The organism is Kitasatospora sp. NPDC015121 (genome assembly GCF_055562955.1).
Genome location: NZ_JBVHEH010000017.1, coordinates 46,290 through 103,714, shown reverse-complemented (window position 1 = coordinate 103,714; position 57,425 = coordinate 46,290). Strand labels below are relative to the sequence as shown.

The window sequence follows — 57,425 nt, the reverse complement described above, 5'->3', positions numbered from 1 at the left end:
CCGGACGGCTCTGGCAGGGCCGGATCGACCTGGTGGCCGGCCGGGCCCCCGCCGCCCCGCACGAGGCCGCCGCCACCCGCGGCCTGCTGGACGCCACCGGTCTGCGGATCGGCGACACCGTCACCGTCCGCGGCCTGGAGTCCACCCCGTTCACCCTGACCGGCGCCGTCGAGCACCCCGGCGACCTGGACGCCGTCGAACTCGTCGCCCGCCCCGGCGAGCTGTACCGGCAACTCGACGAGGCCCAGGCCGCCGCCGGACTCGCCCCGCAGACCCCGTCCGCCGAACAGGCCGCCGCCCGCAAGGCCGCCTGGCTGGTCACCCTGCCCGCCGGGGCGACGCTCGGCTGGGACCGGGTGCGCGAACTCAACGCCCACGGCTACACCCTGGCCAGCCGTCAGGTCGCCGTCGACCCGCCCGCCGAGGCACTCGCCCGGCAGGAGGCCGTCGGCGCCGCGGACGAGCGCGAACGCCGCGTGATGACCGCCGCCACCACCGCCGCGATGGCCCTGCTCGAAGTCGCCCTGCTGGCCGGCCCCGCGTTCGCCGTCGGCGCCCGCCGGGCCCGCCGCCAACTCGCCCTGCTCGGCGCGGCCGGCGGCCGCCCCGGACACGTCCGGGCCGTGGTGCTCGGCGGCGGCCTGGTGCTCGGCGCGGTCGGCGCCGCCGCCGGATCCCTGCTCGGCGTCGGCCTGGTCGCCGCCCTGCGCCCGTGGATCGAGGAGTGGGGCGGCAGCCGGTTCACCGGCCTCGCGCTGCGCCCCGCCGAACTGCTCGCGATCGCCGCCGTCGGTGTCGCCACCGCCCTGCTCGCCGCCCTGCTGCCCGCCCTCCAGGCCGGCCGCCGCGAGGTGCTGGCCGGACTCACCGACCGCGACCCGGCCCGCCGCACCTCCCGCCGCACCCCGCTGCTCGGCCTCGCCGCCGTCCTCGGCGGCGCCGCGCTCGCCCTGTACGGGGCGGTCGCCGGACCGGTCGCCGGACCGCCCGTGCTCGCCGGGCTGAGCGTGCGCACCCTCGCCGTGCTCGGCGGCGCCGTGCTCGCCGAACTCGGCCTGCTGCTGTTCACCCCGCTGCTGCTCGCCCTGCTCGGCCGGCTCGCCCACCGCCTCCCGGTCGGCCCCCGGCTCGCCCTGCGCGACGCCGCCCGGCACCGCTCGCGCACCGCGCCCGCCGTCGCCGCCGTCCTCGCCGCGGTGGCCGGCGCCGTCGCGGTCGGCGTGCACTCCACCGGCGCCGAGGTCCAGGACCGCGCGGCCTACCGGCTGGAACAGCCCGTCGGCGCCGTCCGCCTCACCCTGCACGGCGACGGCGACACCATGCCGCAACTGCGCGCCGCCCTGCCGCAGGACCTGCCCGACCTCGGCGAGCGCGCCGACCTCTACCAGGCCGAGTACGTGTTCTGCGAGGGCTGCCTGGGCGTCGTGTACGCCGAGGGCGGGCAGCGCTACGGCGAGAACGTCGCCGTCCCCGCCGTGGTCGGCGACCCCACCGTGCTGCACAACCTGCTCGCGCTGCGCGACCAGGACGCCGACCGCGCGCTGCTCGCCGGGAAGGCCGTCGTCACCGACCCCGCCTACCTGCACGACGGACGGGCCGTGCTGCGGATGCAGGGCAACGGCGGCGAGGTCAGGGAACTCCGGGTCGACGCGCTGCTGGTCGAACGCCCCGCCGGGCAGCGGTACACGCCGCTGGTGGTCGCCCCCGAGACGGTCCGCCGCCTCGGCCTGCGGGTCGCCCCGGCCGGCGCGGTCTGGCTGCCGTCCGCGCCGATCGGCGAACGGGCCGAGCAGCGCGCCGCCGCGACCGTCGCCCGGCTCGCCCCGCACGCCGAGTTCGGCGTCGAACGCGGCTACAGTCCGCAGGGCAGCACCGTCCGGATCGCGCTCGGCGGCTTCGCCGCGCTGGTCGTGCTCGGCGCCGCCGTGGTCTCCACCGCGCTCGCCGCCGCCGACGCCCGCCGCGAACGGGCCCTGCTCTCCGCGATCGGCGCCCGCCCGCGCACCCGGCGCACCGTCGCCGGACTCCAGGCCGGACTGATCACCCTGCTCGGCGCCCTGCTCGGCACCGTCAGCGGCTTCGTCCCCGCCTTCGCCCTGCTCCGCTCCCGCGCCTCCGGCGTGCTCGGCGGCCCCGCGGTCAGCCCCGCGGACGCCCCCTGGCCGACGATCGCCCTGCTCGCCCTGGGCCTGCCGCTGCTGGCCGGCCTCCTCGGCGCGCTGCGGCGGGACGACCCGGCGGGGTGGCGGGGGTAGCGGCGGACCGGCCGCCGGGAGGGGCGGCGGGGGGTGGCGCGGATAGGACGGTCGACGATATATGTAGTCGTATGACAGAACGCGCCCTGCAGGAGCCCACCCTGCTGTTGCTCACCGCCCTCGCGGACGCCCCCCGGCACGGGTACGCGCTGATCCAGGAGGTCGACGCGATCTCCGGGGGCCGGGTGAGGATGCGCACCGGCACCCTGTACGGCGCGCTCGACCGGCTGCTCCAGCAGGGCCTGATCGAGGTCGCCGCGGAGGAGATCGTCGACGGCCGGGCCCGCCGGACGTACGCGCTGACCGACGGCGGGCGGGAGCTGCTCGCCGCCGAGGCGGAGCGGCTGCGTTCGGTCGCGGCCGAGGCGCAGCGCCGGCTCGGCGGGGCCGGCGCACCCCGGGGGGTCACCGCGTGAGCGCCGTCGTTCCCGGCGGGCACCGCAGCGGCGTGGCGCTGCGGACCGTCCTCGCGCTGTACCCCGCGCGCTACCGCCGGGACCGGGGCGCCGAGCTCGCCGAGGTGTTCGCCGACACCACCGCCGGAGCCGGCCGCCTCGCCACCGTCCGCGAGGCGTTGGACCTCGCCGCGTACGGCCTGCGGCTGCGCACCGGGCTCACCGCGACCGCGCTCGGCGGCCGGCTGCTGGCCGTCGCCGCCCCGCTGCTGGCCGGGGCGCTGGCCGGGCAGGTGGCGCTGCCGGGCGACATGCGGTTCTGGCGGGTCGGGGCGGTGGCCCGGGCCGGGTTCGACGTGCCGTGGCAGCAGCTGCCCGACGGTCTCGCGCTGCTGGGCCTGACCGTGGTGCCGGTGCTGCTGGCCCTCGCCGCGGCGCTCGGCGCCTGGCGGGCCGCGCGGACGCTGGCCGGGACGGTGGTGCTGCTCGGCGCCGTCCGGCTCGCCGTCGCGGCGGTCGTCGCCCCCGACGGCTGGCTGCTGCTCCTGGACGCCACCGCCCTGCTGCCCTACCTGGCCGCGGGCGCGATGGTCCTGGCCGCCCCCGCCGAGCTGCTGGAGCGGCCGGGCCGGTTGCTGGTCGCGGTCGGCGCGGGCGCGGGCCTGCTGGTGACGCGGGCCCACGGTGGTTACAGCAGCTGGTACTTGATGGAGCACTGGCTGCCGCCGCTGCTCCTGCTCGCCCCGCTGCTGCTGCTGGTGCTGTGCGCCGCCCGGGGGCGGCTGCTGCCCGCGGCGGTCGGTCTGGCGGTGCTGCCGCTGACCGCCTGGTTCAGCCTGTTCAGCCTCTGGGAGGAGGTCGGCGGCGTCTGGCGGTTGGCGCCGCTGACGGCGGTCGGCGCGGGCGGGCTGTGGCTGGCCGGGCGGGTGCTGGCGGGCCGTCAGGGCGGGCGGCGGACGCCGGCCGGGGCGGTAACGGGACGAACGGGACGCTAACGGGGGAGGAAGCGCGGCCGAACGGCGGCGGGGGCTCGCCCGGAACCGGTCGATGTGGCAGGCTGTCGAATATGTCTAGACCAATGTTCGAAGTCATCGCGCTGACCCCCCAGGACGCCCGGGCCGCCGAGTCGGGCGGCGCCGACCGCCTCGAACTGGTCACCGACATGGCCGCCGACGGGCTCACCCCGTCGGTCGAGGACTTCGCCGCGATCCGCGCCGCCGTCGGCATCCCGCTGCGCGTCATGCTCCGCGTCCGCGACGGGTTCACCCCGGGCGACCTCGACGCGCTGCTGGCCCGCACCGCCGCGCTGCGGGCCGAGGGCGCCGAGGAGTTCGTGCTCGGCTTCCTCACCCCGGACGGCGCGGTCGACCTGGCCGCGACCCGGGCCGTCGCCGAGGCCGTCGACGGCTGCCGCTGGACCTTCCACCGGGCGATCGACCACAGCGCCGACCGCTCCGAGGTCCGCGCCGCCGTCGCCGACCTGCCCGGCCTCGACACCTTCCTGACCTCCGGCGCGGCGGCCGGCGTCGACGCCGGCCGCGAGGTGCTGGTCGGCGAGCTCGCCAAGGCCGGCGAGCCCGGCTACCGCCAGCGGATCCTGGTCGGCGGCGGCCTGCGCGCCGAGCACGTCCCCGAGCTGCTGGCCGCGGGCCTCGACGCCTTCCACATCGGCGGCGCGGTCCGCGCGGGCGGCTGGGCCGGTGCGGTCGACCCGGCGAAGGTCGCCGAGTGGCGGGCCCTGATCGGGGGCTGAACCGGCGGCGGGCGGCCGCCAGGCACCCGGCAGGATCGTTCGACGGCGCGCTGCGCCGTCCTGCGTCGCGATCCTGCCCGGCGCCTGGCGGCCGTCCGTCTCCGCCCGCCCGCCAGGCGTCCGTCCGCCCGTCAGCCCAGCTCGGCCGGCAGCGGCTCCGCGTGGAGCACCGTCAGCCCGGAGACCGCGCGGGTCAGCGAGACGTAGAGGCGGCGCAGGCCGGTGCGGTGGTCGGGTTCGCCGGCGACGATCGCGGCGGGTTCGTCGAGGACCACGTGGTCGTACTCGAGGCCCTTGGCGAGCGAGGCCGGGACGAGGGTGAGGCGGGCCTCGGCGGTGGTCTCGGTGCCAGGGTCGAGGAAGGGCAGCCCGGCGCCGCCGAGCGCCTCGGCGAGGGCCGGGATCCGGGCGTCCGCCGCGATCAGGCCGACCGAGCCCTCGTGCCGCAGCGCGGCCCGGCAGGCGTCCAGGACGGCGGCGTCGAGCCCGTCCGGGACGTGCCGCAGGGCGAGCGAGCCGGGCAGGTCGCGGACGGAGGTGGCGGGGGCCAGGCCGGGGGCGATCGCGGGCAGCAGCCGGGAGGCGTAGGCGATGACCTCGCCGGGGACGCGGAAGCCCTGGGTGAGCTCCTCGACGTGCGCGCCGTCCTTGCCCAGGTGGTGCAGGGCCTCCGGCCAGCTGCCGGTGGCCCACGGGGTGGTGCCCTGGGCGAGGTCGCCGAGGACGGTCGCGGAGCCGGTGGTGCAGCGGCGGCCGACGGCCCGGTACTGCATGGGGGAGAGGTCCTGGGCCTCGTCGACGACGACGTGGCCCAGCGAGGGGGTGCGGTGCACCAGGTCGGCGGCCTCGTCGATCAGGACGGCGTCGGCGGCGGACCAGGGCGCGGTGCGGGCGGAGCGCGGCGGCCTGGCCCAGAGCAGGGCGGCCTGCTCCTCGCCGTCCAGGATCCCGTCGGCGGCGGTGGCGAGGAACCCCGGGTCGCTGAGCAGCCGGTGCACCAGCTTGACCGGGTCGACGGCGGGCCAGCACGCCTTGACGGTGGCCTTGACCGCGGCGTTGCGGGCGACGGCGTCCTGCACCCGGTCGTCGGGGGCCTCGCCGCCCTGCTCCATCTTGACCAGGACGGCGTGCGCGATGCGCTGCGGCAGGGCCTCCAGGGCGGCGCCGTAGCGGATCTCGCGGGCCATCAACTCCCGGACGATCTCTTCGAGTTCGTACGCGGGAACCCGCCAGCGCCGGGAGCCGCGGACCACCACGCAGGGCTCGGTGGGCAGGGTGATCCCGGCCCGGACGGCGTTGCGCAGGACGGCGGCCATCCGGGCATCGCCCTTGATCCGGGCGGTGCCGGCGCTGTCGGTGCCGCGGACCTCGACGTGGCCGACCAGCTCCTGCACGGTGGCCTGGGCGACGTCCAGCTCGCCGAGCGCGGGCAGCACCTGCTCGATGTACTGGAGGAAGGAGCGGTTCGGGCCGACCACCAGGGTTCCGGTGCGGGCCAGCCGCTCGCGGTGCGCGTACAGCAGGTAGGCGACGCGGTGCAGGCCGACGGCGGTCTTCCCGGTGCCGGGGGCGCCCTGGACGCAGACGGTGCCGGTGACGTCGGCGCGGACGATCTCGTCCTGCTCGGGCTGGATGGTGGCGACGATGTCGCGCATCGGACCGACGCGGGGCTTCTCGATCTCGGCGGCGAGCAGCGCGGAGCGGCTGTCGGCCTCGTCCGGGTCGGAGAGGTTCTCGTCCTCGTAGGCGGTCAGGTCGCCGCCGGTGTAGCCGAAGCGGCGGCGCTTGGCGACGTCCATCGGCTCGGTGCGGCTGGCCCGGTAGAACGGCTGGGAGACCGGGGCGCGCCAGTCGATCACCATCGGGTCGCCGTCCGCGTCGTGCACGTGGCGGCGGCCGATGTAGAAGCGCTCGCCGCCGCCGCCCTCGGACTCGGCCTCGCTGACCGCGTGCAGGTAGTCGAGGCGGCCGAAGAACAGCGGGGTGTGCGCGAGGTCGGCGAGGGCCCTGATCCGCTCGTCCACCTGCTTCTGCAGCACCTGGGCGGACACCCAGGTGCCGGCGACGTCGCGCAGGTCGAGCGCCTCGACGTCCTCGCGCATCGCCTTCAGGGCGGCCCGGGAGGCGGCCAGGTGGGAGCGTTCGCGGCCGAGCGGATCGGTGGCGCTGGCGCTGGCGGTGGTGGCGGTGGCGCTGGTGGCTCCGGCTGGGGTGGCCTCGGCCTCGGTGGAGGTGGGGGAGTGCACGGCGGACCTTCCCGGCCGCCCGGCTGGAGGGGGCGGCGGACTCGTCTTGGCTCACGGTGAAGGACACCGGCCGGTTGCCGAGCGGCCGGTACTCCCACGGCTGCCGACGGCACTGGCACCACGGTTCGGGAGGGGCAGACGGACGATCCTAGACCCGGCGCCGTCCGGGGGCGAATCCTTTTCCGTCGCGGTTCCCGGGGTTCCCCCTGGTACCGGGGTGGGGGGCGGGTACGCCCGGAGGACGAGACGGGCCGCCCCGGCCCCGGGTCTTTCGGCCGATGTGCCCGACCGGCTCGTGAACATACCGTGGAGACATGACGACCGAACGAGTGAACCCGCAGGCCAACGGCGTCCACGGTGCCCACCGGGCCGAGGAACGCCGCCGCCACCCGGTGGCCAACGCCGTCCGCAACGTCGGGATCGTGCTCGACACCGCCGCGCGCGTCCTGTTCCTCGGGCGCGACGGCGTCAAGCTCTAGCCGACCCCTCCGCGTCCTACAGGTCGTCGGCGTCGACGATCCGGTAGGCGTAGCCCTGCTCGGCCAGGAAGCGCTGGCGGTGCGCGGCGAAGTCCTGGTCGACGGTGTCCCGGGCGACCACCGAGTAGAAGTGCGCCGCGTGCCCGTCCGCCTTCGGGCGCAGCACCCGGCCCAGCCGCTGGGCCTCCTCCTGGCGGGAGCCGAAGGTGCCCGAGACCTGGATCGCGACGGTGGCCTCCGGCAGGTCGATCGAGAAGTTCGCGACCTTCGAGACCACCAGCACGCCGATCTCCTTCGACCGGAACGCGTCGAACAGCTTCTCCCGCTGCGCGTTCGAGGTCTCGCCCTTGATCACCGGGGCGTCGAGCGCCTCGCCGAGCTCGTCCAGCTGGTCGATGTACTGGCCGATCACCAGGGTCTGGTCGCCCGCGTGCTTCTCCACCAGCCGCTCCACCACCCGGCGCTTGGTCGCCGTGGTCGAGCAGAACCGGTACTTCTCCTCCGGCTCGGCCGTCGCGTACGCCAGCCGCTCCGAGTCGGTCAGCGTCACCCGGACCTCGCAGCAGTCGGCGGGCGCGATGTAGCCCTGCGCCTCGATCTCCTTCCACGGGGCGTCGAACCGCTTCGGGCCGATCAGCGAGAACACGTCGCCCTCCCGGCCGTCCTCGCGCACCAGCGTCGCGGTCAGGCCGAGCCGGCGGCGGGCCTGCAGGTCGGCGGTGAACTTGAACACCGGCGCGGGCAGCAGGTGCACCTCGTCGTACACCACCAGGCCCCAGTTGCGGGCGTCGAACAGCTCCAGGTGCGCGTACACGCCCTTCCGCTTGGTCGTCATCACCTGGTACGTGGCGATGGTGACCGGGCGGATCTCCTTGCGGGTGCCGCTGTACTCGCCGATCTCGTCCTCGGTCAGCGAGGTGCGCTTCACCAGCTCGTGCTTCCACTGCCGGGCCGAGACGGTGTTGGTCACCAGGATCAGCGTGGTCGACTTGGCCTCCGCCATCGCCGCCGCGCCCACCAGCGTCTTGCCCGCGCCGCACGGCAGCACCACCACGCCCGAGCCGCCGTGCCAGAAGCCGTCCACCGCGTGCCGCTGGTACGGGCGCAGCTGCCAGCCGTCCTCGCGCAGGTCGATCGGGTGCGCCTCGCCGTCCACGTACCCGGCGTGGTCCTCGGCCGGCCAGCCGAGCTTCAGCAGCACCTGCTTGACCTGCCCGCGCTCCGACGGGTGCACCACCACGGTGTCCGGGTCGACCCGGGCCCCCACCAGCGGGGCCATCTTCTTCGAGCGCAGCACCTCCTCCAGCACCGGCCGGTCGGTGGTGGTCAGCACCAGCCCGTGCACCGGGTGCTTCTGCAGCTGCAGCCGCCCGTACCGCCCCATGGTGTCCGCGACGTCCACCAGCAGGGCGTGCGGCACCGGGTAGCGCGAGTACGTCACCAGCGCGTCCACCACCTGCTCCGCGTCGTGCCCCGCCGCCCGCGCGTTCCACAGCCCCAGCGGCGTCACCCGGTACGTGTGCACGTGCTCCGGCGCCCGCTCCAGCTCGGCGAACGGCGCGATCACCCGCCGGCACTCCGCCGCCTGGGGGTGGTCGATCTCCAACAGCAGCGTCTTGTCGCTCTGCACGATCAGCGGTCCGTTCACGCCTGTGCATCCCCTTCCGCGCGGGCCAAACCTCCAGTGTGCCGCATCGGCGCGGCGGCCGGGGCGGGCCGGTCGGGGGCCGGTCAGCCGAGGAAGAAGTTGTGGCCGACGTCCGGCGGGATGACCTCCTGGTACGGGGTGGAGCCGGGGCCGGGGAGGTGGGTGCCGGGGACGGGGGCGGTGCCGGTGCGGTGGAGGAGGGTGACGCCGTCCTGGTCGAAGAGCTCCCGGTAGCCGTTGGCCAGCAGGAGGGCGCGGTACTGGGCCTGCTCGGGGTCGCGTTGGAAGGGGAAGGCGCGCTGGGTGTAGCGGAGGATGACGTACTCCTGGCCGCGCGGGGTGCCGTCGGCGAGGACGACCCGGGTGCGGTTGGTCAGGCGCGGGGCGATCTGGTTGTCGGCCTCCACGGTCGCGCCGTCGGGGATCAGCCCCGCGGCCCGGGCCAGCGCCGCGGTCGGGGCCTTCGGCTGCCACTCGTACGGGACGGCCAGGTGGTAGAGGCCGAGGGCGGCGGCCGCGGCGAGCGAGAGCGCGGCCGCGGCGGTGCCCAGCCGGCGGGCCTGCTCGTGCCTGCCGCGCGACCACAGGACGCCCAGGGCCTCGATCGAGGCGGTCACCAGGATCGGCCAGAGGAAGGCGTCGTAGTGGCGGGCGATCGACCAGTGGTTGGGGTTGTCGGAGAGGATCCGCTCGGCCAGCAGCGGCAGCGCGACGAAGGAGGTCGCCGAGCGCAGCGGGAGCGCGGCGGTGGTGGCGACCAGCCAGGTCAGCAGGATCGGCTTGAGCGGGCTGGAGAACGCCGACTCGACCAGCAGCCACGGGTTGCCCAGGACGTGCCGCAGCGCCTCGCCGCCGTCCGCGCCGAGCTGCGTGTAGTTCCAGTAGTAGCCGGGGACGCCGCCCATCGCCGGGATCAGGTAGGCGATCTCGACGGCGCTCGCCAGCGGACCGCCGAGCAGCAGCGTCCAGCCGAGCTGCTTCGCCCGCCGGTCCGCGCCGCCGTGCTCGCCGCCGTGCTCGCGTCCGCGTCCGCGCTCGCGCCACAGCAGCACCGCGCCGTACGCGCCGACCGCCAGGCCGACGTCCTCCTTGGTGGCGCACAGCAGCAGCGCGGCGACCGCGGCCCCGCCCCAGCGCCGGGCCCCCGCCCGTTCGAACAGCAGCAGGAACAGCGGGACGGCGAAGCCCACCTCGTGGAAGCCGCCCCGGGAGGAGATCAGCAGCGGCCAGCCCAGGCCGTACACCAGCGCCGCGGCGTCCCGCACCCGGGTGCGGACCCGCTGGTCGGCGTCGGCGAACGCCCGGGTGGCGATCCGGCGCACCAGCGGGACGCCCGCCGCGTACAGCGCCGCCTGGCCGACCAGCAGCATCCGCGGGTCGTCCCAGATCCAGTACAGCGGGGCGAGCAGCGCCAGCACCGGCGAGAAGTGGTCGCCCAGCAGCGAGAAGCCGGGCGGGAACTCGTGGTGCACGCTCTTCAGCGTCGACACCGGCAGTTCGAAGTGCGCGTAGCCGCGCACGCCCTGGTCGAAGATGCCCAGGTCGAAGCCGCCGAGCTGGAGCGACGTCCACTGCTGGAGGCCCAGCGCCAGGCAGGCCGCGAAGCAGAGCAGGGTGAGGGCGAGGGTGCGGACCCGGCGGGAGGACAGCCGGACCCCGTGCGCGCGGCCCGCCGTCCCACGCGAGGCGGGCGGCTGCAGGGCGGAGGTAGTGGTCACGGCTTCGGTCCTGTCGGGGGCCGACGAGGCCCGGTGGGCACGGGTGGGCCAGACCACCCCCGGTCGTTGCGCAGTCTAACCGCCGGGCGCGAGGACGTTCCGGCACACCGGGAAGCGGAGCCCGGCCCGCCGCACCAGTGACCCGCGGACCGCCCGCTCGTTGGACAGGGCATGATCAAGCCCAACCGCATCCTGGCCGGCCTGGCGCTCTCCGGCGCGGCCCTCGCCACCGCCCTCGGGGCGGCGCCCGCCCACGCCGCCGACACCGAGGCCATGGCCCTCGACCAGGTCGCCGACATCGGCCAGCCCGGCGGCCTGATCGGCACCGTCGCGTTCACCGGCACCGGCCTGCTGACCGGCGTCGAGCCGAAGATGCCGGACCCGCACGCGATCGTCGACGAGGCGAAGAAGCAGAAGGCCGAGGAGGACGCGAAGCACGCCGCCGGCGGCAAGTAGGCGGCACGCGCGGCACGGGGGCGGGGCACGGCCGGGGCACGGCCGGGGTGCTACTCCTCGACCTCGGCGACGCCGGTGATCCGGTGCAGGGCGAAGGTCCGCACCTCGTCGGAGAGGTGGTCGTAGGCGGTGACGAAGCCGCCCTCGACCTTCACCGGGTCGATGACGCGCTGCGAGGAGAGGCCCTCCGCGTTGATGTAGCCGATCCACATCCGCTCGCCCAGCAGCACGGCGGTCTGCAGCGAGGCGAGGGTGTCGGCGGCGGCGGTCCGCGGCACGGCGGTGTGCGCGGCGGGGCCCGCCACCTGGTCCTTGCGGACGGCCGTCGCCGCCCGGTCGCCCGCCCGGATGGCGCGGACCGCCGCGGCGAGCAGGGCGTCGTCCGGGCGGGCCGGACCGTCCGGGACGGGCAGCGGCGGGGTGCGCGGCGGGGTGCGGCGGCTGTCCGGCCGGGTGACCACCACGTCGCCCTCGGCGGACTCCGCGGCGGGCGCGTAGCCCATCGCGCGCAGCACCCCGAGCAGCGTCTCCGGCCCGGCCTGCGCGGCCAGCACGGTCGGCGCGAGCAGCCGCAGCCGCAGCTCGGCGGCCCGCCGGTCGGCCAGGATCTCCTCCAGCAGCCGCGGGTCGTCGCAGCGCAGGTAGGACGAGGCGGCGCCGACCCGCAGGATGCCGTGCCGGCGGGCCACGTCGTCGATCAGGTAGGCGAGCGGCTGCGGGACGGGCGTGCGGGAGTGCTGGCCGAGGAAGGCCCGCAGGTCGGCGGCGGTCCGCCCGGAGTCCAGCGCGCGGCGCACCGAGTCCGGGGTGAACCGGTAGACGGTCGCGCCGCCCTTGGACTCGATGTCGGCGGCCAGCGCCAGCGCCTGGGCGAGCGGGGTGAGCAGCGGCCCGGGGGCGACCGCGGTCAGGTCCGGCTGCAGGATCACGTGGTCCAGCGGCTCGGGCAGCAGCGGCGCCAGCACGGGCACCGGGTCGGCGCCGTCCAGCAGCGCCCGGGCGGGTGCGGCGAGCGCGCCGCGGCCGGTGACGCCGAGCAGCTCGGCCTCGTGCAGCGTCCAGTCGGTGAGGTGGTCGCGCAGGTCGTGGCCGTCGGCGCCGGTCGGGCCGCCGCGCAGCGGCCGGTGCCAGCGCAGCGCGGGCAGCAGCGCGGCGGCGGACGCGGCGGTGCCGGGCGGCAGCTCGGCGAGCCGGTCCAGCGCGGCGCGGCGCACCGACGGGGCGAGGGTGCGGTCCAGCTCGGGGCCGAGCGCGGCGCGCGGGCGGCCCTTGCCGTCGGGGGTGCCGGCGAGCCGGCCGACCCGGGTGGCGGCCAGCCAGGCGCGGGCGAGCAGCGCCCAGCGGTCGGCGGTGTCCTGCTGCAGCCACTGGTCGTACGCGGGTGTCGGGGCCCAGACCTCGTCGACCTCGCCGTCGGGGGCGAGCAGGCCCGAGGTGTGGGCGAGCTCGATCCAGAACGCGGCGTCCGCCTCGGTGCCCTCCAGCAGGACGGCGGCCCGCTTCAGGTCGCGCACGCCGAGGCCGCCGGCCCGCAGGGTGGGCGGCGGAGTCAGGCTCCAGGCCTCCAGCAGCTCCTCGACGGTGCGGACGGCGGTGGCCGCCTGCCCGGCGGCGGTGCGGTCGGCGGTCGCCGGGTCGCGGGCGACGACGGGTTCCACGGCGGGCGGGACGGGGTGCACGGCGCGGTGGGTGCGGCCCCCGCGCAGGTGCAGGGCCAGTTCGCGGGGCAGCACCACGGAGGTCGGGCTGGACGGCAGCAGCAGGCCCCGGGCGAGCAGCCACTCGACCGGGCCGCGCGCCTCCTCGGCGGTGACCTGCCGGGCGGCGTCCGGCACGGTGCCGGTGGGCGGGCCCCACACCAGCCGCTCCAGCAGGCCGTGCGCCGGCGGCGGGGCCTGGTCGAGCAGGGCGCCCAGCCGCTTGCGGTCGTCGAGCAGCGCGGTCAGCGCGGCGACGGCGGTGACCGGGTCGGGGGTGGGCGGCAGGCCGGTGCCGGCCAGCAGCTGCTGCAGGCGGGCGGGCGACATGCCGGCGGTGGCCTCGGCGAAGGTCGGGCCGAGACCGGTCCGGCCGGGGTTGAGCGCGCTGGGCGCGAGCGCCTCGCGGACGGCCAGCACCAGGCGCAGCGCCGAGTCGGGGCCCCACAGCAGGGCCTGCTCGCGCAGCCGGGCCAGCGCGGCCGGGAACGCGGCGGTGACGGCCGCCCGGTCCACCGGCTCGGCCCCGGGGTGCGGCTTCACCCGGGCGGGCCCGGTCAGCAGGCCGCGCACGGCGGTGTCGGCGGCGCCCTCGGGGGCGGCGGCCAGCGCCTCGGCGACCTGCAGGGTGAACCGGTCCAGCCGCTCCAGGGCGCGCAGCACGGACGCCCGGCTGGAGAGCCGCGCGGACAGCTGCGCGAGGTCGGTCGGCACCGGGTTGAGCAGGTCGGGACGGGCCCGGAGCAGCGCGGCGACGGCCTCGTCGCCCCGGCCGCGGAGTTCCTCGGCCAGGGTGCGGGGGGCGGTGGCGCGGGTGGCGCGCGGCGCGCTCTGCGGTGCGGTCATCCGGTCCAGACTAGTCAACGCCTCCCGTCCGGGCCCAGAACAGCGGCGGAACTCGGGGCGAACCGGTCTCCGCCCGGCGGTGCCGGGCGCGTGCCTCCCGAGGGGGCGCCCGCGCACCGGGCCGTGCGCCGGGCCGGTCGGGGCTCGCTTCGGGCGGGTGCGGGTGGGTACCGTCTCGGTGGGCGGCGGGTTCGTGGACGTGAGGGCGGGTGGCGGGGCGATGGCGGACGGCTCGTGGTGGCGCGAGGGCGCGGCGGACGGCTCGGCGGGCGGGTCGGCCGCGGACGGGTCGGCCGCGGACGGGTCGGACAGCGTGTACCTGCCCCGGCAGCCGGCCGCGCCCGGGGTTCCCGACGCCCCGTCCGTCCCGCCGACGGTGGGCCTGGAGAAGCCGTCCGTGCCGCCCGCGCCAGCCGTGCCGCCCGCGCCGCGGGTGCCGCCGGCCCGTCCGGCCCGGCCCGCCTCGCTGCCGGCCGAGGCCGAGGAGGCGTTCCGGTACGCGGAGGACCCGGGCGCCACGGACTTCGGCGTCGGCCAACTCGGCTGGACCGCCCGGTACTTCGACGTCCAGGAGCCCGAGCCCGAACCGGCCCCCGAGCCCGAGCCCGAACCGGAGCCGGAACCCGAACCGGAACCCGCGCCGGAGCCCGAACGACCCCGCCCCGGGCTGGGCCGGATCGTCCTCGGCGCGCTGCTCGGCCGCCCGAAGGCCGCCCCCGAGCCCCCGGCGGCGGCCGCGCCCGCCGCGACGGGCGGCCGCAAGCCCGCGCCGCTGCTGCTGCTGGGCGCCGGGCTGCTGCTGGCCGGGGCGGTGACCGGCATGCTGCTGGTGATGCTGATCGGCTGGGCGGCGGCCTACCTGTCGCGCGGCTGGACCGACCTGATGAAGAAGTTCGCCGTCCTGGGCATCCCGCTGGTCACCGTGACCGGCACGTCGGTGTGGAACTGGGGCCGGGAGAAGGGCCGCTGGGGCAGCGCCCTGACCCCCGGCACCGACGCGGGCGCCGCCACCTGGGCGGCCGCCCCGGGCGTGCTGCGGGTGGCGGCGGTCCTGACGGCGCTGTTCGTGCTGGTGCTGACCCTGCGCCGCCGCCGGGGCTGACGCCCGGGGCGGGTGGCGGCGGCGGGGGCCGGGGTCAGTCCGCGCCGAGGAGGTGGAGCAGTTCGGCGATCAGGAAGTGGGCGCCGGTGTAGCCGATGCCCTGGAACCAGAGCTGGTCGTCGACCCGGAAGGCGCGGTGGGCGCGGACGGCGGCCAGGTTGTGCCAGGCGGGGGAGGCGAGGGCGGCGGTGAGGCCGTTGCGGGCGGGGTCGCCGTAGCCCGCGTACAGCAGCAGGTCGCCGTCGGCGGCGGCGAGTTGGTCGGGGGCGGTCTCGGTGGCGAAGCGGTCGGCGTTCTGCGGGTCGGGGCGGGGGAGGCCGAGGTCGTCGAGCACGCTGCCGGGGAAGTTCTGCCGGGCGTACAGCCGGACGGTGGGGGAGCCCTCGACGAACCGGACCAGGCTGATCCGCTGCCGGTCGGCCCCGGCGGAGGAGAGGGCGCGGCGGGCCTGGTCGAGGTGGCGTTCGTAGGCGGCGAGGACGGCGGCGGCCTGTTCGCGCCGGTCCAGGGCGGTGGCGTGCAGGCGGAAGTCGTCCTTCCAGGACGCGCCGGTGGTCCGGGTCAGGACGGTGGGGGCGGTGGCCCGGAGGGCGGTGGCGTGGGCGGCGTCGCGGGTCCGGTTGCCCAGGATCAGTTGCGGGCGCAGCGCGCCGATCGCCGCCGTGTCGGGGGCGGCCCCGATGTCGCCGACCACGGTGACCTCGGCCAGGCGGGAGGCGGGCCAGTAGGCGGGGAGGGCGGCGTCCAGCGGGGCCTTGGCGGCGCCGACGGGGGTGATGCCCAGGGTCATCGCGGAGTCGAGTTCGGCGGTGTCCAGGGTGACCACCCGGATCGCGCCGCCGGGCACGGTCACCGGGCCGTCCGCGTCGGTCAGGGTGATGTCGGGGCGCGGGACGGGGCTGGGCTGGACGGGCGTCGGGGTGCCCGGGCCGGTGGCGGCGGCGGTGCCGTCGGCGTTCTCGGGCAGCGGCTGGACGCCGCCGGGGGGCAGCACGCGCGGGCCGCAGCCGGCCAGCAGGGCGGCGCCGAGTCCGGCGAGGGCGGCGCGGCGGGACAGCGGGGGTGGCACCCGGGACCTCCTGCGGCGGGGCGCGGACGGGATGCCGCCAGTATGTCCGGAATGGGGCGTTCGGCCCGGCTTTTCCGGCCGGAAGGCGCAGGTCCGGCGGGGCCTAGGCTGGCGGCATGGCTCTCACCGTCGGCTTCGACCTCGACATGACGCTCCTCGACACCCGTCCCGGCATCAAGGCCACCTACCAGGTGCTGGCCGCCGAGACCGGCACCGTGATCGACGCCGACCTGGCGGTCAGCCGGCTCGGCCCGCCGCTCGCGCACGAGCTGGCCCACTGGTTCCCGGCGGAGCGGGTGGCGGCGGTCGCCGACCGCTACCGCGAGCTGTACGTGGAGCACGCCATCGCGCCGACCCTCGAACTGCCGGGCGCGCTGGCCGCGGTGGCGGCCGTCCGGGCGGCGGGCGGCCGGGTGGTGGTGATCACCGGCAAGTGGGAGCCGAACGCCCGCCGCCACCTGGACAGCTTCGGGCTGGAGGTGGACGCGCTGGTCGGCGACCTGTGGGCGGAGACCAAGGGCGAGGCGCTGCGGGCGCACGGCGTGGGCGTCTACGTCGGCGACCACCTGGGCGACATCCGCGGCGCCCGGGCGGCCGACGCCGTCGCGGTCGGGGTGGCCACCGGCCCGTACGGCCCGGCGGAGCTGACCGCGGCGGGCGCGGACGCGGTGCTGCGCGACCTCACCGAGTTCCCGGCCTGGCTGGCCGGCCACCTGGCCTGAGCCGGTTCAGCCCGAGGCGGCGGCCGCCTGCCGGGCGCGCCGCCGCCGGGTGTTCTCCCGGGCGGTGGCGAACAGCCCGCCCAGGGCGACCAGCAGGCCCAGCGGCATCAGCATCGCCAGCCAGTAGGCGCCCCACGGCAGCCGGGGCAGGTCGAAGACGTACGGCACGAAGACCGCGACGACGGACAGCATGCCGACGCCGAACACGATGCCGCCGACGCGGACCAGCAGGTCGCCGGGGTCGCTCGACCGGTCGCTCACTCTCACCACTCCATTCACGCGGGCCGCGGGTCGTTCCCCCCGATTCTCCCACCGCCCCGCCGGGCGCCCCCTCCGATCGGCGGGGGTGCGGCGGCGCGCGCTCCGACTGGACGCTCAGGGTTCCCAGGAATCTCTCAGGCATGCTGATGATCAGGAGAGAACACGGAACGGTCGAACGGGGAGCGGCGGCGGTATGGGGCTGACCAGTCACAAGGTGCTGGCGCTGTCGGCGCTGCTGTCGGTGCTGCTGGTGGCGGGCACCGTGCGGCTGTGGCCGCGGCTGGCCGGGCGCGGCTGGCGGGCGGTGCTCGGGCGGCTCGCCACCATCGTCGCCACCCAGTTCTCGGTGCTCTGCACGCTCGCCCTGCTGGCCAACAACTCCTTCGCCTTCTACAGCAGTTGGGACGACCTGCTGGGCACCGGCACGAACGAACCGGTGACCATCCAGAGCCAACTGCTGGGCCGCGCCCCGGCCGTCCAGGCACTCTCCGCCGAGCAGGTCCGCGACACCGGTGCGACCGGCCGGGCCCCCGAGCAGTCCGGCCGGCTGGAGAAGGTCCGGCTGCCCGGCGCGAGCACCGGCCTGGCCACCGAGGGCTACGTCTACCTGCCGCCCGAGTACTTCCAACCCGCCTACCAGGACAGGCGGTTCCCCGCCGCGATCGCCATCACCGGGTTCCCCGGCGACGCGAGGAACCTGGTCGGCAAGCTCAACTACCCGTCCGTGCAGCTGAAGCTGACCCAGCAGGGCAGGGCCAAGCCGACCGTGCTGGTGCTGATGCGGCCCTCGCCGGCGATGCCCCGCGACACCGAGTGCGAGGACGTGCCGGACGGCCCGCAGGCCGACCGGTACTTCAGCGCGGACGTGCCCGCCGCGCTGCGCGCCTCGTACCGGATCGCGGACGGCCCGGGCAGCCTCGGGGTGATCGGCAACTCCACCGGCGGGTACTGCGCGCTGAAGCTGGCGATGCGCCACCCCGACGTGTTCGCCGCCGCGGTGTCGCTGTCCGGCTACTACCGGGCCGCCGAGGACGCGACCACCGGCGACCTGTTCGGCGGCGACCAGGGCCGCCGCGACCAGGCCGACCTGGAGTGGCGCCTGGCCCACCTGCCCGCGCCCGCGACCGCGCTGCTGGTCGGCGGCAGCCGGGAGGGCGACGGCGACTACCACGAGCAGACCGAGCGGTTCCGGGCCGCCGCCAGGGGCACCGCCACCAAGGTCTCCGCGATCACCCTGGACCACGGCGGCCACAACTTCGGCACCTGGTCCCGGATGCTCCCGGCCTCGCTCGGCTGGCTCTCCGAGCACCTCGCCGACCCGGCCTGACCGTCCGTCCGGGCGCTTTCCCGACCCCTCCTGACCGGCCGCGCGTCACAGCGCGCAACTCCGTGCGCGCAAGGAGTTTCGACCCGCGCCGGGGCCGGGTATGCAGCCATCGCGCGGGCGGGCCTGACGGATGGCCCACGAACGCCCGCCCGGTACGGATCGGGGGTGTGGGCCAGTGGAGGGCGCAGCAGGCGCGAGGCACGGCCGCGCCCGGGTCCGGAATCCCTTCGCCGTTCCGGTGAACGCTGAGGGATCATTGCTCCACTGAGCGAAACCGGCCGCCCGTTCGGGGCGCCCGCCCGCACATCCATCCGCGGCCCGACGTGGCCGCACGCACCCGATACCAGAGGACTGTTCGAGATGCCCACCGGCCAGGTCAAGTGGTTCAACGAGACGAAGGGCTACGGCTTCCTGTCGCGCGACGACGGCGGCGAGGTCTTCGTCCACACCAAGGCGCTGCCCGCGGGCGTCACCACGCTGCGGCCGGGCCAGCGGGTCGAGTTCGGCGTCGCCGCCGGGCACCGCGGCGACCAGGCGATGAGCGTCCAACTGCTGGACGCGCTGCCCTCGGTGGCCGCCGCCCAGCGCAAGAGCGCCGACGACATGGCCCCGATCGTCCAGGACCTGATCACCAAGTTGGACAGCGTGCTGCCCGGCCTGCAGCGCGGCCGCTACCCGGGCAAGCCGGAGGGGCAGAAGATCGCCATGGTGCTGCGCGCCATCGCCGACCAGTTCGACGTCTGAGCGGCCCTCAGTCGAACGCCAGCGCGCCCGGGTCGACGGCGGGGACGAGTCCCTGCCCGGCGGCCCGGGTGAGCAGGCCGCGGACGGCCGCGTAGCCCTCCTCGCCGAGGTCGGCGGTGAACTCGTTGACGTACAGGCCGATGTGCTGGTCGGCGACGTCCGGGTCCATCTCCTGGGCGTGCGCCAGCACGTACGCCCGGCTGGCCGCCGGGTCGGCCCAGGCGGCGCGCACCGACGCCCGGACGGTGTCGGCCAGTTCGCGCAGCCGCTCGGCGCCCAGCGAGCGGCGGGCGACGATCGCGCCCAGCGGGATCGGCAGGCCGGTGGCCGTCTCCCAGGCCTCGCCCATGTCGGCCAGGCGGTGCAGGCCGTAGCGCTGGTAGGTGAACCGGGCCTCGTGGATCACCAGTCCGGCGTCCACCCGGCCGTCCCGGACGGCCGGCATGATCTCGTGGAACGGCAGCACCACGATCTCGCCGAACCCGCCCGGCACGGCCTCCGCCGCCCAGAGCCGGAACAGCAGGTACGCCGTGGAGCGCTCGCTCGGCACCGCCACCCGCCGCCCGGCCAGCTCCGCCGCCGCCAGCGGACCGGCCGTCAGCACCAGCGGCCCGCAGCCCCGGCCCAGCGCGCCGCCGCACGGCAGCAGCGCGTACTCGTCCAGCACCCAGGGCAGCTGCCCGTACGAGATCTTCAGGACGTCCAGTTCGCCGCGCTCGGCCAGCCCGTTGGTGACGTCGATGTCGGCGAACCGCACCTCGGGCGCGGCCGCGCCCGGGACCAGGCCGTGCGCCCAGGCGTGGAAGACGAAGGTGTCGTTCGGGCAGGGCGAGTACGCGACGCTGAGCGGCTGGGCCATCTCAGACCTCCTTGAGCAGGACGGACGGCGGCGGCAGCGCCGCGAAGGCCCGCTCCAGGGCCGCCAGCGCGTCGCCGATCCGCCAGGACGCGCGGTCGCGCGGCCCGACGGCGTTGGACACGGCCCGCAGCTCGCCGGCCGCGAGCCCCCGGCGGGCGGCCGCCTCGGCCACCCCGAAACCCTCCATCGCCTCGGCCAGCGCCCTCGGGTGACGCCGCCTCAGCGCCTCCGCGCGGACGGCCGAGCCGGTCACCGTGGAGACCGTCAGCACCTCGCCGACCGCGCCGCCGGTGGCCCCGGCCAGCGCCGACACCAGCCCGGGCGGCACCGGGTGCCGGACGGTGCCGAACCCCAGCTCGGTGACGTCCGCGAAGCCGTCCGGCGTCTCGGCGCCCAGGTCGGCCGCCAGCACGGCGTCCGCCACCACCAGCGACCCGAGCGGCGCGGCGGGCGCGAAACCGCCCGCGATGCCCGCCGACAGCACCAGCCCGTACCGGCCGGCCGCCAGCTCCGCCGCCGTCCCCGCCGCCGCGGCCGCCGGGCCGACCCCGGCCGCCAGCACCACGGCCCCGGACCCCGGGCCGAGCCCGCGCCGGACCGCCTCGGCCTCCGCCTCCACCGCGACGACGACGAGCAGCCCGGCGGCGGGGCCGGGCTGCTCGTCGGTGCGCTCAGCGGTCATCGACCGGAGGGTCAGTCGTTCTTGTTCTTCAGCTCGAAGAACCAGATCGCGTAGAAGTCGTTGGTCTCCGAGTCCCGGATCGCCACGGTCACCGAGGTCTTGTCGGTCGCCGACATCACGGTGTGCGCGGGGACCGTCCCGGAGAACGTGGTGCCGCGGCCGTTGGTGATGATCGTGGTGTCGCTCTGCGACTGGGCGGAGCCGCCGTCGGTGAAGGCGAACCAGCCCTTCTTCGCGAGGTCCTTCGGCACGCCGATGCCGACCTGGTCGCTGGAACGGACGTCCAGGATCGGCAGCTTGTCGTCCTTGCCGGCCGCCTCGGCCGCCTTCAGGCAGGCGTTGATCGCGGACTGCTCGATCGGCTTGCCGTCGTTGTAGCAGGCGGGGGCGGCGGTGGTGGACGAGGTGCCGACCACCATGGTGGCCACGTTCTCGCGGGGCTTGCCGGCGTCGCTCGCCCAGTAGATACCGGTACCGAGGGCGGCGGCGCCGACGACGGCGACGCCGGCGATACCGGCGATGGCACGGGTGCTGAGGCTCATGGGCAAGAGGCTACTCGCCTTCCGTGATCACGTGACGCCGGGGTGCCCGAGTCGCCCGAGGTTAGGCCGTGCGCGGGCGTGCCGCGGACCCCCCGGGCGGGCCGCCCGGTCAGGCCACCCGGGGGCGGGCCGCCGAACCGCGCGGGCCGACCCGCAGCAGCGAGCGGAACGTCCACAGCAGCATCACCGTCATCACCGACGCCGCCACCGTCAGCCCCAGCACCGCGTTCAGCGGCAGCGCGATGCCCACCGCGCCGCCCGCCACCCAGCTCAGCTGCAGCACCGTCTCCGACCGGGCGAACGCCGAGGTCCGCACCGCCTCCGGCACGTCCCGCTGGATCAGCGCGTCCAGCGCCAGCTTGCCCAGCGAGGCCGCCATCCCCGCGACGCCCGCCACCACCGCGACCGTCACCACCCCGTACCAGAGCGCCGCCGCGCCCGCCGCCGCCGTCGCCAGCGCCAGCACCGCCGTCACCGTCACCTCCGAACCCCGGGTGCGCAGCCACGACCCCAGCACCGAACCCAGCGCGTTGCCCAGGCCCGCCGCCGCCGCGACGATGCCCAGCGCCACCGTCCCCGGCAGGCCGCCCGGCGGCTCCCGGCGGATCAGGAACGCCAGGAACATCACCAGGAACCCGACCAGCCAGCGCAGCGCCGCCACCCCGCGCAGCGCCAGCACCACCGAGGGCCCGACCGCCCGCAGCACCCCCTTCGGCCGCACCTCCTGTGGCTCGGAGTGCAGCTCCGCGCGCTGCTCGCCCTTCGCCGAATCCACCTGGTGCGGCAGGTGGAAGGCCATCAGCGTGCCGATCACGAACACCACGAACGCGCCGCGCAACGGCCAGGCCGGCCCGAGCAGGTGCAGCAACCCGCCCACCCCGCCCGCCACCAGCGTGGTCAGCAGACCCGCCAGCGTCACCCGCGAGTTCGCCTTCACCAGCGACAGCCGGGCGGGCAGCAGCCGCGGCACCACCACGCTGCGCACCACCCCGTACGCCTTCGACGCCACCAGCACGCCCAGCGCCTCCGGGTACAGCGCCAGCCCGCCGCCGGTCACCACCCCCGCCATCACCCAGGCCAGCACCGCCCGCGCCAGCATCGACATCGCCATCGCCGACCGGCGGCCGTTGGGCAGCCGGTCCAGCAGCGGGCCGATCACCGGGGCGAGCACCGCGAACGGCGCCATCGTGATCAGCAGGTACAGCGCGACCCGGCCGCGGGCCTCGCCGGTCGGCACCGAGAAGAAGATGGTGGACGCCAGCGCCACCGTGATCAGCATGTCGCCGAACGAGTTCAGCGCGTGCAGCTCGATCAGCTTCGCCAGGCCGGACTCGCCCGCGCCCTCCGCCGAGGTCGCCCGCCGGATCCGCCGGCCCGTCCCGTGCACCACCCGGCCGGTGCGGACCCCCGCCCCCGACGCGGCCCGGGCCCAGAAGCCGCGCGCCTTCACCGTCGGGGTGCCGGTGGGCTCCGTCTTCTCGGTGGACGGGACGTCCTGACGGGGCGTCGGACAGGGGGCACCCGCCTCCGGCTCGCCGGGGGCCACAGGATGCTGCCGCGACACGGCGGAGGCCCCCGAACGGCCCTCGGCCTGCTCGGAACCCGGTCCGCGCCGCGGCGGGATCTCCTCCGCCACACACCCATCCTGCCCGAGAATCGCCGACCTAACGAGTGATTGTCCGGGCGTCGGCGCGCCCGCCCCCGGGGCCCGGACTGTGCTGCACCACCGACCGGCGGGTAGCCTGCACTACGCGCATGCCCGGCCTCCCGCAGGGGGGTGGCCGACCTGGGCGGCGCGGCCCGGCCCCGGAGAGGCTCCGGGTCGAGCAGAATGGACCGGCCCCGTGCTCGCGGGGGCCGCCCCGGAGACGTGGCAGCGGCCGCCCGGCGCGGGCCCGCGTACCGGGCGCCGTCAGCGGGCCGCAGGATGACAGGACTGGGAGAGAACCGACGCCGTGAGTACTGCGATGCGAAGCCGTACCCCTGACCGGCTCTGTGCAGAGGCCGTCGACCTCGCCCGCCAGGCAGTGGTGGACAGCGTCGGAGAGGCCGTCGTCGGCCCCCACGTGAAGGCGAGCGCGGACGCCGAGCGCGTCGTCACCCACACCTTCCAGTGCCTCGACCCGGCGTACCGCGGCTGGCACTGGGCGGTGACCGTCGCCCGCGCCCCGCGCGCCAAGAACGTCACCCTGGACGAGGTCGCCCTGCTGCCCGGCGAGGGCGCCGTGCTCGCCCCGCAGTGGGTGCCGTGGAGCGAGCGCCTGCGCCCCGGCGACCTCGGCCCCGGCGACCTGCTGCCCACCGGCGCCGACGACCTGCGCCTGGAGCCCGGCTGGACCGGCGAGGACGAGCCCGCCCCCAACTCGGCGCTCGCCGAGGCCGACGAGGACGAGGTCCCCGCCGACGGCGTCCAGCCCGTGCCCGCCCGCGCCGAGATCGGCGCGATCGCCGAGGAGCTCGGCCTCGGCCGCCCCCGGGTGCTCTCCCGGCACGGCCTGCACCAGGCCGCCGAACGCTGGGAGACCGCGTACGGCCCGCAGACGCCGATGGCGCAGTCCGCCCCCGCCTCCTGCGACACCTGCGGCTTCCTCGTCCCGATCGGCGGCTCGCTCGGCCAGGCGTTCGGCGTCTGCGGCAACGAGTTCGGCCCCGCCGACGGCCAGGTCGTCTCGCTCGCCTACGGCTGCGGCGCGCACTCCGAGGCCGCCGTGCTGCCCGCCCCGCCCGTCCCCAGCGAGCTGATCCTCGACGAGACGGTCGTCGAACCCCTGCCGCTGCACCCCGACCGCGCCTCCGGCTCGGTCGAACCGGACGCGCCCGCCGAGGAACTCGGCCACGCCTGAGCGCACGCCCCGGCACCGGGCCCGCCCCGCGGGGCCGCGACGGAGACGGTGACCCGTCGGCCGTCGCGGCCCCGCGGGCGGGTGACCCGCTGTGCGCGGACCGTCGCAGTCCCCTGGCAGAATGCCGACTCGTACGCAGACCACGCGAAGGGCGGCTCGGCACGTGGAGTCTCGGATCATCGGCAGTGCGGCGTCCCCCGAGGAGTCGGACGTCTTCGACACGGCCGGGCTGCGGCACACCGTGCTCGCGGCGTGGACGGCCGCGCCCGCCCGGTTCCGGGAGGACGCCAACGCCGAGGAGGAGCTCGCGCTCGGCGGCTACCGGGACCGGCTGATCGTCGAACTCGCCCAGAACGCCGCCGACGCGGCCGCCCGCGCCGGCACCACCGGACGGCTCCGCCTCACCCTGCGCGACGGCGTGCTGGCCGCCGCCAACACCGGCGCCCCGCTGGACGCGGCCGGCGTCGCCTCGCTCTCCACCCTGCGGGCCTCCGCCAAGCGCGAGGACGAGCCGGCGGTGGTCGGCCGGTTCGGCGTCGGCTTCGCCGCCGTGCTCGCCGTCAGCGACGAGCCCGCCGTGCTCGGCCACACCGGCGGCGTCCGCTGGTCGCTCACCGACGCCCGCGCGCTGATCGCCGACATCCCGCAGCTCGCCGGGGAGTTGACCCGGCGCGAAGGCCACCTGCCGGTGCTCCGGGTGCCGTTCCCGGCCGAGGGCGAGGCCCCCGAGGGCTACCACACCGTGGTCGTCCTGCCGCTGCGCGACGCCGCCGCCGAGGACCTCACCCGCCGCCTGCTCGCCGAGGTCGACGACGCCCTGCTGCTGACCCTGCCCGGCCTCGCCGAGGTGATCGTCGACACCCCCGAGGGCGTCCGCACCCTCACCCGCACCGAGCACCCGCCGCGCCCCGAACGACTGCCCGCCGTCACCATCACCGACGACGGGCTCGCCACCACCTGGCAGACCGTCAGCGCGGCCGGCACCGCCGCCCCCGAGCTGCTCGCCGACCGCACCACCGAGGAACGCGCCCGCCCCCACTGGACGCTCACCTGGGCCGTCCCCGTCGACGGGGACGGCCGCCCGCAGCGCCCGCGCACCACCCCCGTGCTGCACGCCCCCACGCCCAGCGACGAACCGCTCGGCGTCCCCGCGCTGCTGATCGCCTCGTACCCGCTCGACCCGACCCGGCGGCACGTCGCGCCCGGGCCGCTCACCGACTTCCTCACCGAGCGCGCCGCCGACGCCTACGCCGAACTGCTGCGCGCCCGCGGCGCCGACCTCGGCTCGCTCGACCTGGTGCCCGCCCCGCTCGGCCAGGGCGCCCTCGACAACGCGCTGCGCGCCGCCGTGCTGCGGCGCCTGCCCGAGACGCCCTTCCTGCCGCACCCGCCCGGCACCGAGGAGGGCACCCCCGCGCTGCGCCCGCGCGACGCCGTCGTGCTGGAGGGCGCCGACCACTCGGTGGTCGAGGCGCTCGCCCCGATCTTCCCCGGCCTGCTCCCGGCCGGCCTGGAGCGCCGCACCGAACTGCGCACCCTCGGCGTGCGCCGCACCCCGCTCGCCGAGGTGGTCGACCAACTCGGCGGCCTGGAACGCGAACCCGCCTGGTGGCGGAGCCTGTACGCGGCGCTGGCCGGCGCCGACCCGGAGGCCCTCGGCGCGCTGCCCGTGCCGCTCGCCGACGGCCGCACCGTCACCGGGCCGCGCCGCGTCCTGCTGCCCTCCGACGCCGCCGACTGGGCCGGCTACGAGGGCTACCCCGAGTCCCTCGCCGAGGCCCTCGACCTGCTCGACCTGCGCCTGGCCCACCCCGACGCCGCGCACCCGCTGCTCGCCAGGCTCGGCGCCGCCACCGCCACCCCCGCCGGCGTGTTGGACACCCCCGAGGTGCGGGCCGCCGTCGCCCGCTCGCTGGAGACCGGCGAGGACGACTACGACGCCGCCGTCGACCTCGCCGACGCCGTCCTCGCCCTGGTCAGGGCCGCCGCCCCGGCCGTGGGCGAACACCCCTGGCTGGCCCGCCTCGCCCTCCCCGACGACGAGGGCGAACTCGCCCGGGCCGGCGAACTCCTGCTCCCCGACAGCCCGTTGGCCCACCTGGTGGACGAGGACGAGGCCGCCTTCGTCGACGAGGACCTGCTGGAGCGCTGGGGCCCCGAGGTGCTGGCCGCGACCGGCGCGCTCACCGCCTTCACGCTGGTCCGCGCCGAGGACGTCGTCCTCGACCCCGACGACCTGGAACGCCTCGACCCCACCGCCCCCGCCGACCGGGCCGCCGGCGGCAGCCCGACCGGCCTGATCGACGAGGCCCCCGACGGCCTCGCCGAGTGGTGCGAGGACGCCCTCGAATCCCTGCACGCCGACGACGCCGGGGAGTTGGGCTTCCCGCTGGTCGCCGCCGAACTGCTCGCCGTCCGCGACCTCGACCTGGTCGCCGACGACGCCTGGCCCGAAGCCCTCGCCCTGCTCGCCCAGCCCCCGTACCGGGACGCCGTGGTGGCGCCCGTGCGCACCCTGCTGCCCGACGGCAGCTACACCGACCTGCCCTCGTACACCGCCTGGTGGCTGCGCGACCACCCCGTCCTGGACGGCCGCGAGCCCGCCGGGCTGCGCGCCGCCGGCGCCGACCCGCTGCTGCGCGGCCTCTACGACGAGGCCCGGACCGACCTCGACCCGCAGTTCCTGCACGCGCTGGGCGTGCGCACCACGCTGAACGCGCTGCTCGCCGAACCGCACGGCCCCGACGAGCTGATCGACCGGCTCACCGACCCGCTCTCCGAGGTCAGCCACCGCCAACTCCACGGCATCTACAGCCTGTTGGCCGCCCTGCCGGCCGAACGCGTCGAACCCCTGGACGTGGTGCGGGCGTTGGCCCCGCTCGACGACGCCACCGGCCGCCGGGACGACCGCACCGTCATCGTCGACGCCGCGCACGCGGTCGTCGCTGACGCCCCCGACCTGGTCGAACTCCTGCACGACCACGCGGTGCTGCCCGTCCACCCGCTGCTCGCCCCGGCCCTCGCCGAACGCCTGCACGTCTCGCTGGCCAGCGAGGTGGCCGGCGGCCGCGTCCTGTCCGAGGGCACCCTGCACCGCACCCCCGCCGTGGTCCGCGAACTGCTGCCCGGCTGCCCCGCCGTCTACGAGGAGCACGAGGAGCTCCTGGTGGTCGGCCCCGACGGCGAGGAGGCGCACGTCGCCTGGCGCTGGGACACCGCCGCGACCGCCCCCGAACTGCCCTACGACCCCGAGGAGACCGAAGCGGCCGACGAGGACGACGAGTTCGACGTCCCGCCGGTCCCCGGCCTGCTGCACGCCGCCACCCCCGAGGGCCTCGCGGCCGGCCTCGCCTGGTCGGTCCACCAGTGGCACCGCCGCTTCGAGGTCCTCGCCGCGCTCACCGAACCGGACCGGGCGTACGAGCTGCTCGCGGCGCGCGACTACGAGTGACGGGCCGGCTGCCCGCCGGAGGACTCAGGCCCGCTCCTTCGCGACCAGGACCCGGGAGGTGACCTCCAGCAGGCAGCCCGCCACCAGGGCGATCGCCACGCCCGTCAACGGGTCGCGCCAGCCGACGAGTTGCAGCTGGAAGAAGTCGGCGAGCCAGGGGACGACCAGGACCAGCGCGAAGGCGCCGGACATCGCGCCGATCAGCAGCAGCCGCCACCAGGTGTAGGGGCGGGCCACGATCGCCAGGACCCAGATCGCGGTGATGAACAGGGTCAGGGTGGCGACCGAGGTGTCGGCCTTCAGGGTCGTCTCGTCGTCGCCCCGGGCCAGCGCGTAGGCGGTGAAGGTCGCGGCGCCGCAGATCACCCCGCCCGGGACGGCCAGCCGCAGGACGCGGCGGACGAAGCCGGTGCGGGCCCGCTCGTTGTTGGGGGCGAGGGCGAGGAAGAACGCCGGGATGCCGATGGTCAGCGAGGAGAGCACCGTCGAGTGCCGGGGCAGGAACGGGTACGGGACCTGGGTGAAGACCACCAGCAGGGCGAGCAGCACCGAGTAGACCGTCTTCACCAGGAACAGCCCGGCGACCCGCTCGATGTTGCCGATCACCCGGCGGCCCTCGGCGACCACCGAGGGGAGGGTGGCGAAGCGGTCGTCGAGCAGCACGATCTGGGCGACCGCCCGGGTCGCGTCCGAGCCGGTGCCCATCGCGACGCCGATGTCGGCGTCCTTCAGGGCGAGGACGTCGTTGACGCCGTCGCCGGTCATCGCGACGGTGTGGCCCTTCGACTGCAGGGCGCCCACCAGGGCGCGCTTCTGCTGTGGGGTGACCCGGCCGAAGACGGCGGTGCGGTCGGCGGCCTCGGCCAGCTCGGCGGGGTCGGTCGGCAGGGTGCGGGCGTCGGTCGCGGTCTCGGCGCCGGGCAGGCCGAGGTGCGCGGCGACGGCACCGACCGAGACGGCGCTGTCCCCGGAGATGACCTTGGCCCGGACGTCCTGGGAACGGAAGTAGCGCAGCGTGTCCGCCGCGTCGTCGCGCAGCCGCTGCTGCAGCACCAGCAGGGCGAGCGGCCGCAGCCGGGCGGCCGGGTCGGGGTCGTCCAGCGGCAGCGGGCTGCGGCCGAGCAGCAGGACCCGCAGGCCCCGGGCGCCCAGCTCGTCGACCTCGGCGAGCACGGAGGAGCCGGCCGGGAGCAGCACGTCCGGGGCGCCGAGCAGCCAGCTGCCCTCGGTGCCGCCGGGTTCGAGCAGCTGGACGCCGCTCCACTTGCGGGCGGACGAGAACGGGATCGCCTCCAGCACCCGCCAGCGGCCCTCCGGCGGCGGCCCGTACGCGTCGATGACAGCTCGCATGCTGGGGTTGGGGCGGGTGTCGGCGGCACCGATCGCGCCGAGCGCCTCGGCCAGCACGGCCTTGTCGGCCGGATCGACCTGGTCGGTCCGGTCGGTCCGGTCGGTTCGCGGGTCCTGCGGGGTGCCGTCCGGGGGATCGGATGGGGAATCGGACGGGGAATCGGACGGAGTGGTGAGCGGGCGGAGGTCGACCAGGTCCATGCCGCCCTCGGTGAGGGTGCCGGTCTTGTCCAGGCAGACGGTGTCGACCCGGGCCAGGCCCTCGATCGCCGGCAGCTCCTGGACCAGGCACTGCCTGCGGCCGAGCCGGACCACGCCGATCGCGAAGGCCACCGAGGTCAGCAGCACCAGGCCCTCGGGGACCATCGGCACGATGCCGGCCACCATCCGGCGGACCGCTTCCCTCCAGTCGTTGCGCTCCACGGCGAGCTGGCTGATCACCAGGCCGATCGCGGTCGGGACCAGCAGGTAGGTGATGAACCGGAGGATCTGGTCGATGCCGGTGCGCAGCTCGGACTTGACCAGGGTGAACTTGCTGGCCTCCTCGGCGAGCTTCGCGGCGTACGCCTCCTTGCCGACCTTGGTGGCGGTGAACGCGCCCGCGCCGGCCACCACGAAGGAGCCGGACATCACGTGGTCGCCGGGGTGCTTGAGGACCGGGTCGGGCTCGCCGGTCAGCAGCGACTCGTCGACCTCCAGGCCGTCCGCCTCGGTCACGGTGCCGTCCACCACGACCTTGTCGCCGATGCCGAGCAGCACGGTGTCGTCCAGCACGATCTCGCCGGTGCCGACCTGCACGGCGGCGCCGTCCCGGCGGACCTGGGGGCGGGCCTCGCCGATCAGCGCGAGGCTGTCCAGGGTCTTCTTGGCGCGCAGCTCCTGGACGATGCCGATCGCCGTGTTGGCGACGATGACCAGGCCGAACAGGCCGTCCTGGATCGGGCCGACGACCAGGATGATGCCGAACATCACCCCGATGATCGCGTTGAAGCGGGTGAACACGTTGGCCCGGACGATCTCCCGCAGCGAGCGGCTGGAACGCACCGGGACGTCGTTCACCTGCCCGCGGGCGACCCGCTCGGCGACCTCGGCCGCGCTCAGCCCGGGCTGGTACGCGCCGCCCGCGCCGGTGGGGTGCGCGCCCTCGCCCGGGACGGGGCCGGGCGCGGCGGTGCCTTCCGCTGAGTGCGTCATGGCACGACTCTAGGTGGGCGATTTGTCCGGTGCGCCCCGCTTGGGAACGATTCCGGCCGGACGGGTGGCGGGGGCGGGCGGGTGCTACCGGGCCGGTTCGGCGGCCGCCTCGGCGGCGCGGGCGCGGCGGATCGCGGCCCGGCGGGCGGTGCAGTACTTCAGGCCGATCAGGCCGAGCAGGCCGCCGGACAGGCAGATCCACGGCCAGGTGCCGTGGCCGTGGTCGGACAGCCGGCCCTGGAACGGCACCAGCGCCACGAATCCGACGAACCACAGCACCGTCCCGGTGCCGACGATGGCGACGTCGTTCCCCTCCAGGGGCGGCGGGGCGGAGCGCAGGGCGGTCTTGGGCATGCGCCCTAGCCTACGGGGCGGTCCCGGGGGGCCGGGAGAGGCGGTCGGGCTTTCCCGGCGGGCCGCCCCTCCCGGCTCCCGGCACGCCCCGCGGGGCGGCTCCCGGGTCGGTCCCCGGGTGACTCCCGGGTGGCGGGGTGCGACCGGACGGCGTCCGAACGTGAGCGGGAACGACCGCAACGGATGCGGTCTACGCGCGAAGATGGCGCGTGCACGACCGGTGTCGACATACTGAAATCCCCCTTATCACCCCTCCCCGTCCCACCCCGCCCTCACCCCCACCCGGACTCCCGGCCTCCCCCGGCCTCTCCCGATCGAGGACCCCCGACATGTCTCCGCAGGCCCAGTCGACCGCCGCGTCGCCCGAGCCCTCCCAGAACGCGCCGCAGCCCCCGTCCGGCGCCCTGGACCGCTTCTTCAGGATCTCCGAGCGGGGTTCCACCCTGCCCCGGGAGATCCGCGGTGGTGTCGCCACCTTCTTCACGATGGCGTACATCCTGGTGCTCAACCCGATCATCCTGGCCTCGGCCACGGACATGAACGGCACCCACCTCGCCGGCGGGCAGCTGGTCACCGCGACCGCCCTCACCGCCGGCCTGACCACCCTGCTGATGGGCGTCATCGGCAACGTCCCGATCGGCCTGGCCGCGGGCCTGGGCGTCAACACCATCGTCGCGCTCCAGCTCGCCCCGCAGATGACCTGGCCGGACGCCATGGGCATGGTCGTCCTGGCCGGCTTCGCGATCATGCTGCTGGTCGCCACCGGCCTGCGCGAGCGCGTCATGAACGCCGTCCCGCTCGGCCTGCGCAAGGCCATCGCGATCGGCATCGGCCTGTTCATCACCCTGGTCGGCCTGGTCGACTCCGGCTTCGTCACCCGCATGCCGGACGCCGCCCACACCACCGTCCCGCTCCAGCTCGGCATCGGCGGCCACCTGCACGGCTGGCCCGTGCTGATCTTCATCCTCGGCCTGCTGCTCACCATGGCCCTGGTCATCCGCAAGGTGCCCGGCGCGATCCTGATCTCGATCGCCGTGATGACCGCCGCCGCAGTGGTCATCCAGGAGTTCGCCGACCTCTCCGCCGAGGTCTGGGGCCTCACCGTCCCGGCCTGGCCCGGCAACCCGGTCGCCACCCCCGACTTCGGCCTGGTCGGCCACTTCAGCCTGTTCGGCGGCTTCCAGCACGTCAGCGTGCTGACCGGCATCCTGTTCGTCTTCACCGTGCTGATGAGCTGCTTCTTCGACGCGATGGGCACCATCCTCGGCGTCGCCGACGAGGCCCACCTGCTCGACGAGAAGGGCGACCTCCCCGGCATCAACAAGGTCCTGATGGTCGACGGCATCGCCACCGCCGCCGGCGGCGCGACCTCCGCCTCCGCCAACACCTGCTTCGTCGAGTCCACCGCCGGCGTCGGCGAGGGCGCCCGCACCGGCTTCGCCTCCCTCGTCACCGGCGCGCTCTTCCTGCTCGCCCTCTTCCTCACCCCCCTCGCGACCATGGTCCCCGCCCAGGCCGCCACCCCCGCCCTGGTCACCGTCGGCTTCCTGATCCTGGCGAACTCCATCAAGGAGATCGACTGGTCCGACTACACCATCGCGATGCCCGCCTTCATCACCATCGTGATGATGCCGTTCACCTACTCCATCACCAACGGCATCGGCTTCGGCTTCATCACCTTCTGCCTCCTGCGCGTCGTCGCCGGCCGCGCCCGCACCGTCCCGATCGCGATGTACGGCGTCGCCGCCGTCTTCGCCTTCTACTACCTGATGCCCGCGCTCGGCCTCCTCTGACCCGAACCGCCCTGCTGCGACGGCGGCCCCGCACTCCTGGACGAGTGCGGGGCCGCTTTCGATGTCGACGACCTCCCGCGGCGCGGCGGAGGCCGAGCGGCACGGGGTCACCGGGCCGCCCATGCGCCGGGTGGTGCCGGCGGAAAAAAACCCGAGGTGGGGGCGGGGGTGGGCGGGTTAGGGTGGGCGCGTCCCAGGGCGGCCGTCTACCGCTCTTCCCGTGACGCGAGCAACGCGTCCGCAACCCAGGGAGTTGCTTCGGCATGGTGCGTGTCCTCATCGGTGAGCTGTCGGCGGCGGTCGGGCGGACGGTGACGGTGAAGGGGTGGGTCAACACGCTGCGGCTGCAGAGCAAGGTGCAGTTCGTGGTGGTGCGGGACCACACGGGGATGGTGCAGGTCACGCACCGGCGCGGGGGCGAGGGGGACGTGCTGGGGGAGTCGCTGCGGGGGCTGACGGTGGAGTCGGCGGTGGTGGTGACGGGGCGGGTGGTGGAGAACCCGGTGGTGAAGCTGGGCGGGCTGGAGATCGTTCCGGAGCGGGTCGAGGTGGTGTCGGCGGCCGAGCCGGGGCTGCCGATCGGGCCGGAGACCGGGGCGGAGCAGCGGCTGAACTGGCGGTTCCTGGACCTGCGACGGCCGGAGCGGCGGCTGGTGTTCGAGGTGCAGACCACGGTGGAGCGGGCGATGCGGGAGTTCGCGGCCGAGCAGGGCTGCACCGAGCTGCACACGCCGAAGCTGATGGGGACGGCCTCGGAGTCGGGCGCGGAGGTGTTCGAGGTCGGGTACTTCGAGCGGAAGGCGTACCTGGCGCAGTCGCCGCAGTTCTACAAGCAGATGGCGGTCGCGGGCGGCATCGACCGGGTCTTCGAGATCGGTCCGGTGTTCCGCGCGGAGCCCTCGTTCACGTCCCGCCACGCGACCGAGTTCACCGGGGTGGACGTCGAGTTGGCGTGGATCGACGGCGTGGAGGACGTGATGTCCTTCGAGGAGCGGATGCTGCGCCGGGTGCTGGAGCGGGTCGCCGAGCGGCACGGCGAGGAGGTCGAGCGGCACTGGGGCGTACGGGTCGTGGTGCCCGAACTGCCCTTCCCCCGGCTGACGATGGCCGAGGCGGTGCGGAGGCTGCGGGGCGCCGGGTGGGACCCGGAGGGCGTCCGGGAGGACCTCGACCCGGAGGGCGAGCGGCTGCTCAGCGCGCTGGTGGCGGAGGAGACCGGGCACGAGTTCGTGTTCGTGACGGGCTTCCCGGCCTCGGTGCGGCCGTTCTACCACCTGCGGTCGGCCGACGACCCGGCGGTCACCGACTCCTTCGACCTGCTCTGGAAGGGCGTGGAGATCACCACCGGCGCGCAGCGCGAGCACCGCCACGGCCGACTGGTCGAGCAGGCCCGGGAGAAGGGCCTGGACACCGGCCCGGAGGGCCCGCTCGGGCGGTACCTGGACTGCTTCCGGTACGGCATGCCGCCGCACGGCGGGTTCGGCCTGGGGCTGGGCCGGGTGCTGATGCTGGCGCTCGGGCTGCCCTCGATCCGGGACGCGGTGTTCCTCTTCCGCGGCCCGAACCGGCTGGAGCCGTGAGGCCGTTCAGTCGCGAGCCCGGCCGGTGCGGGTGGAGCCGGGGGGCCACAGGACGTCCACCGGCAGTCCGGCGGCCCGGGCGGCGGTGACCATGTCGGCCGTCCCGCCCGGCCCGTTGCCGGGGCCGCCGTCCCAGACGGCGAGCACCCGGTCCGCGAGCAGCAGCAGCCGGTCGTTGGCGGCGACGTACGCGGCCGGGTCGAGCCGGGCGGCGGGCAGGACCAGGACCTGCCGGGCGGCGGCCCGCAGCCGGTCGAACGCGGCGCGTTCGGCCGGGGTGGCCCGCGGGTCCGGGTAGTCGGGCCCGGGCAGCACGGCGACCAGCCGGCCGCCCCGGGCCAGCACGGCGTCCGCGAAGAGCGTGTCGGCGCCCGGCGCCAGGCAGGAGACGCCGGTCAACTCGGCGGCCGGGTACGGGGCGAGGTACGCGTCCAGGGCGGCGCGGACGGCGCGGGAGGTGGCCGGGGCGAGGTCCAGGTGCCCGGTCACGGCGATCACGGGCATGGCGGGCGCTCCCAGGACCGGTGGCGGATGGTGTGCCGGATCCTGCCAGGACGGCGGCCCGGCGGGCGGGAGTTGATCGGGATCGGTCCGAAAAGCGGCGCCCCGGGGTGGAGCCGCGGGTACCGGCGGTGTGCTGGACAGCGTGGACCGGCCGCCCGACAATCACGCTATGGCCGCTCAGGAGTTCAGCACCCAGCTCGCCCGACCCTCGCAGGCCGAGCGGGACAGCGCGCTGGAGGTGCTGCGGGACGGGGTCGGTAGCGGCCGGCTCTCGCACGACACCTTCATCCGCCGGATGGAGCTGGTGCTGACCGCCCGCAGCCGCGCCGAACTCGCCGAGGTGGTCGGTGACCTGCGCACCTACGGGCCCCTCTCCCGGGTGCTGCTGCGCACCGTGGCGAAGGTCTCCGCGCTGCAGGTCCGGCTCCGGCAGACCTGGCACGCCGAGCAGTTGACCAGGCTGCGGCTGCCCGACCCGGCCGTGCGGCGGCTGCGGATCGGCCGGATGACCGGCTCCGACCTCCGGCTCGGCGACTCGACCGTCTCCCGGCACCACGCCGAGCTGCGCTTCGAGGCCGGCGACTGGGTGCTGTACGACCTGGGCTCCAGCAACGGTACCTACGTCAACGACCGCCGGGTGGCCGGCGGCACCGTGGTCCGGGCCGGCGACCGGCTGCGCTTCGGGCGGTTGGGGTTCCACCTCACCGCCGACTGAGCGAGGCCCCCGGGGGGCGGCGCCGCGCGGTGATCGAAATCAATTTTCCTTAGACTCGGTAATGACGTAGTCTAATGACATGCCCGAGATGTCCGAGGACGACCTGCTGGCGGTCAGCCAGCTGCGGTCGGCCGCGATGCGCCTGGCCCGACGGTTGCGACACCAGCGGGTCGAGGAGTCGCTGAGCCCCACCGAGATGGGGGTGCTCGGCACGCTCGCCCGCTGCGGCAGGGCGACACCCGGCGAGCTGGCCCGCAAGGAGCACGTCCAGCCGCCGTCGATGACCAGGATCATCGCGATGCTGGAGGAGAAGGGCCTGGTGCGGCGCGAGCCGCACCCGGAGGACCGCCGGCAGGTGGTGGTCAGCAGCACGGAGCAGGCCGAGGAGATCCTCAACGAGTCCCGCCGCCGGCGCAACGCCTGGCTGGCCGAGCTCGCCGAGGGCCTCGACGAGGAGGAGTGGGAGCGGCTCAAGACCGCCGCGCCCGTCCTCTACAAGCTGGCCAACATGTGACCGGTCCGGTCCGGACCAGTCCGGCACCCGGCCCCGCCCAGCACCCGTCCCGTCCCGGGCACCCGAAGGAGAACCGCATCACCGCACGACCCACCAGCACCACAGAACGCGCCGCGACCGGACGAACGGTCACGGCGCGCCGAGGGGAGACCACCTTGACACCGCCGGCCGCCCGCGCCGCCGCGATCCGCACCGCGACCATCCGCACCGACCTCCGCACCGACACCCGCCGCCCCGCCGCCGCCCGCCTCACGGGCGTGCGCCACGAGGAACCGCTCACCGACGAAGCGGCCACCACCGGGACCGCGCCCACCGGCGCCCCCGCCGCGCAGAGCCAGGCGCCCGCCCCCGCGGGCCTGCCGGGCAGCGGCGACGACGACCCCGAGCATCCCAACGCGGCGGAGGCCCCCGCCGCTTCGCCGGGCCGGTTCACCCGCCCGGGAGGGATGTTCTCGTCCCTGCGCATCCGCAACTACCGGTACTACTTCGCCGGCCAGGTGGTCTCCAACACCGGCACCTGGATGCAGCGCATCGCCCAGGACTGGCTGGTGCTCAGCCTCACCGGCAGCCCGTTCGCGGTCGGCATCACCACCGCCATGCAGTTCCTGCCGATGCTGCTGCTCGGCCTGTGGGGCGGCGTCCTCGCCGACCGGCTGCCCAAGCGCCGCCTGCTGATCGCCACCCAGGGCGCGATGGGCCTGCTCGCCGCCGGCCTCGCCCTGCTCACCGTCACCGGCGCCGTCACACCCGTCGCGGTGTACCTGTTCGCGCTGCTGCTCGGCCTGGTCACGGTGGTCGACAACCCGACCCGGCAGGCCTTCGTCAGCGAGATGGTCCCCGCCAAGGACCTCGCCAACGCGGTCAGCCTGAACGCCGCCAACTTCCAGACCGCCCGCCTGGTCGGCCCCGCCGTCGCCGGCGCGCTGATCGCCGCGGTCGGCAGCGGCTGGGCGTTCGCCGTCAACGCGCTCTCCTTCGTCGCGGTCATCGGCGGCCTGCTCGCCATGCGGGCCGGCGAACTGCGCCCCGTCGAGCGGATCGCCCGCGAGCGCGGACAGCTCCGCGAGGGCCTGCGGTACGTCCGGGAGCGGCCCGAGCTGCTCTGGCCGATGGTGCTCGCCGGGTTCATCGGCACCTTCGGATTCAACTTCCCGACCCTGCTGGCCGGCTTCGCGCACGACACCTTCCGCGTCGGCGCCGGCGCGTACGGCCTGCTCAACACCGCGATGGCGGTCGGCTCGCTGACCGGCGCGCTGCTCGCCGCCCGCCGGGGCGCGCCCCGGCTGCGCCGCCTGGTGTTCGCCGCGCTCGCCTTCGGCGCGCTGGAGGTGCTGGCCGCGCTCGCGCCCGGCTACTGGACCTTCGCGCTGCTGCTCACCCTGATCGGCGTGTTCGGCCTGACCTTCAACACCTCGGTCAACTCGGCCCTGCAGCTCGGCACCGACCCCGAGATGCGCGGCCGGGTGATGGGCCTGCTGGTACTGGTCTTCACCGGCGGCACCCCGATCGGCGCCCCGCTGGTCGGCTGGATCACCGCCGAGCACGGCCCGCGCGTCGGCCTGCTCGCCTGCGGCCTGGTCTCGGCCGCCGCGGCCGGCGTGGTCGCGCTCGTCCTCGGCCGGATCAGCGGGCTGCGCCTGCGCCTGGACCCGCACCCGGTGCGGACCCGCGGCCGGGTGTTCTCGGTGGTGCAGAAGGGCGACCTGGCGACCGCCTGCTAGCCCGTCGGCCGGACCGCCCGGGCCGGTGGGCTGGCCGGGCCGGGGCCGGTCGGTCCTCGATGGCCGGGAGGGTGCGGGTGGGCCCGAGCCGCTCGTACTGCTCGGCCGGCCGGCCGCCCCCGCCCGCGGAGCGGTCCACCCGGAGCAGGGCGGCGCCGCGCTCGCGGACCCGGTGGCGGGCCCGGCGGCCAGGGCCGCGCCGACGCCGGTGCCGCGGCGGGCCGGGTCGGTGAGCGGCCGGCGGACGAACAGCTCCGGCCCGTCGGCCGGCGCGCAGATGCCCGGCGGGGCGGCGTCACGGTTCCCGTCACCGCCCCCGTCACCGGCCGGGCCGCCGGCCGCGTCGGGAAGGGCGAGCAGGACCAGGTTCTCCGCCGTCACCGCCGAGGCCCGCTCCGCCGCGCCCGGGCGCCGCGACCACCGCCCGGCGATCCACGGCCCGGCGACCACGGCCCGGCGCCCCACTGGCCGGAGCGGACGCGCATGGAGGTCCTTTTATCCGATGGGCGGCGCCGGGGCGGTGGGGCAGGATGACGGGATGAGGCTCTTCGTCGCCGTGAACCCTCCGCCCCTCGCCAAGCACGAGCTCGCCGAGGCCGCCGCGCCGCTGCGCGGGCTGCCCGGTGCGGGCGGGCTGCGCTGGACCGAGCCCGCCGGGTGGCACCTCACCCTGGCGTTCCTCGGCGAGGTGCCGGCCGACGAACTGCCCGCGCTGGAGCACGCGCTGGCCCGGGTCGCGGGCGGGCACCCCGCGCACCGGCTGCGGCTGGCCGGCGGCGGGACCTTCGGCGAGCGGGCGCTGTGGGCGGGCGTCGAGGGGGACGTCCGGGTCCTGCGCGAGCTGGCCTCGGCCGTCCAGCACGAGCTGGGCGCCGCCGACGAGGAGCGCGGCTTCCACCCGCACCTGACCCTGGCCCGGGCCGGCACCACCCGGCGGCACGGCGCGGGCGGCCCGGCCGACCTGCGGGCGATGGCCGACGCGCTGCGGGGGTTCCGGGGCACCGAGTGGCCGGCCGGCCGGATCCAGCTGATGCGCAGCGGGACGGGCTACGGCCCGGCCCGCTACACGGCGCTGGAGGGCTGGCCGCTGGGCCGCTGACGGCCCCGTCAGCCGAGTTCGGGTTCGGCGCGGAGCTGGATCCGGGCCGGTCCGGCGGTGCCGAGCTCCAGCAGGACGAGGGAGTTGGGGCCCGGCCGGAGCAGCGGTCCGGGGCAGTACAGGGTGCGCTGCGGGCCGCGCGCGTCGTAGCGGCCGAGCAGGAACCCGTTCACCCAGAGGTAGCCGTGCCCGCCCTCGGGGACGGCGAGGAAGGCGTCACCGGTGGCGTCCAGGTGCAGGGTGCCGCGGGCCAGCGTCTCGGGCGCGGGGGTGCCCGGGCCCCAGGCGGCGGCCGCGGGCAGCGGGTCGAGGGCGAGCGGCTCGGCCTGCCAGCCGTGCAGGTACTGCCGCTCGTGCCGGACGCCGGTGACGCCCTTGGTCTCGCCGAGCAGCGGCCCGTAGTTGACCCGGCCGAGCGATTCGACCAGCAGGCTGATCCGGGCCCCGCCGCCGGCCGTGACCGGTTCGGCGTCCGCGCCGCGCTCCAGCGAGGCGACGTGCTTCCCGTCGACGCGCAGGCCGGCCCGGTCGCGCAGCCCCTCGACGGTGAGCGGTAGTTCGGGGCTGAGCGCGGGCACCGTGGTGGTGTAGCGGACCAGGCCGTGCTCCAGCCCGAGTTCCTCGAACAGCGGCGGGACGGGCGCGTGCACGGCGGGCCCGAACGGCAGCTCGGCGTACTCGTCGAGGGGCACCTCGCGGGCCGCCAGCACCGGTGCGGGCGCGGGGAGTCCGGGGGTGCGCTCGTCCAGGAACCGCGCCTCGTCCGGGTGTTCGGCGGCGAACTCGGCGAGCACCCGCCGGAACGCCTCGAACTTGGCGGTGGGCAGGCCGCGTTCGTCCAGCGGGGCGTCGTAGTCGTAGGAGGTGACGGTCGGCTGGTACGGGGAGTGCGTCCAGTCGGTGGAGTTGAACGGCGGGTCGGCGTGGTTGGCGCCCGCGGCGGTGCCGAAGTTGGTGCCGCCGTGGGCCATGTACAGGTTGACCGAGCCGCCCGCCGCGAGGATCCGGCGCAGGCTGTCGGCCGCGTCGTCGGCGTCCCGGGTGTGGTGCGGGCGGCCCCACTGGTCGAACCAGCCGTTCCAGAACTCCATGCAGAACGGCGGGTCCTCGGGGCGGTGGCGGCGCAGCGCGGCGAAGCCGCGCTCCGGTTCGGAGCCGAAGTTGACGGTCGCCAGCACCCCGGGGACGGTGCCGGCCGCGAGCATGTGGTCCTCGGGCCCGTCCGAGGTGAACAGCGGCACGCTCACGCCGCGCTCGCGCAGCCCCCGGGCCAGTGCGGCCAGGTACCCGCCGTCGCTGCCGAACGCGCCGTACTCGTTCTCCACCTGCACCATCAGCACGCTGCCGCCCGGCCGCCCCCACTGCCGTTCCACCACCTGCGGCAGCAGCACGTCGAAGAACGCCCCCACCGCGGCCAGGAACTCCGGGTCGCCGGTGCGCGCCCGCCGCCCCAGCCGGGCGGTGAGCCAGCCGGGCAGGCCGCCGTTGTCCCACTCCGCGCAGATGTACGGGCCGGGCCGGACGATCGTCCACAGGCCCTGTCGCCGCGCCTCGTCCAGGAACGCGCCGAGTTCGTCGATCCGGGCGAACCGGCCGGGCGCGGGCTCGTGCAGGTTCCACGGCACGTAGGTCTCGACCGTGTTCAGCCCCATCGCCCGCACCGCCGCGAGCCGGTCGGCCCACTGCTCGGGGCGGCTGCGGAAGTAGTGCACCGCGCCGGACAGGATGCGCAGCGGACGGCCGTCTAGGCGGAAACCGGTCGAGTCGTAGGTGAGCATGCCCCTAGCCTGCCCAACCGGGGGGCCGGTAGCCGCGCGGACATGCGCGGGCGGGTCGAGGGGCATGCCGCGGCTCCCGGCTCCGGCGGGTGTTCCGGGGGACCTGATTTCGGGGCCGGGCGTGCGGCGGATTAGTCTCGGGGGGTGGACCCGAAGACCCGTATGCGGATCGTCACCGGCGCGTTCGTCCTGCTGCTCGCCGTGGTGATCGTCAGCGCGCTCCTGCAGAAGTAGCGGCCGCGTCCCCTGCCGGCGGCGGGGTGGTGCGCAGGCGGCCGAGCATGCCGGGGTTGGCGATGCCGGGGAGCAGCATGCGCCACAGGGCGGTCAGGCGCTGCGGGAGGTCGGCGCGGGCGGTGTAGACCTGGGACATCACGCGGACGCCGGTGAAGGCGGCGATGACCACGTCCGCGGCCTCGTCGAGGTCGAGGCCGGGCAGGGTCTCGCCCTGGGCGGCGGCCTCGGCGAGCAGCCCGCGGACGACGGCCCGGGACTGCTCGTACGGGGTGTCGACGGGGCGGGACAGCGAGGTCTGCTCGACGGCGAGGCGGACGGCGGCGCGCAGCACGGCGTCGGTGTGCAGGCGTTCGGCGAAGGCGAAGCAGAGGTCGATGACGGACTGCAGCCGGCTGGAGTGCTCGGGGACGGCCAGGCCCTCGCCGTGGGCGTCCAGCACGGCGAGCGCGATGGCCTCCTTGGACGGGAAGTGGTGGTAGAGCGCGCCCCGGGTCAGGCCGGTGCGGGCGAGGATCTCGTTGGTGCCGGCGGCGTCGTAGCCGCGCAGGTCGAAGACCTCGGCGGCGGCCTCCAGGATGGCCCGCCGGGAGCGGAGCCCGCGTTCCTGCTTCGTCATTCCGGTCTCCTCGTGCGCGGCCGGGGCCAGGACAGTGCCGACCGGTCTGCATCCTATCGGCAGTCGGGGCCGTCCCAGAGGGAAATGATCTGCTCTTCGGAGGCGGCCGGGGCGGTTTTCCATACAGATGGATCTGTATGGTTTTTGCTCGTGCGGCCCCGCCCCGGAGGCCCGGGAGACGCCGAGGAGGCCCGGTCCGCGTGCGGACCGGGCCTCCTCGGGACGGCGTGCGATCAGTCGTTCAGGTGCTCGACGACGTAGTCGATGGCGCCGGTGAGCTTCTCGACGTCCGCCGGGTCGATCGCCGGGAACATCGCGACGCGCAGCTGGTTGCGGCCCAGCTTGCGGTAGGGCTCGGTGTCCACGATGCCGTTGGCACGCAGTGCCTTGGCGACCGCGGCGGCGTCCACCGAGTCGTCGAAGTCGATGGTGCCGACGACCTGCGAGCGCTCCTCCGGCTTGGCCACGAAGGGCTGCGCGAAGGAGGACTTCTCGGCCCAGGAGTACAGGATCGAGGAGGACTCCGCGGTGCGGGCCACCGCCCAGTCCAGGCCGCCCTGGCCGTTCAGCCACTCCAGCTGGTCGGCCAGCAGGAAGAGGGTGGTGATGGCCGGGGTGTTGTACGTCTGGTCCTTCGAGGAGTTGTCGATCGCGGTCGGCAGGTCGAAGAACGGCGGGACGTACCGGCCGGAGCCGGCGATCTCCGCGGCGCGCTCCAGCGCAGCCGGCGAGAAGGTGGCCAGCCAGAGGCCGCCCTCGGAGGCGAAGGACTTCTGCGGGGCGAAGTAGTAGACGTCCGTCTCGCGGATGTCGACCGGCAGGCCGCCGGCGCCGGAGGTGGCGTCGACCAGGACCAGCGAGCCGGCGTCCGCGCCCTCGGGGCGGCGGATCGGCATCGCGACACCGGTGGAGGTCTCGTTGTGGGTGAGGCCGTAGACGTCCACACCCGCCTCGGCGACCGGCAGCGGGTGGGTGCCCGGGGCGGTCTTGATCACCGTCGGCTCGGCCAGCCACGGGGCGGCCTTCACGGAGGAGGCGAACTTGGAGGAGAACTCGCCGAAGTCCAGGTGCTGCGACTTCTCGCGCACCAGGCCGAAGGCGGCGATGTCCCAGAACGCGGTGGAGCCGCCGTTGCCGAGCACGACCTCGTAGCCCTCCGGCAGCGAGAACAGCTCGGCGACGCCCTGGCGGACGCGCTTGACGATGTTCTTGACCGGGGCCTGGCGGTGGGAGGTGCCCAGCAGGGAGGTTCCGGTGGCGGCGAGGGCACTCAGGGCCTCGGGGCGCACCTTGGAGGGGCCGCAGCCGAAGCGGCCGTCGTTGGGCAGATTGTCGGCGGGGATCTGAATCTGAGCCACCCGCGCAGCCTATCCCCCGGATATGCGCCCGCGGTACGCCCGTCCGGCCGCTGAGACGTGATCTTGGCCGCGCCGGGCAGGCCGCACCGGGGCGCGTGACCCCTGGTCAGGGGCTGTTCGCGCGCCCGGTGGCGGCCGCCGCCGGGCTGACGCCCGGTCAGTCGTTCACCCGGAAGTGGAGCCGGTCGGGTCAGCCGGCGATCTGGTCCCAGCCCTCGATCTCCTGCGGCTTGCGGGCGGCCGGGCCGATGTAGCGGGCGGCCGGACGGACCAGTCGGCCGGTGCGCTTCTGCTCCAGGATGTGCGCCGACCAGCCGGCCGTGCGGGCACAGGTGAACATCGAGGTGAACATGTGCGCCGGGACCTCGGCGAAGTCCAGCATGATGGCGGCCCAGAACTCGACGTTGGTGGCCAGCACGCGGTCGGGGCGGCGGTTGTGCAGCTCCTCCAGCGCGGCCTTCTCCAGCGCCTCGGCGATCTCGAAGCGCGGCGCGCCGAGCTCCTTGGCGGTGCGGCGCAGCACCCGGGCGCGCGGGTCCTCGGCGCGGTAGACCCGGTGGCCGAAGCCCATCAGGCGCTCGCCCTTGTCGAGGGCGTTCCTCACGTAGCCGGCCGCGTCGCCGGTGCGCTCGATCTCCTCGATCATGCCGAGCACCCGGGACGGCGCGCCGCCGTGCAGCGGGCCGGACATCGCGCCGACCGCGCCGGAGAGCGCCGCCGCGACGTCCGCGCCGGTGGAGGCGATCACCCGGGCGGTGAAGGTGGAGGCGTTCATGCCGTGCTCGGCGGCCGAGGTCCAGTACGCGTCGACGGCCTTGACGTGCTTCGGGTCCGGCTCGCCGCGCCAGCGGATCATGAACCGCTCGACGATCGTCTCGGCCTTGTCGATCTCGCGCTGCGGCACCATCGGCAGGCCCTGGCCGCGGGCCGACTGGGCCACGTACGACAGCGCCATCACGGCGGCCCGGGCGAGGTCGTCGCGGGCCTGCTCGGCGGAGATGTCGAGCAGCGGCTTGAGGCCCCAGACCGGGGCGAGCATGGCGAGGGCGGACTGCACGTCGACCCGGATGTCGCCGGAGTGGACCGGGATCGGGAACGGCTCGGCGGCCGGCAGGCCGGGGGCGAACTTGCCGTCCACCAGCAGGCCCCACACGTGCCCGAAGGAGACCTGGCCGACCAGGTCCTCGATGTCCACCCCGCGGTAGCGCAGCGCCCCGCCCTCGCGGTCGGGCTCGGCGATCTCGCTCTCGAAGGCGACTACACCCTCAAGGCCGGGTACGAAATCCGACATCTGAACGGCTCCTTCAGTGATCCGACGCGGCACGCGGCCGTGGTGGGGCGGCGCGCCGGTGGCCGATGGTGGTTGGCACTCGGTGTCAGATTGTCAGGCACGGAGTGCATTGCGCCATACACCACGACGGTGATGTTTCCCCCACGGGCCGCCCGAACCCCTGTCGTCTCCGGCGTCCTCGGCGGATTTTCGGGGCGTCCCGGGCGATAGCCGGACGATTCCCCGCGCAGCGGGTGGTGAAGCGGTGGCGAGCCACCCTATCCCCAGGCGTTCGCTCGGACGTAGCGGCGCCCGGAGCTTGTCGTACGGGATGATGGGAGGGTGCCTACCGCGGAACGCCACCCGAACGCCGAGCCGAGTGCCACGTCCCTGCCCGCCGGTGCCGCCGGCCCGGCCGGGCCCGTCGAGGAGCGGTCCGGGCCCGTCGACGAGCGGCCCTGGCCCGACCCGTCGGTGATGCGCGAGCACTACCGGCACGAGGGGCTGGCCGAGGGGCAGCTCGCCGAGGACCCCTACCGGCAGTTCGCCCGCTGGTTCCAGGAGGCGGGCGAGGCGGGGGTGGCCGAGCCGAACGCGATGGTGCTCTCCACCGCCGACGCCGAGGGGCTGCCGTCCTCCCGGACCGTGCTGCTCAAGGGCTACGACGGGCGCGGCTTCGTGTTCTTCACCAACTACGGCTCCCGCAAGGGCACCGACCTGGCGGCCAACCCGCACGCGGCGCTGCTCTTCCCGTGGATCGCGCTGGCCCGCCAGGTGATCGTCACCGGCCGGGTGGAGAAGGTGGGCCGGGACGAGACCGCCGCCTACTTCCGCACCCGGCCGCACGGTTCGCAGCTCGGCGCCTGGGCCAGCGAGCAGTCCAGCCCGGTGGCCGACCGCGAGGTGCTGGAGCGGCGGTACGCCGACCTGGCCGCCCGCTACCCGGAGGGCGAGGGGGTGCCGGTGCCGCCGTTCTGGGGCGGCTACCGGGTGGTCCCGCGCACCGTCGAGTTCTGGCAGGGCCGGGAGAACCGGCTGCACGACCGGCTGCGCTACGTCGCGGCGGGCGAGGGCTGGCGGGTCGAGCGGCTCTGCCCCTGACGGCGCGTCGGGCGCCGGTCCGCCGGCGGGGGAACGGGATCGCCAGCGGGCCGGTGGCGGCGGGGAGGGTCCCCGCCGGCCTCGGGAGGTGTCGCGATGTCCGGTGAGCGCGGTGACGGGGACGAGGGGGGCTCCCGCCGGAGCGGGAGGGCGGCCGGGGACGGCCGGTCGGTCCGGGTGGCGCCGCCCGGGTCGGCTCCCCAGTTCGACCGTCGCTAGCACGAGCGGGTGTGTTGGTATACCGCCGAATGGCTGACCTGCGGAAAGTGATGAAACGTCAACTCGGGCCGGTGGGACGGCAAAAGACGCGATGTGGAGGTTTCGGGTGGGCTCCACAGGGAACGCGCGATGGCTATGCTTGGCCCCGCCGCATCGGGGCAGGCTCCGCCTGCGCGGTACTTCCATTCGCACGCCTCACTTGAAGAAGGCAACGCCAATGACCACTACTGCACTTGTCGAAGACCTGTCCGGGCCGCGGGCCGCTTTCGAACGCGCCGCCCTGGCCGACCTCGCCGCGCTGGACGCCGAGGACCTCACCGCGCAGATCGAGCGGGTGCTGCCCGCGGCCGCGTCCCGCCAGGTGGCGGTCGCGGCCTTCCAGTCGTCCATCTGATCGCGCGGTAACTGCCGAATCGGTTCGCCCGGGATGTCCGAAACAGTACCTTTCAGCCAGTTCGTGCTGAAGGTCCACAGTCGCTGCGACCTGGCCTGCGACCACTGCTACGTGTACGAGCACGCCGACACGAGTTGGAGCCGCAAGGCCAGGGCGGCCTCGGACGAGGTGCTGGAGCGGACGGCCGGCCGGATCGGCGAACACGCCCGCACCCACCGGCTCCCCGCCGTGCACGTCGTGCTGCACGGCGGGGAGCCGCTGCTGGCCGGCCCGGACCGGCTGCGCCGGGCCGCCGAGCTGCTGCGCGCCGCGCTGCCCGCCGGCTGCGAGCTGGACCTGCGGATCCACACCAACGGGGTGCTGCTGAGCCGCCGGTTCCTGGAGCTCTTCGCCGAGCAGGGCGTCAAGGTCGGCGTCTCGCTGGACGGCGACCGGCTCGCCAACGACCGGCACCGGCTCTTCCCGGACGGCCGCTCCAGCCACGCCAAGGTGCTGGCCGCCCTCGCCCTGCTGCGCGAGCCGGAGTTCCGCCACCTGTACGCCGGGCTGCTGTGCACCGTCGACGTCGCCAACGACCCGGTCGCGGTGTACGAGGCGCTGGTCGCCGAGCAGCCGCCGCGGATCGACTTCCTGCTGCCGCACGCCACCTGGGACCACCCGCCGGTCCGCCCCGAGGGCGCCGGGGAGACCCCGTACGCCGACTGGCTGCTGACGGTCCACCGGCACTGGAGCGAGCGGGGCCGCCCGGTGCCGGTGCGGATCTTCGACTCGGTGCACCGCACCCTGCGCGGCCGCTCCAGCCTCACCGAGTCGCTCGGCCTCGACCCGGCGGACCTGGTGGTCGTCGAGACCGACGGGACGCTGGAGCAGGCCGACAGCCTCAAGACCGCCTACGACGGCGCGCCCGCCACCGGCTTCGACGTGTTCGCGCACAGCCTGGACGAGGTCGCCCGGCATCCGGGCATGCGGGAGCGGCAGTCCGGCCTCGCCGGCCTCGCCGCGCAGTGCCGGGCCTGCCCGGTGGTGCGCAGCTGCGGAGGCGGCCTCTACGCCCACCGATACCGGACCGGCGGGGGCTTCGACCACCCGTCGGTGTACTGCGGGGACCTCTTGAAGCTCATCACCACCATCCGCGACCGGGTCTCGGCCCCCGTCGCCGTGCCCGCCCAGCAGCGCCGGCCGCTGACCGACGCGCACCTGGACGAACTCGCCCGCGGCCTCGGCGGCCCGGACGCCGTCGCCGCCCTCGGCAAGGCCCAACTGGAGCTCTCCCGGAGGCTGGTGACCGCCGTCGGGGCGGCCGGCAACACTCCGGCCTGGCAGCTGCTGGCGCAGACCGACCGCACCGCGCCGGGCGCGCTGGACGCGGTGCTCGCCCACCCGTACACCCGGGCCTGGGCGGTGCGCTGCCTGGGCGGGGAGGGGCGGGCCGACCTGGGCGGGCTGGCCGAGCTGGCGGCGGCGGCCGCGGCCCGCGGGCGGACCGAGTTCGAGCTGGTGGTGCCGGTCCGGGCGGGCTGGCTGCACCTGCCGACGCTGGGCCGGCTGCGGCTGGACGGCCGGAGCGAGGCGGTGCTGCGCGGCGGCCCCGACGGGCTGAGCTGCGGGGAGCACACCGTCGGCTGGGACCGGGCCGGCGACCACCTGTGGCAGCCCGTCCGCCGGGTCGCCCTGCCGGGCTGGACGCTCGCCCTGGAGGACACCGACCCGCAGCGCGACAGCCACCAGTGGCCCGCCGCCGACCGCCTCACCGACGCCGAACTGCTCGACTGGACGGGCGCGTTGCGGGAGGCCTGGGAGCTGCTCGGCCGGGACCTGCCCGAGTACGCGGCCGGCCTCGCGGCCGGCCTGACCACCGTCACCCCGCTCGCCCCCGGGCCTGCCGGGCGGGACGTCAGCGCCGCCGCCCGGCAGGCCCACGGCGCGGTCGGGATCGCCCGGCCGACCACCGCGCCGGTGCTGGCGCTGCTGCTCGCGCACGAGTTCCAGCACGTCAAGCTCGGCGCCGTGCTCGACCTGTACGACCTGTACGACCCGGCGGACGAACGGCTGTACTACGCGCCGTGGCGGCCCGACCCGCGCCCGCTGGAGGGGCTGCTCCAGGGCACCTACGCGCACCTGGCGGTCGCCGCGTACTGGGCCGCCCGGGTGCGGACGTACGACGGGATCCGGGGCGACGCCGCCGCGGCGGCCCGGCGGCAGCTGGCCACCTGGCGGGCGCACACCGCCGACGCGATCGAGACGCTGGCGGGCTCCGGCTCGCTCACCCCGCTCGGGGAGCGCTTCGCCGCGGGGATGCGCACGGCGCTCGCCCCCGCGCTGGCGGTGCCGGTCGGCGCCGCCGCCGAGCGGGCCGCGAAGGAGGCCGCGGCCGCCGACCTGGCCGCCCGGCAGGACGCGGCGGCCCGGCGGTGACCGGCACGGTGGTGCGCCCGACCGGGGCGCTGGGGGAGCGGCCGGAGCACCCCTGGTCGGTCGGCGCGCTCGCCGGGCAGCTGCGGGAGCTGGGCGTCCGGGAGGGTGAGGTGCTGCTGGTGCAGTCCTCGCTGCGGGCGGTCGGGCCGGTCGCCGGGGGCGCGCGGGGAGTGGTGGAGGCGCTCGTCCGGGCGCTGGGGGCGCACGGCACGCTGGTCGTGTACACCGCTACACCCGAGAACTCCCGGACCTCCCCCCACTACCGGGCCGCCACCGCCGGGCTGACCCCCGCCGAACTGGCCGAATACCACCGGCGCATGCTCGCCTGGGACCGCCGGAGCACCCCCGCCTCGCCGACCATGGGCCGGCTCGCCGAGGAGGTCCGGCTGCGGCCCGGCGCGCGGCGCAGCGCGCACCCGCAGACCTCGTTCACCGCGCTCGGGCCCGCCGCCGCCGAGCTGACCGACGGGCACCTGCTGGAGTGCCACCTCGGCGACGACTCGCCGGCCGGCCGGCTCTACCGGGCCGGCGCGCGCTGCCTGATGATCGGCGTGCCGGTGTGGTGCTGCACCCCCCTCCACCTGCTGGAGTACTGGCAGCCCGACCGGCCCGAGCAGCACTACACCTGCGTGCGGCGGGGCCCGGGCGGCGAGCGCGAACTGCTGCGGTTCACCGGCGTCCGACTGGAGGACCGGCACTTCCCGGCGATGGGCGACCTGCTCGACCGGGAGCTCGGCGGCGCGCTGCGCCGGGGCCCGGTCGGCCTGGCCCCGAGCTTCCTGATGCCGATCCGGGAGGCGGTCGACCTCGCCGCCAAGTGGTATCCGAACCGGCCCAGTTGAGTCCCCATCAGATCAAGGCCCTATTCCATTCGGACCGCCGGTCTTCCTACACTTGAGACCCTTTCGGGGGAACAGTGACAGGCGGGCTCGGGGGAGGCGCGTGTGAACAGCGGGGCCGGCCAGAGGAAGGACGCTCCCAGGCCGTACTTCTTCCTCAGCTACGCGCACACCCCGCGGATCAACTCGCGGGGCGCGGCCGACCCCAACCTGTGGGTGGCGAAGCTCTACCAGGACCTGTGCGAGGCGATCCTGCAGATCACCGACGCGCCGTCCGGCCACCCCGTCGGGTTCATGGACCGCTCCATGCACCAGGGCCAGAAGTGGGCCGAGCGGCTCTCCCGGGAGCTGGCCAGCTGCCGGGTCTTCGTGCCGCTGTACTCGCCGCGCTACTTCAAGTCCGAGGCGTGCGGCCGGGAGTGGCACCTGTTCACCCGCCGCTCGGTCTACCAGCGGCGGCCCACCGCCGAGCGGATGACCGGCATCGTCCCGGCGCTGTGGGTCTCCATGGAGCACTACCAGCTGCCCCGGGTCGCCGGTGAACTCCAGTTCAACCACGACAGCTTCGGCGCCGAGTACGCCACCGAGGGCCTGTACGCGCTGATGAAGATCGCCGCGTTCAGCTCCGAGTACCACACCGCGGTGTGGCGGCTGGCCCGGCGGATCGTCGACGTCGCCGAGCAGACCGTCATCCCGGCCGGCCAGGTGCTCGACTTCGAGTCCCAGCCGTCCGCCTTCGACCAGCCCGACACCGCCGACCAGGTCCGGATCTCGGTCTTCTCCTACCAGGAGCGCGAACTGCCCCCGCAGCGCAGCGCCACCTGGTACGGCGAGCAGCGCACCGACTGGCAGCCCTACCGCCCCGACTCCTCCCGGCCGCTGGCCCAGGACGCCGCCGACATCGCCCGCGGCATGGGCTTCCAGCCCACCGTCCGGGAGTTCGACGAGGAGGCCGAACAGCTGCTGACCGGCGAACGGCCGCCCGCGCCGTGCGTCCTGCTGGTCGACCGCTGGGCGTTCCTGGACGGGCGGCGCTCCGACCTGGTGCGCCGGCTCGACCGGCGCAACCTCGGCTCGGTCGCCGTCATCGAACCCTGGAACCGCGACGACCAGCAGAGCCGCGACCACGAACGGATGCTCAACGACCTCGGCGACGGCGTGCTGCCGGTCAGTCGCGGCGCCCGCCGCCGGCCCAGCCTGCGCGACGAGGGCGGCGGCGGCGTCCCCGGCAGCATCGAGGAGTTCCGCGGCGAGATGGAACGCGCCGTGATGCGCGCCTGCACCGCCCACGAACAGCAGCAGCGCGGCGGCCCCGACGACGGACCGCTCGACCGCAGACCCAGCATCGGGCCCTGAACCGGGCCCGACGACGGCACCAGCAAGGCACCGGGCGGTCGGGACTCCGGCCGGTGAGCACGGCGTGCGCACCACGACGGGCACCCAAGGGCCCGGGGGAGGGAACGTCATGACCGAGAGGCCGACGAAGGGCCCGCTGAACCAGGCCCGCCGCCGCGACGCCACCATCGAGAACCGGCACGGCCGGATCATCACCTTCTACTCCTACAAGGGCGGCACCGGCCGCACCATGGCCCTCGCCAACAGCGCCTGGATCCTCGCCGCCAACGGCTACCGGGTGCTGGTCGTCGACTGGGACCTGGAGGCGCCCGGCCTCGCCCAGTTCTTCCGGCCGTTCCTCAACCCCGAGGTGGTCGCCGCCACCACCGGCATCATGGACCTGTTCGGCGACTACCTCGAAGAGGCCCGCCGCCCGGTCGACCGCGACCCCGAGTGGATCGAGGACTTCGCCCGGATCCACCCGCACGCCCTCTCGCTGGCCTGGCCGCACTTCCCCGGCGGCGGCCGGATCGACCTCGTCCCGGCCGGCCAGCAGAACCGCGACTACTCGGTGGCCCGGCTCGACTGGGACCTGCTCTACGAGCGCTACGAGGGCCGCCGGTTCATCCAGTCGCTGCGCGCCGACATGAAGCGCCGCTACGACTACGTGCTGATCGACAGCCGCACCGGCCTCACCGACACCGCCGACATCTGCACCGTCGAGATGCCCGACGACCTGGTGGTCTGCTTCACCCTCAGCGACCAGTCGATCGACGGCGCCTCCCGGATCGCCCGGGTCATCGAGGACCGCTACGGCGACCGCGACATCCGGATCATGCCCGTCCCGATGCGGATCGACGAGGGCGAGAAGGAGAAGGCCGACGCCGGCCGGGCGCTGGCCCGGATCAAGTTCGCCGGCCTGCCCGCCGGCTTCGGCGAGAGCGACCTGGCCCGCTACTGGGCCGGCGTGGAGATCCCCTACCGGCCGTTCTACGCGTACGAGGAGATCCTCGCCCCGTTCGGCGACCAGCCCGGGCTGCCCGGCTCGATGCTCGCCGCCAACGAGCGCCTCACCCGGGAGATCACCCAGGGCCGGGTCGCCGGGCTGCCGCCGATGCCCGAGGACCTGCGGCTGCGCTTCCTCGACGGCTTCGCCCGCCGCCGCCCCACCGCGCCCGCCGACCTGTACCTCAGCTACGTGCCCGAGGACCGGGCCTGGGCCGACTGGATCTCCGCGCTGCTCACCGACGCCGGCTACCGGGTCGTCCCGCGCGACGCCGGGGCCGGCGCCAACCCGCGCGAGGCCACCGGGCGCGGCATCGACTCCGCGTACCGCACCGTCGCGCTGCTCTCCGCCGCCTACCTGCAGTCGCCGCAGGCCCAGGCGCTGTGGGACCGCACCGTGCTCGCCGACCCGGCCGGCGCCCGGCGCCAGCTGATCCCGGTCCGGGTCTCCGACGTCCGCCTCAACGCGCCCTACAACAACCGCAACCCGGTCGACCTGATCGGCCGCGACGAGCCCGCCGCCGCCACCGCGCTGCTGCGCGCGCTCGGCCGCACCGAGACCGAGCTGCCCGAGCGCAGCCCCGGCGCGCCGCGCTTCCCCGGCACCAAGCCCACCTACTGGGAGGTGCCGCAGCGCAACCACTCCTTCACCGGCCGGGTCAAGGTCCTCGACGACCTGCGGGCCCAACTGGCCGGCGGCACCACCGCGGTGCTGCCGCCGCCGCAGACCCTGTACGGCCTCGGCGGCGTCGGCAAGACCCAGGTCGCGCTGGAGTACGCGCACCGCTACATGTCGCACTACGACCTGGTGTGGTGGATCGACGCCGAGCAGAGCGAGAACGTCGTCGTCGACCTCGCCGACCTGGCCGGCCGCCTCGGACTGCGGGTCGGCGACAACGTCAGCGAGGCCGCGCAGGCCGCCCGCGACGCGCTCCGGCAGGGCATCCCGACCTCCAACTGGCTGCTGATCTTCGACAACGCGGACGAGCCCGCCGAGATCCGCCGGTTCTTCCCCGACGGGCCGGGCCACATCCTGGTCACCTCCCGCAACCAGGGCTGGTCCGGGCAGGCCGGCGTGCTCAACGTCGACGTGTTCGACCGCACCGAGTCCGTCGACCACCTCACCCGCCGGGTCCGCGGCCTGGCCCGCCCCGACGCCGACCGGGTCGCCGAGGCCGTCGGCGACCTGCCGCTCGCCGTCGAGGTCGCCGCCGCCTGGCTGGAGACCACCCGCACCCCCGTCGACACCTACGTCAACCAGCTCAAGGCCGAGGCCACCAAGGTCCTCGCGGCCGGCGAGACCCCCGTCGACTACCCCACCCCCGTCGGACTCACCTGGAACGTCTCCATCACCCGGCTGCGCGAGCAGTCGCCCGCCGCCGTCCGGCTGCTCGAACTGTGCGCGTTCTTCGCGCCCGAGCCGATCTCGCTGCGGCAGTTCTTCTTCTCCGAGCAGATGCGGCTCGCCCTCGTCCCCTACGACGAGGAGCTCACCGACACCTTCCTGCTCGGCAAGGTGCTGCGCGCCGTCAGCCGCTACGCGCTGGCCAAGACCGACGCCGGCTCCGACTCCTTCCAGGTGCACCGCCTCGTCCAGGCCGTCGTCCGCAGCGGCATGCCCGAGGCCGAGCGCAACCTCGCCATGCACCAGGTGCACCGCATCCTGGTCAACGCCCGGCCCCAGCGCGGCGACACCGACGACCCCGCCAACTGGCCGACCCTGGAGAAGATCTGGCCGCACCTCACGCCGTCCCGGGCCCAGGACTGCGACGAGCGCGAGGTCCGCGAACTGCTCATCGACCGGGTCCGCTACCTGTGGAAGCGCGTCGACCTCGAACAGGCCCTCCAGCTCGGCCGCCAGCTCGACGCCGCCTGGACGGTCCGGGCCGAGACCGAACCCGACCTCGCCGAGCAGAAGATCTGGCGCCGGCAGATCCTCAGCCTGCGCCTGCAGATCGCCAACGTGCTGCGCTCCCAGGGCGCGTACGGCGACTCGCTGGCCCTCAACCAGGCCACCCTGATCGGCCAGCGCGAACTCCTCGGCGAGCACCACCCGTACACCCTGATGACCGCCAACTCGATGGCCGCCGACCTGCGCTACCTCAACCGCTTCCAGGAGGCGCTCGCCCTCGACCAGGACACCTACAACCAGTTCGTCGAACTCTTCGGCGAGGACGACCCGCGCACCCTCACCGTCGCCAACAACCTCGCCATCGACCACCGCCTGGTCGGCAACCCGCTGGCCGCCCGCGAACTCGACCAGGACACCGTCGAACGCGGCTCCGCCGTCCGCGGCCCGCACCACCCCTACACCCTCGGCACCAAGTCCAACCTGGCCCGCGACCTGCGCGAGATGGGCGACTACAAGGGCTCGGTCGAACTGCTCCGCGAGGTCACCGAGGCCTTCGCCGACCTCCCGCAGTCCGACCTGCCCGAGGAGCTGCGCAACGCCAAGTCGCTCGCCGTCTCGCTGCGCCGGGCCGGCCAGTACGCCGAGGCCCGCGAACTCACCGAACGCACCTACGAGCGGTACGTCGACCTGTTCGGCCCCGACTTCGCCGACACCCTCGCCTGCCGGCTCAACCTCGCCGCCGACCACAGCGCCGCCGGCGACAAGGAGACCGCCCGGGACATCGCCACCGACGCGTACGAGGGCCACCAGCGGCTGTTCGGCGACGACCACCCCTTCACCTTCGCCTGCGAGAACAACCTCGCCATCTACCTGCGCGGCTCCGGCGACCTGGAGGGCGCCATCGCCCACGGCCGCACCGCCTCGGCCGGCCTGGCCCGGGTGCTCGGCGACGACCACCCCTTCGTCCTCAACGCCAACATCAACCTCGCCAACGCGCTCGCCGAGACCGGCGCGTACGAGGAGGCCGAGGCGCTCGGCCGCACCGCCTACGACGGCCTGGTCGACCGCTACAGCGCCAACCACCCCGACGCGCTGATCTGCCGCGCCAACCTCGCCGTCACCCTCCGCGCGGCCGGCCGCCGGGGCGAGGCGGAGGCGCTGCGGATGCAGGCGGTCGCCGGGCTCGTCGAACTCTTCGGCGAGGACCACCCGTCGGTCGTCGCGGCCCGCGGCTGGCAGCGCACCAACCGGGACCTGGAGCCGCAGCCGCTCTGACCCGGGGGCGCGGACCGGGGCGGGGGAGCCGCGCGGCTCCCCCGCCCCGGTCCGCGCGGCTACGCGTGGGCGGCCCAGCGGATGGCGTCGGTCATCTCCTTGAGGGAGCCGAAGTGCGCGGCGCCCGGTTCGAGGTAGAGCTGGGCGCCGGGGATGTGGTCGGCGAGCCAGGCGGAGTGCTTGACCGGGGAGAACTTGTCGTCCGCGCCGTGCCAGATCCGGACCGGGACGCGGATGGTGTCGACGGCGAAGCCCCAGTCGGCGATGAAGGCCAGCACGTCGTCGATCCAGCCGTCGGCGCCGTAGCGGAAGGCCTGCCGGTAGGTGGAGTGCAGCATCCGGCGGATGCCGATGTCGGCGACCACGGTGCGGTCCGGCGGGGAGAGCTCGGGCACCAGGTCGCGGATCAGCTGGGCCGGGTCGCGGCGGATCGCCCCGGACCGGAGCTGGAACGGGCCGGCGATCCGCGGCTGCCCCAACTCGGCCTGCCGGTAGGCGCGTTCGTTGGAGGGGGTCATCCCGTCGAACCAGTCCAGGCCGTCCGCGTGGCGCGGGGCCAGCGAGACCTGGGTGGCGGCCCGGCGCACCCGGCCCGGCAGCAGCGCGGCGCAGGCCAGCGCGTGCGGGCCGCCGCCGGAGCGGCCGACCACGGCGAAGCGGTCGAGGCCGAGCGCGTCGGCGATCGTCGTGACGTCGGCCGCGGCGGCGGCGACGTCCCGGCCGGGCAGCCGGGTGGACTCGCCGTAGCCGGGGCGGTCGAAGGAGATCAGCCGCACCCCCATCCGGGCCAGCACGGCGCCGCGCGGGGCGGGGCCGACCCGGCTGCCCGGGGTGCCGTGCAGCAGGAACACCGGTCTGCCGGACGGGTCCCCGGAGGTCTCGACGGCGAGGACGCCGCCGTCCGGCGTCTCGATCCTCCGTGTCGCCACGCGGCCCTCCTGCTCAGCTGGGGATGTCGAGGCTGCGCACCTCGCGGCGCGCCTGCCAGGTGGTGTGCTCCCGGGAGATGGCGTCCTCGGCGTCCCGGGCGAGCCGGGCCCAGATCTCCTCGGCGTCCGCGGTGCCCAGGTCGGCGGCGGCCAACTGGGCCTCCACCTTGGAGAGTTCGGCGGCCGCCAGGGTGTACGCGGCGGCCTGCGGACGGTACTGGCGCAGCTGGGCCCAGGCCGAGATGGACGCGGCGACGGCGGAGATCGAACCGAGCGCGTCGAAGCCGAACTCGCCCAGCGCCCGCAGCACCGCCAGCAGCAGGCCGAGCGCGGGCAGCACGATCGCCAGCCGGCCGACCCGGCGGGTCGCGTTGCGACACTGGATGGCCTTGGCCTGGTACCACTGGCGCTGGCTCTGCACCCGCTCGCGCAGGTAGACCTCGCGGCGCACCGGCAGCGGCTGGTCGCGCAGCCGCTCCATGGTCTCGGTGATCTGCGGGTGGCGGGCCGGGGCGCGCCAGGTGCCGAGCTCCGCGGTGACCCCGGGGGAGACCAGGTCGGTGTCGAACTCGCCGAGGATCCCGGAGAGCTGGATGTCGTAGAGGCGCTCGGCGTCGGGCAGCTTGCGCGGCGGCGGCTGGTAGGAGTCCGCCCGCACCGCGTACTTCCACACCAGGGTCTTCACCGACTCGGCGACCGCCCGGCCGTCGTACCAGAGCCGCTGCGGGTTCTGCCGGGCGACCGTGACGGCGGTGAACAGCGCGCCGAGGTAGGCGACGGCGGCGGCCCAGGCCCAGACCGGGCCGTCCGCGGAGCCGGCGACGGCGGCGCCGACCAGCAGCAGCAGCTCCCAGCGGGAGAGCGCCACCGCCCGGGCCTGCCCCTGCAGGGACGCGCCGTCGGCGGCCCAGAAGACGCGTGGGAGCAGGTCCTGCTCCCGCACGAAGCCGATCGAACGCCCCGCCCCAGCCGCCATCCCCGCCCCCGCAGCGCAGTCTCACCGGTCTCGGGAGTCCTTCCCAGTGCCGGGCGAACTCACACGAGGCACACCGGAGTTGGCCGAATGGGGCGGGTTCGGCGGCGGTTCACCAGGCGTAGAAGATCCGGTCCGCGTTGTCGGCGATCACCTTGTTGTTCCACTCGGTGCCGCCGTCCACGTTGCCGGAGCGGAACAGCGGCGGGGTGATGCCGCGGTCGGCCAGCTTGGCGATCGCCGAGGCCACCACCGACTGCATCAGGGCGCTGGTGGTGATGGTGGACACCGAGCCGAACGGGGCGCCAGCGCCGGGGTGGTCGAGCTCGCCGTCGCCGAGGCCGATCTTGCTGTCCAGGACGACGTCGCAGTTGTCCTTGAGGTAGGTGCCGGACGGGTCGTTCGAGCTCACCGCCCCCGGGTAGGCCAGCGAGGTCACGCCGATCACCCGCAGGCCGCGGTCGCGGGCGTGCCGGGCCAGCTCGACCGGCATCACCTGGCGGCCGGAGAGCGAGATCACGAACAGCAGGTCGCCGCTGCGGGCCGGGGTCAGGTCGAGCGTGGTGGTGGCCAGGCCGGAGACCCGCTCCAGCGCGCTGCCCAGGTGCGCGGGCATCACGTTGACGCCGGTCATCCCGGGCACGTTCAGCAGGTTCATCACGACCAGCCCGCCGGCCCGGTAGACCACGTCCTGGGCGGCCAGCGAGGAGTGCCCGGCGCCGTAGGTGAAGATCCGCCGTCCGTGCTCGACGGCCTCGGCCAGCAACTCGGCGGCGGCCTCGATGTTCTCTCCCTCCTCGGCGCGGATCCGCTCCAGGTGGGCCACGGCGGCGTCCAGGTACCGGCCGACCAGTTCGCTCATCTCTGCTCCGTACGGGCTCGGGGGCGGCCGGTGGTCCAGACCGCTGCTGGGAGAAAGCTACGGCGTGCACGGTGGCCCGGGCCGGACCCGGCTGTCAACAGTCCACGAAAGAGTGCGGGCATAGCGGGCTCGCGCATCTGGTTGTCACCTCGGTACGTCAGAATTGGCGGTGAGGACACCGAAGAACGGAGCCAGGGGCGATGTCAGGGCTGATCGACACCACTGAGATGTACCTCCGCACCATCCTGGAGCTGGAGGAAGAGGGCATCACCCCGATGCGCGCCCGGATCGCCGAGCGGCTGGAGCAGTCCGGCCCGACGGTGAGCCAGACGGTGGGCCGGATGGAGCGCGACGGCCTGCTCCAGGTCGCCGAGGACCGGCACCTCGAACTGACCGACGACGGCCGCCGGTTGGCCGTCCGGGTGATGCGCAAGCACCGCATCGCCGAGTGCCTGCTGGTGGACGTGATCGGCCTGGAGTGGGAGCAGGTGCACGAGGAGGCCTGCCGCTGGGAGCACGTGATGAGCGAGACCGTCGAGCGCAAGGTGCTCGCGATGCTCGGCCACCCCACCCAGTCCCCGTACGGCAACCCGATCCCGGGCCTGGACGAGCTCGGCGACACCAAGGCCGAGGGCGAGGGCTACGACGCCGGGCTGGTGACGCTGGAGGCCGTGGCCGCCAAGGACGGGGCGGACGTGGTGGTCCGCCGGATCGGCGAGCCGATCCAGACCGACGGCGAGCTGATGCGCACCCTGCGCCGGGCGGGCGTCCGCCCCGGGGCGACGGTCCGGGTCTCCCCGGCGGTCGGCGGCGTGCTGGTCGGCACCGGCGAGAGCGCCGCCGAGCTCGGCAAGGAGATCGCCGCGCACGTGTTCGTCGCCCAGCCGTAGCCGTAGCCGTAGCCGTACCCGTAGCCGTAGCTGCTGCCGGGGGGGCCCGGGCCCGGGGGGCGGGGGCCCCCCCCCCCCCCCCCCCCCCCCCCCCCCCCCCCCCGGGGGGGCCCCCCCCCCCCCCCCCCCCCCCCCCCCCCCCCCCCCCCCCCCCCCCC

The 57,425-nt window shown here is 75.4% G+C and carries 45 protein-coding genes (1 of these 45 only partly in view); 25 read left to right on the top strand and 20 right to left on the bottom strand.

All coding sequences use genetic code 11. The annotated features are described in order from the left end of the window. From ACZ3J7_RS25625 to ACZ3J7_RS25610, 4 genes are all read left to right on the top strand, one after another. Positions 1-2,255 carry the 3' portion of an FtsX-like permease family protein gene (locus tag ACZ3J7_RS25625; RefSeq protein WP_465625103.1) on the top strand. It extends 445 nt beyond the left edge of the window, so only the last 2,255 of its 2,700 coding nucleotides appear in the window; its start codon lies off the left edge, out of view; it ends in the stop codon at positions 2,253-2,255. A 71-nt stretch (positions 2,256-2,326) separates the two neighbouring features. Beyond that, positions 2,327-2,671, top strand: a complete 345-nt coding sequence (locus ACZ3J7_RS25620) for a PadR family transcriptional regulator (RefSeq protein WP_465625101.1) — start codon at positions 2,327-2,329, stop codon at positions 2,669-2,671. Beyond that, complete coding sequence (locus ACZ3J7_RS25615; protein ID WP_465625099.1) at positions 2,668-3,645, top strand: hypothetical protein; 978 nt, start codon at positions 2,668-2,670, stop codon at positions 3,643-3,645. Before ACZ3J7_RS25620 ends, ACZ3J7_RS25615 begins: the two co-directional genes overlap by 4 nt. Positions 3,646-3,716: 71 nt before the next feature. Beyond that, positions 3,717-4,403, top strand: a complete 687-nt coding sequence (locus ACZ3J7_RS25610; protein WP_465625097.1) for a copper homeostasis protein CutC — start codon at positions 3,717-3,719, stop codon at positions 4,401-4,403. A gap of 131 nt (positions 4,404-4,534) precedes the next feature. Here the strand turns inward: ACZ3J7_RS25610 and ACZ3J7_RS25605 are convergent, their stop codons facing one another. Next, positions 4,535-6,649, bottom strand: a complete 2,115-nt coding sequence (locus ACZ3J7_RS25605) for a HelD family protein (protein ID WP_465625095.1) — start codon at positions 6,647-6,649, stop codon at positions 4,535-4,537. Between the two features lie 314 nt (positions 6,650-6,963). Here ACZ3J7_RS25605 and ACZ3J7_RS25600 point away from each other — a divergent pair, with 314 nt between their 5' ends. Continuing rightward, positions 6,964-7,128 carry a hypothetical protein gene (locus ACZ3J7_RS25600; RefSeq protein ID WP_376049741.1) on the top strand — a complete coding sequence of 55 codons (165 nt, stop codon included), beginning with the start codon at positions 6,964-6,966 and terminating at the stop codon, positions 7,126-7,128. A gap of 16 nt (positions 7,129-7,144) precedes the next feature. Here ACZ3J7_RS25600 and ACZ3J7_RS25595 read toward each other — a convergent pair whose 3' ends face one another. Continuing rightward, entirely contained in the window at positions 7,145-8,776 is a 1,632-nt protein-coding gene (locus ACZ3J7_RS25595; RefSeq protein ID WP_465625093.1) for a DNA repair helicase XPB, read from the bottom strand. A gap of 83 nt (positions 8,777-8,859) precedes the next feature. Next, a complete protein-coding gene (locus tag ACZ3J7_RS25590; RefSeq protein ID WP_465625091.1) occupies positions 8,860-10,494 on the bottom strand; it encodes a DUF2079 domain-containing protein in 1,635 nt (544 codons plus the stop codon). 171 nt (positions 10,495-10,665) lie between these two features. On the opposite strand from ACZ3J7_RS25590, the gene ACZ3J7_RS25585 reads away from it, so the two are divergent. Then, positions 10,666-10,950 (top strand): hypothetical protein, encoded by a 285-nt coding sequence (locus ACZ3J7_RS25585; protein WP_465625089.1) that lies wholly within the window; start codon positions 10,666-10,668, stop codon positions 10,948-10,950. A gap of 50 nt (positions 10,951-11,000) precedes the next feature. On the opposite strand, the gene ACZ3J7_RS25580 is transcribed toward ACZ3J7_RS25585, so the two are convergent. Beyond that, positions 11,001-13,493, bottom strand: a complete 2,493-nt coding sequence (locus ACZ3J7_RS25580) for a helicase-associated domain-containing protein (RefSeq protein WP_465625087.1) — start codon at positions 13,491-13,493, stop codon at positions 11,001-11,003. A 157-nt stretch (positions 13,494-13,650) separates the two neighbouring features. Between ACZ3J7_RS25580 and ACZ3J7_RS25575 the strand changes: the two genes are divergently transcribed. Further along, positions 13,651-14,595: a hypothetical protein gene (locus ACZ3J7_RS25575; RefSeq protein ID WP_465625085.1), complete on the top strand. Its 945-nt coding sequence runs from the start codon at positions 13,651-13,653 to the stop codon at positions 14,593-14,595. Positions 14,596-14,629: 34 nt separating this feature from the next. On the opposite strand, the gene ACZ3J7_RS25570 is transcribed toward ACZ3J7_RS25575, so the two are convergent. Next, the gene (locus tag ACZ3J7_RS25570) at positions 14,630-15,664 is read right to left on the bottom strand and encodes an ABC transporter substrate-binding protein (protein ID WP_465625083.1); all 1,035 of its coding nucleotides are present in this window, start codon (positions 15,662-15,664) and stop codon (positions 14,630-14,632) included. A 116-nt stretch (positions 15,665-15,780) separates the two neighbouring features. Here ACZ3J7_RS25570 and ACZ3J7_RS25565 point away from each other — a divergent pair, with 116 nt between their 5' ends. Beyond that, entirely contained in the window at positions 15,781-16,386 is a 606-nt protein-coding gene (locus ACZ3J7_RS25565) for an HAD family hydrolase (protein ID WP_465625081.1), read from the top strand. A gap of 6 nt (positions 16,387-16,392) precedes the next feature. Here ACZ3J7_RS25565 and ACZ3J7_RS25560 read toward each other — a convergent pair whose 3' ends face one another. After that, on the bottom strand, positions 16,393-16,647 hold the full coding sequence (locus tag ACZ3J7_RS25560; protein ID WP_465625079.1) for a hypothetical protein: 255 nt from the start codon (positions 16,645-16,647) through the stop codon (positions 16,393-16,395). 193 nt (positions 16,648-16,840) lie between these two features. Here ACZ3J7_RS25560 and ACZ3J7_RS25555 point away from each other — a divergent pair, with 193 nt between their 5' ends. Further along, a complete protein-coding gene (locus tag ACZ3J7_RS25555; protein WP_465625077.1) occupies positions 16,841-17,974 on the top strand; it encodes an alpha/beta hydrolase in 1,134 nt (377 codons plus the stop codon). A 360-nt stretch (positions 17,975-18,334) separates the two neighbouring features. After that, complete coding sequence (locus ACZ3J7_RS25550) at positions 18,335-18,718, top strand: cold-shock protein (protein WP_014137515.1); 384 nt, start codon at positions 18,335-18,337, stop codon at positions 18,716-18,718. Between the two features lie 7 nt (positions 18,719-18,725). Here ACZ3J7_RS25550 and ACZ3J7_RS25545 read toward each other — a convergent pair whose 3' ends face one another. The 4 genes from ACZ3J7_RS25545 to ACZ3J7_RS25530 all read right to left on the bottom strand — a co-directional run bounded on the left by ACZ3J7_RS25545 (position 18,726) and on the right by ACZ3J7_RS25530 (position 22,251). Next, entirely contained in the window at positions 18,726-19,577 is an 852-nt protein-coding gene (locus ACZ3J7_RS25545) for a 1,4-dihydroxy-6-naphthoate synthase (protein WP_465625075.1), read from the bottom strand. Position 19,578: 1 nt separating this feature from the next. Further along, the gene (locus ACZ3J7_RS25540) at positions 19,579-20,259 is read right to left on the bottom strand and encodes a futalosine hydrolase (protein ID WP_465625073.1); all 681 of its coding nucleotides are present in this window, start codon (positions 20,257-20,259) and stop codon (positions 19,579-19,581) included. A gap of 11 nt (positions 20,260-20,270) precedes the next feature. Then, positions 20,271-20,801, bottom strand: a complete 531-nt coding sequence (locus ACZ3J7_RS25535; RefSeq protein ID WP_465625071.1) for a hypothetical protein — start codon at positions 20,799-20,801, stop codon at positions 20,271-20,273. A 109-nt stretch (positions 20,802-20,910) separates the two neighbouring features. Then, positions 20,911-22,251 carry an MFS transporter gene (locus ACZ3J7_RS25530; RefSeq protein ID WP_465625248.1) on the bottom strand — a complete coding sequence of 447 codons (1,341 nt, stop codon included), beginning with the start codon at positions 22,249-22,251 and terminating at the stop codon, positions 20,911-20,913. Positions 22,252-22,768: 517 nt separating this feature from the next. Between ACZ3J7_RS25530 and ACZ3J7_RS25525 the strand changes: the two genes are divergently transcribed. Both ACZ3J7_RS25525 and ACZ3J7_RS25520 read left to right on the top strand, forming a co-directional pair. After that, positions 22,769-23,644 (top strand): DUF3027 domain-containing protein, encoded by an 876-nt coding sequence (locus ACZ3J7_RS25525; protein WP_465625069.1) that lies wholly within the window; start codon positions 22,769-22,771, stop codon positions 23,642-23,644. 163 nt (positions 23,645-23,807) lie between these two features. Next, positions 23,808-27,095, top strand: coding sequence for a sacsin N-terminal ATP-binding-like domain-containing protein (locus ACZ3J7_RS25520; protein ID WP_465625067.1), 3,288 nt, complete (start codon positions 23,808-23,810; stop codon positions 27,093-27,095). A 24-nt stretch (positions 27,096-27,119) separates the two neighbouring features. On the opposite strand, the gene ACZ3J7_RS25515 is transcribed toward ACZ3J7_RS25520, so the two are convergent. Next, complete coding sequence (locus tag ACZ3J7_RS25515; RefSeq protein WP_465625066.1) at positions 27,120-29,639, bottom strand: HAD-IC family P-type ATPase; 2,520 nt, start codon at positions 29,637-29,639, stop codon at positions 27,120-27,122. An 84-nt stretch (positions 29,640-29,723) separates the two neighbouring features. Beyond that, a complete protein-coding gene (locus tag ACZ3J7_RS25510; protein ID WP_465625064.1) occupies positions 29,724-29,993 on the bottom strand; it encodes a DUF2530 domain-containing protein in 270 nt (89 codons plus the stop codon). Between the two features lie 329 nt (positions 29,994-30,322). Between ACZ3J7_RS25510 and ACZ3J7_RS25505 the strand changes: the two genes are divergently transcribed. Next, positions 30,323-31,786, top strand: a complete 1,464-nt coding sequence (locus ACZ3J7_RS25505) for an NCS2 family permease (RefSeq protein WP_465625062.1) — start codon at positions 30,323-30,325, stop codon at positions 31,784-31,786. Between the two features lie 263 nt (positions 31,787-32,049). Further along, positions 32,050-33,366 carry an aspartate--tRNA(Asn) ligase gene (gene aspS, locus ACZ3J7_RS25500; protein WP_465625060.1) on the top strand — a complete coding sequence of 439 codons (1,317 nt, stop codon included), beginning with the start codon at positions 32,050-32,052 and terminating at the stop codon, positions 33,364-33,366. Between the two features lie 6 nt (positions 33,367-33,372). Here aspS and ACZ3J7_RS25495 read toward each other — a convergent pair whose 3' ends face one another. Then, positions 33,373-33,870: a hypothetical protein gene (locus ACZ3J7_RS25495; protein ID WP_465625058.1), complete on the bottom strand. Its 498-nt coding sequence runs from the start codon at positions 33,868-33,870 to the stop codon at positions 33,373-33,375. 169 nt (positions 33,871-34,039) lie between these two features. Between ACZ3J7_RS25495 and ACZ3J7_RS25490 the strand changes: the two genes are divergently transcribed. The 4 genes from ACZ3J7_RS25490 (at position 34,040) to thpR (ending at position 37,919) form a co-directional block, all read left to right on the top strand. Beyond that, complete coding sequence (locus ACZ3J7_RS25490) at positions 34,040-34,585, top strand: FHA domain-containing protein (RefSeq protein ID WP_465625056.1); 546 nt, start codon at positions 34,040-34,042, stop codon at positions 34,583-34,585. Positions 34,586-34,664: 79 nt separating this feature from the next. Then, positions 34,665-35,099: a MarR family winged helix-turn-helix transcriptional regulator gene (locus tag ACZ3J7_RS25485; RefSeq protein WP_465625054.1), complete on the top strand. Its 435-nt coding sequence runs from the start codon at positions 34,665-34,667 to the stop codon at positions 35,097-35,099. Positions 35,100-35,545: 446 nt separating this feature from the next. Further along, entirely contained in the window at positions 35,546-36,820 is a 1,275-nt protein-coding gene (locus ACZ3J7_RS25480) for an MFS transporter (RefSeq protein ID WP_465625246.1), read from the top strand. A gap of 538 nt (positions 36,821-37,358) precedes the next feature. Beyond that, on the top strand, positions 37,359-37,919 hold the full coding sequence (gene thpR / locus ACZ3J7_RS25475) for an RNA 2',3'-cyclic phosphodiesterase (protein ID WP_465625052.1): 561 nt from the start codon (positions 37,359-37,361) through the stop codon (positions 37,917-37,919). Positions 37,920-37,927: 8 nt separating this feature from the next. Here thpR and ACZ3J7_RS25470 read toward each other — a convergent pair whose 3' ends face one another. From ACZ3J7_RS25470 to ACZ3J7_RS25455, 4 genes are all read right to left on the bottom strand, one after another. Then, entirely contained in the window at positions 37,928-39,697 is a 1,770-nt protein-coding gene (locus tag ACZ3J7_RS25470; RefSeq protein WP_465625050.1) for a glycoside hydrolase family 35 protein, read from the bottom strand. Between the two features lie 211 nt (positions 39,698-39,908). Next, a complete protein-coding gene (locus tag ACZ3J7_RS25465) occupies positions 39,909-40,550 on the bottom strand; it encodes a ScbR family autoregulator-binding transcription factor (RefSeq protein ID WP_465625048.1) in 642 nt (213 codons plus the stop codon). Positions 40,551-40,783: 233 nt separating this feature from the next. Further along, complete coding sequence (gene serC, locus ACZ3J7_RS25460; protein WP_465625046.1) at positions 40,784-41,908, bottom strand: phosphoserine transaminase; 1,125 nt, start codon at positions 41,906-41,908, stop codon at positions 40,784-40,786. Positions 41,909-42,098: 190 nt separating this feature from the next. Next, the gene (locus ACZ3J7_RS25455; protein WP_465625044.1) at positions 42,099-43,199 is read right to left on the bottom strand and encodes a citrate synthase 2; all 1,101 of its coding nucleotides are present in this window, start codon (positions 43,197-43,199) and stop codon (positions 42,099-42,101) included. 456 nt (positions 43,200-43,655) lie between these two features. On the opposite strand from ACZ3J7_RS25455, the gene pdxH reads away from it, so the two are divergent. From pdxH to fxsT, 6 genes are all read left to right on the top strand, one after another. Then, a complete protein-coding gene (pdxH, locus tag ACZ3J7_RS25450; protein WP_465625244.1) occupies positions 43,656-44,279 on the top strand; it encodes a pyridoxamine 5'-phosphate oxidase in 624 nt (207 codons plus the stop codon). 436 nt (positions 44,280-44,715) lie between these two features. Beyond that, positions 44,716-44,892, top strand: coding sequence for an FxSxx-COOH cyclophane-containing RiPP peptide (gene fxsA / locus ACZ3J7_RS25445; protein ID WP_465625042.1), 177 nt, complete (start codon positions 44,716-44,718; stop codon positions 44,890-44,892). 33 nt (positions 44,893-44,925) lie between these two features. Further along, on the top strand, positions 44,926-47,307 hold the full coding sequence (locus ACZ3J7_RS25440) for an FxsB family cyclophane-forming radical SAM/SPASM peptide maturase (protein WP_465625040.1): 2,382 nt from the start codon (positions 44,926-44,928) through the stop codon (positions 47,305-47,307). Further along, complete coding sequence (locus ACZ3J7_RS25435) at positions 47,304-48,149, top strand: AAC(3) family N-acetyltransferase (protein ID WP_465625038.1); 846 nt, start codon at positions 47,304-47,306, stop codon at positions 48,147-48,149. The genes ACZ3J7_RS25440 and ACZ3J7_RS25435 overlap by 4 nt, the downstream gene beginning before the upstream one ends. Before the next feature lie 102 nt (positions 48,150-48,251). After that, positions 48,252-49,502, top strand: coding sequence for a TIR-like protein FxsC (locus ACZ3J7_RS25430; RefSeq protein ID WP_465625036.1), 1,251 nt, complete (start codon positions 48,252-48,254; stop codon positions 49,500-49,502). A 109-nt stretch (positions 49,503-49,611) separates the two neighbouring features. Continuing rightward, a complete protein-coding gene (fxsT, locus tag ACZ3J7_RS25425; RefSeq protein WP_465625034.1) occupies positions 49,612-53,613 on the top strand; it encodes an FxSxx-COOH system tetratricopeptide repeat protein in 4,002 nt (1,333 codons plus the stop codon). 59 nt (positions 53,614-53,672) lie between these two features. On the opposite strand, the gene ACZ3J7_RS25420 is transcribed toward fxsT, so the two are convergent. The 3 genes from ACZ3J7_RS25420 to ACZ3J7_RS25410 all read right to left on the bottom strand — a co-directional run bounded on the left by ACZ3J7_RS25420 (position 53,673) and on the right by ACZ3J7_RS25410 (position 56,377). Next, positions 53,673-54,542: an alpha/beta fold hydrolase gene (locus tag ACZ3J7_RS25420; protein WP_465625032.1), complete on the bottom strand. Its 870-nt coding sequence runs from the start codon at positions 54,540-54,542 to the stop codon at positions 53,673-53,675. Between the two features lie 13 nt (positions 54,543-54,555). Next, complete coding sequence (locus ACZ3J7_RS25415; protein ID WP_465625030.1) at positions 54,556-55,485, bottom strand: DUF4231 domain-containing protein; 930 nt, start codon at positions 55,483-55,485, stop codon at positions 54,556-54,558. Between the two features lie 142 nt (positions 55,486-55,627). Next, positions 55,628-56,377 (bottom strand): sugar isomerase domain-containing protein, encoded by a 750-nt coding sequence (locus tag ACZ3J7_RS25410; RefSeq protein WP_465625028.1) that lies wholly within the window; start codon positions 56,375-56,377, stop codon positions 55,628-55,630. Between the two features lie 200 nt (positions 56,378-56,577). Here ACZ3J7_RS25410 and ACZ3J7_RS25405 point away from each other — a divergent pair, with 200 nt between their 5' ends. Beyond that, positions 56,578-57,267, top strand: coding sequence for a metal-dependent transcriptional regulator (locus ACZ3J7_RS25405; protein WP_465625026.1), 690 nt, complete (start codon positions 56,578-56,580; stop codon positions 57,265-57,267). The last annotated feature ends 158 nt before the right edge of the window (positions 57,268-57,425 follow it).

Bases quoted from the DNA above. Each gene is read 5' to 3' on its own strand.
- fxsA (WP_465625042.1), top strand. From the start codon at position 44,716: ATGACCACTACTGCACTTGTCGAAGACCTGTCCGGGCCGCGGGCCGCT.
- ACZ3J7_RS25600 (WP_376049741.1), top strand. From the start codon at position 6,964: ATGACGACCGAACGAGTGAACCCGCAGGCCAACGGCGTCCACGGTGCC.
- ACZ3J7_RS25515 (WP_465625066.1), bottom strand. From the start codon at position 29,639: ATGACGCACTCAGCGGAAGGCACCGCCGCGCCCGGCCCCGTCCCGGGC.
- ACZ3J7_RS25540 (WP_465625073.1), bottom strand. From the start codon at position 20,259: ATGACCGCTGAGCGCACCGACGAGCAGCCCGGCCCCGCCGCCGGGCTG.
- ACZ3J7_RS25405 (WP_465625026.1), top strand. From the start codon at position 56,578: ATGTCAGGGCTGATCGACACCACTGAGATGTACCTCCGCACCATCCTG.
- ACZ3J7_RS25580 (WP_465625087.1), bottom strand. From the start codon at position 13,493: ATGACCGCACCGCAGAGCGCGCCGCGCGCCACCCGCGCCACCGCCCCC.
- ACZ3J7_RS25485 (WP_465625054.1), top strand. From the start codon at position 34,665: ATGCCCGAGATGTCCGAGGACGACCTGCTGGCGGTCAGCCAGCTGCGG.
- ACZ3J7_RS25495 (WP_465625058.1), bottom strand. From the start codon at position 33,870: ATGCCCGTGATCGCCGTGACCGGGCACCTGGACCTCGCCCCGGCCACC.
- pdxH (WP_465625244.1), top strand. From the start codon at position 43,656: ATGCGCGAGCACTACCGGCACGAGGGGCTGGCCGAGGGGCAGCTCGCC.
- ACZ3J7_RS25470 (WP_465625050.1), bottom strand. From the start codon at position 39,697: ATGCTCACCTACGACTCGACCGGTTTCCGCCTAGACGGCCGTCCGCTG.
- ACZ3J7_RS25510 (WP_465625064.1), bottom strand. From the start codon at position 29,993: ATGCCCAAGACCGCCCTGCGCTCCGCCCCGCCGCCCCTGGAGGGGAAC.
- ACZ3J7_RS25465 (WP_465625048.1), bottom strand. From the start codon at position 40,550: ATGACGAAGCAGGAACGCGGGCTCCGCTCCCGGCGGGCCATCCTGGAG.
- ACZ3J7_RS25565 (WP_465625081.1), top strand. From the start codon at position 15,781: ATGGCTCTCACCGTCGGCTTCGACCTCGACATGACGCTCCTCGACACC.
- aspS (WP_465625060.1), top strand. From the start codon at position 32,050: ATGGTGCGTGTCCTCATCGGTGAGCTGTCGGCGGCGGTCGGGCGGACG.
- ACZ3J7_RS25505 (WP_465625062.1), top strand. From the start codon at position 30,323: ATGTCTCCGCAGGCCCAGTCGACCGCCGCGTCGCCCGAGCCCTCCCAG.
- ACZ3J7_RS25525 (WP_465625069.1), top strand. From the start codon at position 22,769: ATGCGAAGCCGTACCCCTGACCGGCTCTGTGCAGAGGCCGTCGACCTC.
- ACZ3J7_RS25440 (WP_465625040.1), top strand. From the start codon at position 44,926: ATGTCCGAAACAGTACCTTTCAGCCAGTTCGTGCTGAAGGTCCACAGT.
- ACZ3J7_RS25545 (WP_465625075.1), bottom strand. From the start codon at position 19,577: ATGGCCCAGCCGCTCAGCGTCGCGTACTCGCCCTGCCCGAACGACACC.
- ACZ3J7_RS25585 (WP_465625089.1), top strand. From the start codon at position 10,666: ATGATCAAGCCCAACCGCATCCTGGCCGGCCTGGCGCTCTCCGGCGCG.
- ACZ3J7_RS25620 (WP_465625101.1), top strand. From the start codon at position 2,327: ATGACAGAACGCGCCCTGCAGGAGCCCACCCTGCTGTTGCTCACCGCC.
- ACZ3J7_RS25480 (WP_465625246.1), top strand. From the start codon at position 35,546: ATGTTCTCGTCCCTGCGCATCCGCAACTACCGGTACTACTTCGCCGGC.
- thpR (WP_465625052.1), top strand. From the start codon at position 37,359: ATGAGGCTCTTCGTCGCCGTGAACCCTCCGCCCCTCGCCAAGCACGAG.
- ACZ3J7_RS25410 (WP_465625028.1), bottom strand. From the start codon at position 56,377: ATGAGCGAACTGGTCGGCCGGTACCTGGACGCCGCCGTGGCCCACCTG.
- ACZ3J7_RS25610 (WP_465625097.1), top strand. From the start codon at position 3,717: ATGTCTAGACCAATGTTCGAAGTCATCGCGCTGACCCCCCAGGACGCC.
- ACZ3J7_RS25550 (WP_014137515.1), top strand. From the start codon at position 18,335: ATGCCCACCGGCCAGGTCAAGTGGTTCAACGAGACGAAGGGCTACGGC.
- ACZ3J7_RS25490 (WP_465625056.1), top strand. From the start codon at position 34,040: ATGGCCGCTCAGGAGTTCAGCACCCAGCTCGCCCGACCCTCGCAGGCC.
- fxsT (WP_465625034.1), top strand. From the start codon at position 49,612: ATGACCGAGAGGCCGACGAAGGGCCCGCTGAACCAGGCCCGCCGCCGC.
- ACZ3J7_RS25535 (WP_465625071.1), bottom strand. From the start codon at position 20,801: ATGAGCCTCAGCACCCGTGCCATCGCCGGTATCGCCGGCGTCGCCGTC.
- ACZ3J7_RS25455 (WP_465625044.1), bottom strand. From the start codon at position 43,199: ATGTCGGATTTCGTACCCGGCCTTGAGGGTGTAGTCGCCTTCGAGAGC.
- ACZ3J7_RS25555 (WP_465625077.1), top strand. From the start codon at position 16,841: ATGGGGCTGACCAGTCACAAGGTGCTGGCGCTGTCGGCGCTGCTGTCG.